The 57671-nt window shown below is 37.1% G+C and carries 69 protein-coding genes and 2 other annotated features (1 of these 71 only partly in view); of the genes, 1 reads left to right on the top strand and 68 read right to left on the bottom strand.

The features are described from left to right. The 68 genes from ACOQFO_RS13500 to ACOQFO_RS13165 all read right to left on the bottom strand — a co-directional run. Positions 1-9, bottom strand: the 5' portion of a protein-coding gene (locus ACOQFO_RS13500) for an energy-coupling factor ABC transporter ATP-binding protein (RefSeq protein WP_421690184.1). The gene continues 837 nt to the left of window position 1, outside the view; 9 of the gene's 846 nt are visible here — the first part of the coding sequence; its start codon is at positions 7-9; its stop codon lies off the left edge, out of view. 451 nt (positions 10-460) lie between these two features. After that, a complete protein-coding gene (gene rplQ / locus ACOQFO_RS13495) occupies positions 461-841 on the bottom strand; it encodes a 50S ribosomal protein L17 (protein ID WP_421690183.1) in 381 nt (126 codons plus the stop codon). Between the two features lie 44 nt (positions 842-885). Beyond that, the gene (locus tag ACOQFO_RS13490) at positions 886-1830 is read right to left on the bottom strand and encodes a DNA-directed RNA polymerase subunit alpha (protein ID WP_421690182.1); all 945 of its coding nucleotides are present in this window, start codon (positions 1828-1830) and stop codon (positions 886-888) included. Between the two features lie 121 nt (positions 1831-1951). Continuing rightward, positions 1952-2341, bottom strand: a complete 390-nt coding sequence (gene rpsK, locus ACOQFO_RS13485) for a 30S ribosomal protein S11 (protein ID WP_036172483.1) — start codon at positions 2339-2341, stop codon at positions 1952-1954. A 24-nt stretch (positions 2342-2365) separates the two neighbouring features. Then, positions 2366-2731, bottom strand: a complete 366-nt coding sequence (gene rpsM, locus ACOQFO_RS13480) for a 30S ribosomal protein S13 (protein WP_421690181.1) — start codon at positions 2729-2731, stop codon at positions 2366-2368. A gap of 22 nt (positions 2732-2753) precedes the next feature. Continuing rightward, positions 2754-2867: a 50S ribosomal protein L36 gene (gene rpmJ / locus ACOQFO_RS13475; protein ID WP_000868344.1), complete on the bottom strand. Its 114-nt coding sequence runs from the start codon at positions 2865-2867 to the stop codon at positions 2754-2756. 37 nt (positions 2868-2904) lie between these two features. Continuing rightward, positions 2905-3123: a translation initiation factor IF-1 gene (gene infA / locus ACOQFO_RS13470; RefSeq protein ID WP_016839390.1), complete on the bottom strand. Its 219-nt coding sequence runs from the start codon at positions 3121-3123 to the stop codon at positions 2905-2907. A gap of 414 nt (positions 3124-3537) precedes the next feature. Continuing rightward, positions 3538-4194, bottom strand: a complete 657-nt coding sequence (locus ACOQFO_RS13465; protein ID WP_421690180.1) for an adenylate kinase — start codon at positions 4192-4194, stop codon at positions 3538-3540. Positions 4195-4255: 61 nt separating this feature from the next. Beyond that, entirely contained in the window at positions 4256-5551 is a 1296-nt protein-coding gene (gene secY, locus ACOQFO_RS13460) for a preprotein translocase subunit SecY (protein ID WP_421690179.1), read from the bottom strand. Beyond that, positions 5551-5991 (bottom strand): 50S ribosomal protein L15, encoded by a 441-nt coding sequence (gene rplO / locus ACOQFO_RS13455; RefSeq protein ID WP_421690178.1) that lies wholly within the window; start codon positions 5989-5991, stop codon positions 5551-5553. The genes secY and rplO overlap by 1 nt, the downstream gene beginning before the upstream one ends. A gap of 35 nt (positions 5992-6026) precedes the next feature. Further along, complete coding sequence (gene rpmD, locus ACOQFO_RS13450; RefSeq protein WP_421690177.1) at positions 6027-6209, bottom strand: 50S ribosomal protein L30; 183 nt, start codon at positions 6207-6209, stop codon at positions 6027-6029. A 14-nt stretch (positions 6210-6223) separates the two neighbouring features. Further along, positions 6224-6724 carry a 30S ribosomal protein S5 gene (gene rpsE / locus ACOQFO_RS13445; protein ID WP_421690176.1) on the bottom strand — a complete coding sequence of 167 codons (501 nt, stop codon included), beginning with the start codon at positions 6722-6724 and terminating at the stop codon, positions 6224-6226. A 21-nt stretch (positions 6725-6745) separates the two neighbouring features. Continuing rightward, positions 6746-7105 carry a 50S ribosomal protein L18 gene (gene rplR / locus ACOQFO_RS13440; protein WP_421690175.1) on the bottom strand — a complete coding sequence of 120 codons (360 nt, stop codon included), beginning with the start codon at positions 7103-7105 and terminating at the stop codon, positions 6746-6748. 32 nt (positions 7106-7137) lie between these two features. Further along, complete coding sequence (gene rplF / locus ACOQFO_RS13435; protein ID WP_421690174.1) at positions 7138-7677, bottom strand: 50S ribosomal protein L6; 540 nt, start codon at positions 7675-7677, stop codon at positions 7138-7140. 30 nt (positions 7678-7707) lie between these two features. Next, on the bottom strand, positions 7708-8106 hold the full coding sequence (rpsH, locus tag ACOQFO_RS13430) for a 30S ribosomal protein S8 (RefSeq protein WP_097149256.1): 399 nt from the start codon (positions 8104-8106) through the stop codon (positions 7708-7710). A 30-nt stretch (positions 8107-8136) separates the two neighbouring features. After that, positions 8137-8322 (bottom strand): type Z 30S ribosomal protein S14, encoded by a 186-nt coding sequence (locus tag ACOQFO_RS13425; protein WP_004233656.1) that lies wholly within the window; start codon positions 8320-8322, stop codon positions 8137-8139. Positions 8323-8343: 21 nt separating this feature from the next. Continuing rightward, positions 8344-8883: a 50S ribosomal protein L5 gene (gene rplE, locus ACOQFO_RS13420; protein WP_421690173.1), complete on the bottom strand. Its 540-nt coding sequence runs from the start codon at positions 8881-8883 to the stop codon at positions 8344-8346. A gap of 28 nt (positions 8884-8911) precedes the next feature. After that, a complete protein-coding gene (gene rplX, locus ACOQFO_RS13415; protein WP_421690172.1) occupies positions 8912-9220 on the bottom strand; it encodes a 50S ribosomal protein L24 in 309 nt (102 codons plus the stop codon). Positions 9221-9339: 119 nt separating this feature from the next. Continuing rightward, positions 9340-9708 carry a 50S ribosomal protein L14 gene (gene rplN / locus ACOQFO_RS13410; RefSeq protein WP_097149259.1) on the bottom strand — a complete coding sequence of 123 codons (369 nt, stop codon included), beginning with the start codon at positions 9706-9708 and terminating at the stop codon, positions 9340-9342. Positions 9709-9750: 42 nt separating this feature from the next. Beyond that, positions 9751-10014 (bottom strand): 30S ribosomal protein S17, encoded by a 264-nt coding sequence (rpsQ, locus tag ACOQFO_RS13405; RefSeq protein ID WP_421690171.1) that lies wholly within the window; start codon positions 10012-10014, stop codon positions 9751-9753. A 22-nt stretch (positions 10015-10036) separates the two neighbouring features. Beyond that, positions 10037-10234, bottom strand: a complete 198-nt coding sequence (gene rpmC, locus ACOQFO_RS13400) for a 50S ribosomal protein L29 (RefSeq protein ID WP_421690170.1) — start codon at positions 10232-10234, stop codon at positions 10037-10039. Beyond that, complete coding sequence (gene rplP, locus ACOQFO_RS13395) at positions 10224-10658, bottom strand: 50S ribosomal protein L16 (RefSeq protein ID WP_036183126.1); 435 nt, start codon at positions 10656-10658, stop codon at positions 10224-10226. Before rplP ends, rpmC begins: the two co-directional genes overlap by 11 nt. Before the next feature lie 2 nt (positions 10659-10660). Further along, positions 10661-11317, bottom strand: a complete 657-nt coding sequence (gene rpsC / locus ACOQFO_RS13390) for a 30S ribosomal protein S3 (RefSeq protein WP_421690169.1) — start codon at positions 11315-11317, stop codon at positions 10661-10663. A gap of 3 nt (positions 11318-11320) precedes the next feature. Continuing rightward, entirely contained in the window at positions 11321-11665 is a 345-nt protein-coding gene (rplV, locus tag ACOQFO_RS13385; protein ID WP_036183146.1) for a 50S ribosomal protein L22, read from the bottom strand. A 22-nt stretch (positions 11666-11687) separates the two neighbouring features. After that, the gene (gene rpsS, locus ACOQFO_RS13380) at positions 11688-11966 is read right to left on the bottom strand and encodes a 30S ribosomal protein S19 (RefSeq protein WP_036172443.1); all 279 of its coding nucleotides are present in this window, start codon (positions 11964-11966) and stop codon (positions 11688-11690) included. 60 nt (positions 11967-12026) lie between these two features. Further along, positions 12027-12857 carry a 50S ribosomal protein L2 gene (rplB, locus tag ACOQFO_RS13375; protein WP_421690168.1) on the bottom strand — a complete coding sequence of 277 codons (831 nt, stop codon included), beginning with the start codon at positions 12855-12857 and terminating at the stop codon, positions 12027-12029. Between the two features lie 52 nt (positions 12858-12909). Then, positions 12910-13188: a 50S ribosomal protein L23 gene (gene rplW, locus ACOQFO_RS13370; protein ID WP_421690167.1), complete on the bottom strand. Its 279-nt coding sequence runs from the start codon at positions 13186-13188 to the stop codon at positions 12910-12912. Beyond that, positions 13188-13811 (bottom strand): 50S ribosomal protein L4, encoded by a 624-nt coding sequence (gene rplD, locus ACOQFO_RS13365; RefSeq protein WP_421690166.1) that lies wholly within the window; start codon positions 13809-13811, stop codon positions 13188-13190. Before rplD ends, rplW begins: the two co-directional genes overlap by 1 nt. A gap of 27 nt (positions 13812-13838) precedes the next feature. Then, entirely contained in the window at positions 13839-14468 is a 630-nt protein-coding gene (gene rplC, locus ACOQFO_RS13360) for a 50S ribosomal protein L3 (protein WP_421690165.1), read from the bottom strand. A gap of 48 nt (positions 14469-14516) precedes the next feature. Continuing rightward, a complete protein-coding gene (rpsJ, locus tag ACOQFO_RS13355) occupies positions 14517-14825 on the bottom strand; it encodes a 30S ribosomal protein S10 (protein ID WP_036172433.1) in 309 nt (102 codons plus the stop codon). 393 nt (positions 14826-15218) lie between these two features. After that, positions 15219-16535, bottom strand: a complete 1317-nt coding sequence (locus ACOQFO_RS13350) for a Na+/H+ antiporter family protein (RefSeq protein ID WP_421690164.1) — start codon at positions 16533-16535, stop codon at positions 15219-15221. 132 nt (positions 16536-16667) lie between these two features. Further along, positions 16668-18644, bottom strand: coding sequence for an FtsX-like permease family protein (locus ACOQFO_RS13345; RefSeq protein ID WP_421690163.1), 1977 nt, complete (start codon positions 18642-18644; stop codon positions 16668-16670). Continuing rightward, entirely contained in the window at positions 18631-19395 is a 765-nt protein-coding gene (locus ACOQFO_RS13340; RefSeq protein ID WP_421690162.1) for an ABC transporter ATP-binding protein, read from the bottom strand. The genes ACOQFO_RS13345 and ACOQFO_RS13340 overlap by 14 nt, the downstream gene beginning before the upstream one ends. A gap of 100 nt (positions 19396-19495) precedes the next feature. Continuing rightward, on the bottom strand, positions 19496-20512 hold the full coding sequence (locus ACOQFO_RS13335) for a sensor histidine kinase (RefSeq protein ID WP_421690161.1): 1017 nt from the start codon (positions 20510-20512) through the stop codon (positions 19496-19498). Then, positions 20509-21204 (bottom strand): response regulator, encoded by a 696-nt coding sequence (locus tag ACOQFO_RS13330; protein WP_421690160.1) that lies wholly within the window; start codon positions 21202-21204, stop codon positions 20509-20511. Before ACOQFO_RS13330 ends, ACOQFO_RS13335 begins: the two co-directional genes overlap by 4 nt. A 148-nt stretch (positions 21205-21352) precedes the next feature. Continuing rightward, on the bottom strand, positions 21353-22540 hold the full coding sequence (tuf, locus tag ACOQFO_RS13325) for an elongation factor Tu (protein WP_421690159.1): 1188 nt from the start codon (positions 22538-22540) through the stop codon (positions 21353-21355). Between the two features lie 134 nt (positions 22541-22674). After that, positions 22675-24750: an elongation factor G gene (gene fusA / locus ACOQFO_RS13320; RefSeq protein ID WP_421690158.1), complete on the bottom strand. Its 2076-nt coding sequence runs from the start codon at positions 24748-24750 to the stop codon at positions 22675-22677. 198 nt (positions 24751-24948) lie between these two features. Beyond that, positions 24949-25419, bottom strand: a complete 471-nt coding sequence (rpsG, locus tag ACOQFO_RS13315) for a 30S ribosomal protein S7 (protein WP_421690157.1) — start codon at positions 25417-25419, stop codon at positions 24949-24951. 42 nt (positions 25420-25461) lie between these two features. After that, complete coding sequence (gene rpsL / locus ACOQFO_RS13310) at positions 25462-25881, bottom strand: 30S ribosomal protein S12 (protein ID WP_421690156.1); 420 nt, start codon at positions 25879-25881, stop codon at positions 25462-25464. 99 nt (positions 25882-25980) lie between these two features. Beyond that, entirely contained in the window at positions 25981-26229 is a 249-nt protein-coding gene (locus ACOQFO_RS13305) for a 50S ribosomal protein L7ae-like protein (protein ID WP_421690155.1), read from the bottom strand. A gap of 169 nt (positions 26230-26398) precedes the next feature. Further along, positions 26399-30088, bottom strand: a complete 3690-nt coding sequence (rpoC, locus tag ACOQFO_RS13300) for a DNA-directed RNA polymerase subunit beta' (RefSeq protein ID WP_421690154.1) — start codon at positions 30086-30088, stop codon at positions 26399-26401. Between the two features lie 153 nt (positions 30089-30241). Then, positions 30242-33805 (bottom strand): DNA-directed RNA polymerase subunit beta, encoded by a 3564-nt coding sequence (rpoB, locus tag ACOQFO_RS13295; RefSeq protein WP_421690153.1) that lies wholly within the window; start codon positions 33803-33805, stop codon positions 30242-30244. 243 nt (positions 33806-34048) lie between these two features. Next, the gene (locus ACOQFO_RS13290; protein ID WP_421690152.1) at positions 34049-34651 is read right to left on the bottom strand and encodes a class I SAM-dependent methyltransferase; all 603 of its coding nucleotides are present in this window, start codon (positions 34649-34651) and stop codon (positions 34049-34051) included. 247 nt (positions 34652-34898) lie between these two features. Further along, positions 34899-35261: a 50S ribosomal protein L7/L12 gene (gene rplL, locus ACOQFO_RS13285; RefSeq protein ID WP_421690151.1), complete on the bottom strand. Its 363-nt coding sequence runs from the start codon at positions 35259-35261 to the stop codon at positions 34899-34901. A gap of 75 nt (positions 35262-35336) precedes the next feature. Continuing rightward, entirely contained in the window at positions 35337-35837 is a 501-nt protein-coding gene (gene rplJ, locus ACOQFO_RS13280; protein ID WP_421690150.1) for a 50S ribosomal protein L10, read from the bottom strand. Positions 35838-35867: 30 nt separating this feature from the next. Then, positions 35868-36011: a sequence feature (ribosomal protein L10 leader region), on the bottom strand. A 71-nt stretch (positions 36012-36082) separates the two neighbouring features. Beyond that, positions 36083-36775, bottom strand: a complete 693-nt coding sequence (gene rplA / locus ACOQFO_RS13275; protein ID WP_421690149.1) for a 50S ribosomal protein L1 — start codon at positions 36773-36775, stop codon at positions 36083-36085. 123 nt (positions 36776-36898) lie between these two features. After that, positions 36899-37324: a 50S ribosomal protein L11 gene (gene rplK / locus ACOQFO_RS13270; protein WP_146139659.1), complete on the bottom strand. Its 426-nt coding sequence runs from the start codon at positions 37322-37324 to the stop codon at positions 36899-36901. Positions 37325-37499: 175 nt separating this feature from the next. Continuing rightward, the gene (gene nusG / locus ACOQFO_RS13265) at positions 37500-38036 is read right to left on the bottom strand and encodes a transcription termination/antitermination protein NusG (protein WP_421690148.1); all 537 of its coding nucleotides are present in this window, start codon (positions 38034-38036) and stop codon (positions 37500-37502) included. Between the two features lie 137 nt (positions 38037-38173). Further along, on the bottom strand, positions 38174-38359 hold the full coding sequence (secE, locus tag ACOQFO_RS13260) for a preprotein translocase subunit SecE (RefSeq protein WP_421690147.1): 186 nt from the start codon (positions 38357-38359) through the stop codon (positions 38174-38176). An 88-nt stretch (positions 38360-38447) separates the two neighbouring features. Next, complete coding sequence (rpmG, locus tag ACOQFO_RS13255; RefSeq protein ID WP_421690146.1) at positions 38448-38594, bottom strand: 50S ribosomal protein L33; 147 nt, start codon at positions 38592-38594, stop codon at positions 38448-38450. Positions 38595-38772: 178 nt separating this feature from the next. Beyond that, the gene (gene sigH, locus ACOQFO_RS13250; protein ID WP_421690205.1) at positions 38773-39402 is read right to left on the bottom strand and encodes an RNA polymerase sporulation sigma factor SigH; all 630 of its coding nucleotides are present in this window, start codon (positions 39400-39402) and stop codon (positions 38773-38775) included. A gap of 90 nt (positions 39403-39492) precedes the next feature. Then, positions 39493-40005, bottom strand: coding sequence for an NYN domain-containing protein (locus tag ACOQFO_RS13245; protein ID WP_421690145.1), 513 nt, complete (start codon positions 40003-40005; stop codon positions 39493-39495). A 5-nt stretch (positions 40006-40010) separates the two neighbouring features. After that, on the bottom strand, positions 40011-40766 hold the full coding sequence (rlmB, locus tag ACOQFO_RS13240; RefSeq protein ID WP_421690144.1) for a 23S rRNA (guanosine(2251)-2'-O)-methyltransferase RlmB: 756 nt from the start codon (positions 40764-40766) through the stop codon (positions 40011-40013). After that, positions 40763-41182 (bottom strand): Mini-ribonuclease 3, encoded by a 420-nt coding sequence (locus tag ACOQFO_RS13235; RefSeq protein WP_421690143.1) that lies wholly within the window; start codon positions 41180-41182, stop codon positions 40763-40765. Before ACOQFO_RS13235 ends, rlmB begins: the two co-directional genes overlap by 4 nt. 1 nt (position 41183) lies before the next feature. Beyond that, on the bottom strand, positions 41184-42587 hold the full coding sequence (cysS, locus tag ACOQFO_RS13230; protein WP_421690142.1) for a cysteine--tRNA ligase: 1404 nt from the start codon (positions 42585-42587) through the stop codon (positions 41184-41186). A 191-nt stretch (positions 42588-42778) separates the two neighbouring features. After that, positions 42779-43001 (bottom strand) — a binding site (T-box leader). 122 nt (positions 43002-43123) lie between these two features. Beyond that, the gene (gltX, locus tag ACOQFO_RS13225) at positions 43124-44584 is read right to left on the bottom strand and encodes a glutamate--tRNA ligase (protein WP_421690141.1); all 1461 of its coding nucleotides are present in this window, start codon (positions 44582-44584) and stop codon (positions 43124-43126) included. Between the two features lie 160 nt (positions 44585-44744). Further along, positions 44745-45221 carry a 2-C-methyl-D-erythritol 2,4-cyclodiphosphate synthase gene (ispF, locus tag ACOQFO_RS13220; RefSeq protein WP_421690140.1) on the bottom strand — a complete coding sequence of 159 codons (477 nt, stop codon included), beginning with the start codon at positions 45219-45221 and terminating at the stop codon, positions 44745-44747. Between the two features lie 235 nt (positions 45222-45456). Continuing rightward, entirely contained in the window at positions 45457-46146 is a 690-nt protein-coding gene (ispD, locus tag ACOQFO_RS13215) for a 2-C-methyl-D-erythritol 4-phosphate cytidylyltransferase (RefSeq protein ID WP_421690139.1), read from the bottom strand. Positions 46147-46240: 94 nt separating this feature from the next. Then, a complete protein-coding gene (locus ACOQFO_RS13210; RefSeq protein WP_421690138.1) occupies positions 46241-47335 on the bottom strand; it encodes a PIN/TRAM domain-containing protein in 1095 nt (364 codons plus the stop codon). Between the two features lie 220 nt (positions 47336-47555). Beyond that, positions 47556-48935 carry a DNA repair protein RadA gene (gene radA, locus ACOQFO_RS13205; RefSeq protein ID WP_421690137.1) on the bottom strand — a complete coding sequence of 460 codons (1380 nt, stop codon included), beginning with the start codon at positions 48933-48935 and terminating at the stop codon, positions 47556-47558. A gap of 89 nt (positions 48936-49024) precedes the next feature. After that, the gene (locus ACOQFO_RS13200; RefSeq protein WP_421690136.1) at positions 49025-51454 is read right to left on the bottom strand and encodes an ATP-dependent Clp protease ATP-binding subunit; all 2430 of its coding nucleotides are present in this window, start codon (positions 51452-51454) and stop codon (positions 49025-49027) included. Then, positions 51444-52541 (bottom strand): protein arginine kinase, encoded by a 1098-nt coding sequence (locus tag ACOQFO_RS13195; protein ID WP_421690135.1) that lies wholly within the window; start codon positions 52539-52541, stop codon positions 51444-51446. The genes ACOQFO_RS13200 and ACOQFO_RS13195 overlap by 11 nt, the downstream gene beginning before the upstream one ends. Continuing rightward, a complete protein-coding gene (locus ACOQFO_RS13190) occupies positions 52538-53092 on the bottom strand; it encodes a UvrB/UvrC motif-containing protein (RefSeq protein ID WP_421690134.1) in 555 nt (184 codons plus the stop codon). Before ACOQFO_RS13190 ends, ACOQFO_RS13195 begins: the two co-directional genes overlap by 4 nt. Positions 53093-53102: 10 nt before the next feature. Further along, the gene (locus ACOQFO_RS13185; protein ID WP_421690133.1) at positions 53103-53570 is read right to left on the bottom strand and encodes a CtsR family transcriptional regulator; all 468 of its coding nucleotides are present in this window, start codon (positions 53568-53570) and stop codon (positions 53103-53105) included. A gap of 203 nt (positions 53571-53773) precedes the next feature. Then, the gene (locus ACOQFO_RS13180; RefSeq protein ID WP_421690132.1) at positions 53774-53992 is read right to left on the bottom strand and encodes a hypothetical protein; all 219 of its coding nucleotides are present in this window, start codon (positions 53990-53992) and stop codon (positions 53774-53776) included. 129 nt (positions 53993-54121) lie between these two features. After that, positions 54122-54592, bottom strand: a complete 471-nt coding sequence (locus tag ACOQFO_RS13175; protein WP_421690131.1) for an acyl-CoA thioesterase — start codon at positions 54590-54592, stop codon at positions 54122-54124. Between the two features lie 35 nt (positions 54593-54627). Then, entirely contained in the window at positions 54628-56055 is a 1428-nt protein-coding gene (locus ACOQFO_RS13170) for an aldehyde dehydrogenase family protein (protein ID WP_421690130.1), read from the bottom strand. Between the two features lie 70 nt (positions 56056-56125). Then, positions 56126-56563 (bottom strand): DUF4003 family protein, encoded by a 438-nt coding sequence (locus ACOQFO_RS13165; protein WP_421690129.1) that lies wholly within the window; start codon positions 56561-56563, stop codon positions 56126-56128. 413 nt (positions 56564-56976) lie between these two features. On the opposite strand from ACOQFO_RS13165, the gene ACOQFO_RS13160 reads away from it, so the two are divergent. After that, positions 56977-57288, top strand: coding sequence for a hypothetical protein (locus ACOQFO_RS13160; protein WP_421690128.1), 312 nt, complete (start codon positions 56977-56979; stop codon positions 57286-57288). The last annotated feature ends 383 nt before the right edge of the window (positions 57289-57671 follow it).

The following is a 57671-nucleotide window of genomic DNA, read 5'->3' as shown; positions in this document are numbered from 1 at the left end:
CTCACTCACTTCTAGATACTCCTCTCAACTTACTCAGCTAATAATATCTACCTTATCATTTATTGTCGATGAATAAATATTTACATATACAAAAATAAGGTACGTTATCAATCAGCAGAACTATACTAGAATGGAACGTATCTTATTTTTACATATGTATTCATTTTTACAAAAGAAATATTGAATCTACTAGAATGGAAAACTATACCAAATACAATTGAATAAAAAAGCGCGCACCTCATTCAGAGAAATGCGCTTTAACTACATTTTTAATTAAGAGCTTGGCTGCTCATTTCCAAGCACTTATGAATGAGGTGCGGAGAGCTAGACGAGACGCCGTCACAAAGGACTCGCTCATTATAACGCTCAATGCCATTTTATTGTCGTATAAATCATTTGAAAAAGAGAGGGGCCGGACTCAACGGGTGAACCGGATACCCTCTATGAAAGAATAACTGAATTAAACTAATTCAATTACTACTACAGGTGCACCGTCACCACGACGAGGACCTTTTTTAAGGATACGAGTGTAACCACCTTGACGATCTGCGTAACGTGGTGCTACATCGTTAAATAACTTTTGTAATGCGAATGAAGATGTTTCATTGCCGTTTTCGTCAGTAGTAGTTGCAACTTCACGACGGATGAATGCAGCAGCTTGACGACGAGCATGTAAATCTCCACGCTTACCTAAAGTAATCATTTTTTCAACAACAGAGCGTAATTCTTTAGCACGCGCTTCAGTTGTTTCAATGCGTTCGTTAACGATTAAATCAGTAGCTAAGTCACGTAATAACGCTTTACGTTGAGAACTTGTACGACCAAGTTTTCTGTAACCCATAGATGTTCCCTCCTTCTTTTGTTCTTCAGACTTGAAAGTAGTGCTTAGTCTTCTTTACGTAACCCTAAACCAAGCTCTTCTAATTTCGCTTTTACCTCTTCTAATGATTTACGACCAAGGTTACGAACCTTCATCATGTCATCTTCTGATTTATTCGCAAGCTCAAGTACCGTATTGATACCAGCGCGTTTTAAACAGTTGTAAGAACGAACAGAAAGGTCTAGTTCTTCGATCGTCATCTCTAAAACTTTCTCTTTTTGATCTTCTTCTTTTTCAACCATGATTTCAGCCGTTTGTGCTTCATTCGTTAAACCAACGAAGATATTAAGGTGCTCAGTTAAAATTTTTGCGCCAAGCGAAATCGCCTCTTTTGGACCAATGCTTCCATCAGTCCACACATCAAGTGATAATTTGTCGAAGTCAGAATTTTGTCCGACACGAGTGTTTTCTACTTGAAAATTAACGCGTGAAACTGGAGTGTAAATAGAGTCGATCGGGATCACGCCGATAGGAAGATCTTCACGTTTGTTTTGATCAGCAGGAGTATAACCACGGCCACGACGTGCATACATACGTATACGTAAATGACCATTTTTAGCAATTGTTGCAATATATAGATCTGGATTTAAAATTTCAACGTCACTGTCATGTGTTATGTCAGCAGCTGTAACAACTGCATCGCCTTTCACGTCAATCTCAATAACTTTTTCTTCGTCAGAGTAGATTTTAAGTGCAAGCTTTTTAATATTCAAAATAATAGAAGCTACATCTTCAACTACACCTTCAACAGTAGAGAATTCATGTAGTACTCCATCAATTTGAATGCTTGTAACAGCAGCTCCTGGAAGCGAAGACAGAAGGATACGACGTAAAGAATTACCCAAAGTGTTTCCATATCCGCGTTCTAGCGGTTCAACAACAAATTTACCATGTTTGAAATCTTCGCTGATCTCAACTGTTTCAATCTTTGGTTTTTCAATTTCGATCATTCAATTTACCCTCCTTCAAAACATCGGATGTATTAGGTTCATACCATCATATACTTATTATAATTGCACATTCTTTCGGTTTGCACAAAGATGATGTCTCAAAATTTGTGAGTTGCACCCATTACACACGACGACGTTTTGGTGGACGGCAACCGTTATGTGGAACTGGAGTAACATCTTTAATTGCAGTTACTTCTAGACCTGCTGCTTGAAGAGCACGAATTGCAGCTTCACGACCAGCACCAGGACCTTTAACAGTTACTTCTAACGTTTTCAGACCATGTTCAAGGGATGCTTTTGCAGCAGCCTCTGCAGCCATTTGAGCAGCATAAGGTGTAGATTTACGTGAACCTTTGAATCCAAGTGCACCAGCACTAGACCAAGACACTGCATTACCTTGCATATCTGTAATCGTTACAATTGTATTGTTAAATGTAGAACGGATGTGAGCAATACCAGATTCGATATTCTTTTTCACACGACGTTTACGTGTTTGTTGTTTACGAGCCATGTTAAAAGGAACCCCCTTTACTTATTATTTTTTCTTGTTCGCTACAGTTTTACGAGGACCTTTACGCGTACGCGCATTATTTTTCGTATTTTGACCACGAACAGGTAAACCACGACGGTGGCGGATACCACGGAATGAACCGATTTCCATTAAACGTTTGATGTTTAATGAAATTTCACGACGTAAGTCACCTTCTGTTTTGTATGAATCTAATTGTTCACGGATACGGTTTAATTCATCTTCAGTAAGATCGCGCACGCGAGTATCTTCTGATACACCAGCAGCTGCTAGAACTTTTTGAGAAGTTGTTTTACCAATACCGTAAATGTATGTTAATGAAATTACAACGCGTTTGTCGCGAGGAATGTCAACACCAGCAATACGTGCCATATATTAGTGCACCTCCTTCTAATTATCCTTGTTTTTGTTTATGTTTAGGATTTTCACAGATTACCATTACTTTACCGCGTCGGCGAATTACTTTACATTTTTCGCAGATCGGTTTCACAGATGGTCTCACTTTCATCTAACCCAACCTCCTTAATATTCCGGAGTGCAAAAGATTATTTAAAACGGTATGTGATACGACCGCGAGTTAAATCGTAAGGAGATAACTCGATAGTAACCTTATCTCCAGGTAAAATTCTGATAAAATGCATACGAATCTTTCCAGATACGTGCGCAAGAACCGTGTGCCCATTTTCTAATTCTACCTTAAACATCGCGTTTGGCAAAGTCTCAACTACTGTTCCTTCGACTTCAATTACATCGTCTTTCGCCATCAACCCTATCTCCCTTCTATATGCGCTTTTCCGATTCTCTACTAAGAGAAACCATCCAATTGTTTTCTTCTAAAGAAGCAACACCATTAACATATGCATGGATTGTATGAGAGATGTTCGAAAGACGCTCGTCTGGTTTCGCTTCACACAATCCACGGATAGAACAAAATCGAAATTTTGTTATCCTTATTGTTTAACGATAGCCGGAATGTCTTGGATGAGAGATTCATACCCGTTTACACAGATGCTTCCACGAAACCCTTAACACACTTATTAGTGTCATCCTATCTAAAATAAGCATTACACTTCATAAAGTGTATACCGGGCACATTTTGCTTTTGCAACTCTCATTAGTTTTTTGTTGCACCGCAGTTCACGCGCGAAAAGCAATTGATATTCGCCTAATGCCGGGTATTAGCTGCGGCTGCCCTGTAATAATAGAGCGTCTAGATCAGCAAAGACCTTATTAATGTCTTGCTGTCCATCAATATTCGTTAAAACACCTTTTGCTTCATAATAGTTTAGCAAAGGTTGCGCTTGATTCATATTTACTTCCAGACGGTTCGCAACCGTTTCAGGATTATCATCAGCACGAGTGTATAATTCGCCACCATCTTTATCACATTTACCTTCCTCTTTTGGAGGATTGAAAATGATATGGTACGAAGCACCGCAAACCTTACAAATACGACGTCCACTTAAACGAGCAACAAGTTCATCCTTTTCAACTTGGATATTAATTGTATGATCAATTTGTTTACCAAGCTCAGAAAGAATGTTATCTAATGCTTCCGCTTGTGGTACTGTACGTGGGAATCCATCAAGTAAGAAACCTTTTTCACAATCTTTTTGGCTAAGTCGTTCGCGAACGATACCAATCGTTACTTCATCAGGAACAAGTGCTCCTTGATCCATAAACGATTTTGCTTTTAATCCTAACTCTGTGCCATCTTTTATAGCGGCACGGAACATATCGCCTGTAGAAATATGAGGGATTGCGTACTTCTCAACAATTTTATCTGCTTGAGTACCTTTGCCAGCACCGGGCAGACCCATTAAAACGATATTCATACGTTTTGCTCCCCCTAATTCAGCTGGCGTAGGAAACAAAATAGTTTCCTATTCACCAACATTATTTCATAAAGCCTTTATAGTGACGTTTAACTAATTGTGACTCTAGTTGTTTCATTGTTTCTAATGCAACACCGACTACGATAATTACACTAGTACCACCAATTTGCGCTGAGGCAGGTAGGTTCATGAATTTAATAAATAGGATCGGTAATACAGAAATCACGATTAGGAATAAAGCACCCACAAAAGTTAAACGATATAAAACTCTTGTTAAGTATGATTGTGTATCACCACCTGGACGAATACCAGGGATGTATGCACCTTGTTTCTTCAGATTATCTGCTAAGTTTTCAGGATTCACTTGGATAAATGCATAGAAATAAGTGAATGCAGCGATTAATGCAACATAAATGATCATACCAACAGGTTCTGTATAGTTAAACGTGTTTGATATGAATGTTGTAAAATCGTTTTGTCCGAAAAACATTACCAAAGTCTGAGGAGTAACGATAAATGCCATTGCAAAGATTACCGGAATAACCCCTGCAGCATTTACTTTTAAAGGTAAATGCGTTTGTTGTCCACCTAGTTGTGGAGAACGTCCCGCTACACGTTTAGCATATTGAATTGGAATTTTACGAAGCGCTTGTTGAACGTAAATAACCCCAACAACAACTGCTAAAAGGATAACAACTAGAAGTGCAAGGATGATGATCTGAATAAACAGTTGATCTCCAGCGCCTTCAATTTGTTGTGCATAGATTTGGTTAACTGCAGTAGGAATTGCAGCAACAATTCCGGCGAAGATAATGATTGAAATACCGTTACCAACACCATGTGCAGTAATTTGTTCACCTAACCACAATAGGAATGCAGTACCACCAGTTAACACGATTGCAATTGTAATGTAAGACATAATACTTGTATCAGTAATTAATTGTCCTCCATACATTTGGTTAAAACCAAATGACATTGCAAATGCTTGTAAGAATGCTAACACGATTGTGAAGTAGCGTGTGAACTGTGCAAGTTTACGACGACCAACGTCACCTTGTTTAGACCATTCAGCAAACTTCGGTACAACATCCATTTGTAATAATTGAACAATAATTGATGCTGTAATGTATGGCATAATTCCCAATGCAAAGATTGAGAAGTTAGCCAATGCTCCACCACCAAAAGTATTCAAGAAACCGATTAAGTTAAATTGATCGGCAACTTGTAATACGTTGGCGTCAACATTCGGTACTGGAATGAATGTTCCAATACGGAATATTAGAAGCATAATCAGGGTGAAAATGATTTTATTTCTTATATCTCGAACACGCATGAAGTTTGAGATTGTTTGAAACATTAAATCACCTCTGTTGTTCCACCAGCATTTTCGATAGCTTCTTTAGCTGATGCAGAGAACTTGTGAGCTTTTACAGTTAGCTTTTTATTAAGAGTTCCATTACCTAGAACTTTAATGCCTGCTTTTTCATTACTCACGACACCAGTTTCAACTAATAATGCAGGTGTTACTTCAACGCCATCTTCAAAACGATTTAAAGTATCAATGTTCACGATAGCGTATTCTTTACGGTTGATGTTCGTAAAGCCGCGTTTAGGTAAACGACGGAAAAGTGGGTTTTGACCACCTTCGAATCCAGGGCGTACGCCGCCGCCAGAACGGGCGTTTTGACCTTTGTGACCTTTACCTGCAGTTTTACCGTTACCAGAACCGATACCACGACCAACACGGTTACGCTCTTTACGAGAACCTACCGCTGGTTTTAACTCATGAAGTTTCATATGGGTGGCACCTCCTTGTTCATTGTTTAGGGTTATTAATTTTCTTTTACAGTAACTAAGTGAGCTACTTTGTTTAACATACCGCGAATAGCAGCGTTATCAGCTTGCTCAACAGTTTGATTAGTTTTGCGTAAACCTAAAGCTTCAACGATTTTTCTTTGAGCTGGTTTCGCACCAATAACAGATTTAGTAAGGGTGATCTCTAGTTTGTTTGCCATTTTGATTCCCCCCCTTATCCTAATAATTCTTCCACTGATTTACCGCGAAGTTTTGCAACTTCTTCTGCGCGTTTAAGTTCATTTAAACCTGCGATCGTTGCACGAACCATATTAATAGGTGTGTTTGAACCTAGAGATTTTGAAAGAATATCAGTAATACCAGCAAGTTCAAGTACGGCACGTACTGGACCACCAGCGATAACTCCTGTACCAGCAGATGCAGGTTTAATTAAAATTTTACCTGCGCCAAAGCGACCTTGTACTTCGTGTGGAGTAGTTCCACCAACACGTGGTACTTCGATTAAGTTTTTCTTCGCATCTTCAACTGCCTTTTTGATTGCGTCTGGAACTTCTTGAGCTTTACCAGTACCGAAACCAACATGGCCGTTTTTATCTCCTACAACAACTAATGCTGAGAAGCGGAAGCGACGTCCACCTTTAACAACTTTAGCAACGCGGTTGATCGTTACTACGCGTTCTTCAAGTTCTAGTTTGTTTGCGTCAATTCGACTCATGAAGTATGTCCCTCCTTCTTATTAAAATTCTAAGCCGTTTTCACGTGCAGCTTCAGCTAAAGCTTTCACACGTCCATGATATAAGTAACCACCGCGGTCAAATACTACAGCAGTAATATTTTTTTCCACAGCACGTTTAGCGATAATTTCACCGATTTTAGCTGCAGCTTCAATATTGTTACCTGCACCCTCAAAATCTTTTTCTTGAGTAGATGCACTTACAAGTGTTGTTCCTGCAACATCATCAATAAGTTGCGCATAGATGTTCTTGTTTGAACGGAATACATTTAAACGAGGACGTTCTGCAGTACCCGAAATTTTTGTACGAACACGCGCATGACGTTTTTTACGAACTTGATTTTTATCTTGTTTCGTAATCACTGAGGTCACTCCTTTCTAACGCTTATCTAGCATTATTTACCTGTTTTACCTTCTTTACGACGAACAACTTCACCTTCGTAACGGATACCTTTACCTTTGTAAGGTTCTGGTGGACGTACGTCACGAATGTTAGATGCTAATGCACCAACACGTTCTTTGTTAATACCTTTAATAGTTACTTTAGTGTTCGAAGGAACTTCGATCTCTAAACCTTCTTCAGGTGTGAACTCTACTGGGTGAGAGTATCCAACGTTTAATACAAGTTTTTTACCTTGTAATTGCGCACGGTATCCGACACCGACAAGTTCTAGAGTACGAGAAAATCCTTCAGATACACCAGTTACCATGTTAGCTAGTAATGCACGAGTTGTACCGTGAATAGTACGATGTTCTTTTGATTCAGAAGGACGAGTTAATGTAATGACGTTACCTTCTTGTTCGATTTTAATATCTTTGTTAAAAGATTGAGTAAGTTCGCCTTTTGGTCCTTTTACAGTAACAGTATTATCTTCTGCGATCGTAACTGTTACTCCTGCAGGAACCTCGATTGGTTTTTTACCTACACGAGACATTTAGTTGCACCTCCGTTCGTTTATAGCTTCTTACCAAATGTAAGCTAAGATTTCTCCGCCAACTTGTTTAGCACGTGCTTCTTTATCAGTTAATACACCTTGAGAAGTTGATACTAAAGCGATACCTAAGCCGTTTAATACTTTTGGTACTTCGTTTGTTTTTGCGTAAACACGTAATCCAGGTTTAGAAATACGTTTTAAACCAGTGATAACACGCTCATTATCTTTACCGTATTTTAAGAAGATACGGATAATACCTTGTTTATTGTCTTCAACATACTCTACATCACGGATGAAACCTTCACGCTTTAAAATTTCAGCGATTTGTTTCTTTAAATTTGAAGCTGGAACTTCTAATTTCTCGTGACGTACCATGTTCGCATTACGAATGCGAGTAAGCATATCTGCAATTGGATCAGACATTGTCATATATTTTTACCTCCTTCCCAAATTAGGGGATTACCAGCTAGCTTTTTTAACGCCTGGAATTTGTCCCTTATATGCAAGTTCACGGAAACAAATACGGCAAAGTTTAAATTTACGGTACACTGAATGTGGACGACCACAGCGTTCACAACGTGTATATTCTTGAACTTTAAACTTTTGCTTACGTTGTTGTTTAACGATCATTGATTTTTTAGCCACGTTCTCGCCCTCCTTGTTTTATTACTTTTGGAACGGCATACCGAATTGTGTCAATAACTCGCGAGCTTCTTCATCAGAATTCGCAGTCGTTACGATCACGATGTCCATACCGCGTACTTTTGAAACTTTATCGTAATCGATTTCAGGGAAAATTAATTGTTCTTTAACACCTAATGTGTAGTTACCACGACCATCGAATGCTTTTTTAGAAACACCGCGGAAGTCACGTACACGTGGAAGTGCGATAGAGATTAATTTATCCAAGAATTCATACATACGGTCACCACGTAATGTTACTTTTGCACCGATAGGCATTCCTTCACGTAAACGGAAACCAGCGATAGACTTTTTCGCTTTAGTTACAACTGGTTTTTGACCTGTAATAATTGTTAATTCTTCTACAGCAGCGTCAAGTGCTTTTGAGTTTTGAACAGCGTCACCAACACCCATGTTGATCACGATTTTTTCAACTTTTGGCACTTGCATAACAGATTTATAATTAAATTTGCTCATAAGAGCTGGAGAAACTTCGTTTAAATATTTTTCTTTTAGGCGGCTCATATTCGTACCTCCCTTCTCATTTTACTTATTAGTCGATTACTGCACCTGATTTTTTTGCAACACGAACTTTCTTGCCATCTTCTACTTTATAACCTACACGAGTCGGCTCGCCAGATTTAGGATCGATTAGCATTACGTTCGATACGTGGATTGCAGCTTCTTGGCTAACAATACCACCTTGTGGGTTTAACTGGTTTGGTTTTACGTGTTTTTTAACGATGTTTACACCTTCAACAAGAACACGGTCATTTTTAGGGAAAGCTGCTAATACAACGCCTTCTTTACCTTTGTCTTTACCAGTAATAACTTTTACTTTGTCGCCTTTTTTTACATGCATTATGTGTCGCACCTCCTTGATTGGTACTGTCATGTAAATCATATTTATCTTGGCATTACTACCGAGATCATTTCGAGTTTAATCGAAATTTTTCATTTAATATCTATGGCATCCATCAATTAAAGAACTTCTGGAGCTAGAGAAACGATTTTCATGAAGTTGCTATCACGTAATTCACGTGCAACAGGTCCGAAAATACGAGTTCCGCGTGGTGATTTATCATCTTTGATAATTACACAAGCGTTTTCGTCAAATTTGATATAAGTACCATCTTTACGACGAACACCAGATTTTGTACGAACTACAACAGCCTTAACAACGTCACCTTTTTTGACAACGCCCCCTGGTGTTGCTTTCTTAACTGTACAAACGACGATATCGCCAATGTTTGCAGTCTTACGTCCAGAACCACCAAGTACTTTGATCGTTAATACTTCACGAGCACCTGAGTTGTCAGCAACTTTCATACGACTTTCTTGTTGGATCATTTAGGTTACCTCCCTTCGGAAATTGAAAATCCGAAAATGTTATTAAATAATAACCGCTTTTTCTACGATTTCCACTAAACGGAAACGTTTTGTAGCTGAAAGTGGGCGAGTTTCCATGATACGAACGATATCACCGATTTTCGCTTCGTTTAATTCATCATGAGCTTTGAATTTTTTAGAGTATTTTACACGTTTACCGTATAATTTGTGTTTTTTGTATGTTTCAACTAAAACAGTGATTGTTTTATCCATTTTGTCAGAAACAACACGGCCTGTGTAAACTTTGCGTTGGTTACGCTCAGTCATACTTTACAACCTCCTTTATCAGTTAATTTGCACTGATTTCTCTTTCACGAATCACAGTTTTCATGCGAGCTATCGCTTTACGAACCTCACGGATGCGAGCTGTGTTTTCTAATTGACCAGTCGCCAATTGGAAGCGAAGGTTGAAAAGCTCTTCTTTCAGTGATTTCACTTTTAATTCAATTTCAGAAGTGGCAAGTTCACGGATTTCATTAGCTTTCATTAGATTCACCACCAGTTTCTTGACGTTTAACTACTTTACATTTAACAGGAAGTTTGTGTGATGCTAAACGAAGTGCTTCACGTGCGATCTCTTCAGAAACCCCAGCAACTTCAAACATTACTTTTCCTGGTTTTACTACTGCTACCCAACCTTCTGGAGAACCTTTACCAGAACCCATACGTACCTCTAGAGGCTTTTTCGTGTAAGGTTTATGTGGGAAGATTTTGATCCATACTTTACCGCCACGTTTCATGTAACGTGTCATAGCAATACGTGCTGCTTCGATTTGACGGTTTGTAATCCAACTAGCTGTTTGAGCTTGTAGGCCCCATTCACCAAAAGTTACTTCTTTACCGCCTTTTGCTTCACCACGCATGTTACCACGGTGTTCACGACGATATTTTACGCGTTTTGGTAATAACATAATTATTTGCCTCCTTCCACAGAGTTCTTCTTCGTAGGAAGGACCTCACCACGGTAAATCCATACTTTAACACCTAATTTACCATAAGTTGTGTCAGCTTCTGCGTGAGCATAGTCGATGTCTGCACGAAGAGTATGAAGTGGAACAGTTCCTTCGCTATAGTGTTCAGCACGCGCGATATCAGCGCCACCTAAACGACCAGATACTTGTGTTTTAATTCCTTTTGCACCAGCACGGATTGTGCGTTGGATTGCTTGTTTTTGAGCACGGCGGAATGATACGCGATTCTCAAGTTGACGAGCGATATTTTCTGCTACTAAACGAGCATCAAGATCAGCTTTTTTGATTTCAATAATATTAATGTGTACACGTTTACCAGTTGTATCGCTTAGGTATTTACGTAAGTTTTCTACTTCTTGACCGCCTTTACCAATTACCATACCTGGTTTCGCAGTGTGAATTGTAATGTTAACACGATTTGCAGCGCGTTCGATTTCTACTTTAGAAACAGCAGCTTCTTTTAAAGCAGACTCGATATATTTACGAATTTTGATATCTTCGTGTAATAGAGCAGCATAGTCTTTTTCAGCGTACCATTTTGACTCCCAGTCACGAATAATACCAACTCGTAATCCTATTGGATGTACTTTTTGACCCACGGATTAACCCTCCTTCTTCTCAGATACCACTACAGTAATGTGGCTTGTGCGTTTGTTAATTGCGCTTGCGCGTCCTTGTGCACGTGGACGGAAACGTTTTAATGTTGGACCTTCGTCAACAAAAATTTCAGAAACAACTAAGTTATTTACATCTAATTCATAGTTATGCTCAGCGTTTGCAACTGCAGATTTTAACACTTTTTCAACGACTGGAGACGCCGCTTTTGGAGTATGACGTAAAATTGCAACTGCTTCACCTACTTGCTTACCTCGGATTAAGTCTACTACTAGACGAACTTTACGAGGAGCGATACGCACTGTGCGAGCGATAGCTTTAGCTTGTGTCATTCGAATTTACCTCCTCTCAAAATTAGCGTCTTGTTTTCTTGTCATCCGCACCGTGACCTTTATAAGTACGAGTTGGTGCGAACTCGCCTAGTTTGTGACCTACCATATCTTCCGTTACGTATACAGGAACATGTTTGCGTCCATCATACACCGCGATTGTTAAACCAACGAAGTTTGGGAAGATAGTAGAACGGCGAGACCAAGTTTTAATTACTTGTTTTTTCTCTGAACTCTCTTGTGCTTCGACCTTTTTCATTAAATGATCATCGACAAAAGGTCCTTTTTTCAAGCTGCGACCCATTTAGGAACCTCCCTCCGTGACATCACCACGGTACGACAAGCGAACCGTAGTTTCATCACTTTATTTTTTACGACCACGAATAATTAACTTATTAGTTTTATTCTTTTTCTTACGAGTTTTAAGGCCAAGAGCCGGTTTACCCCAAGGTGTCATTGGAGATTTACGTCCGATTGGAGAACGTCCTTCACCACCACCGTGTGGGTGATCATTAGGGTTCATTACAGATCCACGTACAGTTGGGCGTTTACCTAACCAGCGTGTACGACCTGCTTTACCAATATGAACTAATTCGTGTTGTTCGTTACCAACTTGACCGATTGTTGCACGGCAAGTAGCTAATACTAAACGTACTTCACCAGATTGTAAACGAACGATTACATATTTACCTTCACGACCAAGTACTTGAGCAGATGTACCAGCAGAACGTACTAATTGTCCACCTTTACCTGGTTTAAGTTCGATGTTATGGATTGTAGTACCCATCGGAATGTTTGCAAGTGGTAATGCATTACCTACTTTAATATCAGCTTCTGGACCAGATACGATTGTTTGACCAACTTCTAATCCTTTTGGAGCTAAGATGTAAGCTTTTTCACCATCAGCATAATTGATTAATGCAATGTTAGCTGAGCGGTTTGGATCATATTCGATAGTAGCAACGCGTCCTGGAATGCCGTCTTTCACACGTTTAAAGTCGATAATACGGTATTGACGCTTGTGACCACCACCATTATGACGAACAGTAATTTTACCTTGGTTATTACGACCAGCTTTGCGTTTTTTTGGTGCTAATAAAGACTTTTCAGGCTTATTAGTTGTAATTTCCGCAAAGTCAAGTGCCGTCATGTTACGACGACCATTTGAGGTAGGTTTATACTTTTTAATCGCCATGTGTATTCCCTCCTTCTTAATTCTTCATTTCGGATCTTATATTATCTTCTAATTAGAAGATTTCAATTTCTTTTGAATCAGCAGTTAATTTAACAATCGCTTTACGACGTTTGTTAGTGTAACCACCGAATTTACCAACGCGTTTGTATTTACCTTTGTAGTTCATGATGTTTACTTTCTCAACTTTTACTCCAAAGATTTCTTCAACAGCGTCTTTTACTTCAGTTTTGTTCGCACGAACATCAACTTCGAAAGTATATTTTTTCTCAGCCATAAGCTCAGAAGAACGCTCAGTAATGACCGGACGTTTTAGTACATCACGTGCTTCCATTATCCAAGCACCTCCTCAACTTTTTCTACTGCAGCTTTTGTGAATACAACTTTATCATGACCTAATAGATCAAGAACGTTGATTCCAGAAGCTGTTAAAACAGTTACACCAGGGATGTTACGAGCAGATAATGCTACGTTTTCATCTACTTCAGCAGTAACGAATAATGCTTTTTTAGCAATGTTTAAGTTACCTAAGATTGCTTTGAAGTCTTTAGTTTTTGGTGCATCTAATTGTAATGCATCAAGAACTAGGAAGTTTTGTTCTCCAACTTTAGCTGATAAAGCTGATTTAAGAGCTAAACGGCGAACTTTCTTCGGTAATTTATAGCTGTAGCTTCTTGGAGTTGGTCCGAATACCGTACCACCACCACGCCATTGTGGAGAGCGGATAGATCCTTGACGAGCACGACCAGTTCCTTTTTGACGCCATGGTTTACGTCCACCACCAGCAACTTCTGAGCGGTTCTTTACTTTATGATTACCTTGACGTAGAGAAGCGCGTTGAGCTACTACTGCGTCGAATAATACTGCTTCATTTGGCTCAATTCCGAAGATTGAATCGTTTAATTCGATTTCACCAACTGAAGCACCTGTTTGACTAAGTACAGATACTTTTGTCATTCCTGTTTCCTCCTTTCTTCAAGAAAATTATTTAGTTTTTACAGCTGATTTCACTGTAACTAATGCTTTTTTAGAACCAGGAACATTACCTTTAACTAGTAGTAAGTTACGTTCTGCATCCACTTTAACGATTTCTAAGTTTTGGATTGTAACTACTTCTCCACCAGTTTGACCAGGTAAAGCTTTTTGTTTGAATACGCGGTTCGGAGCTACTGGACCCATTGAACCAGGACGACGGTGGTAACGAGAACCGTGAGCCATTGGTCCACGAGATTGTCCATGACGTTTAATTACACCTTGGAAACCTTTACCTTTAGTTACACCTGTTACATCAACGATATCGCCCGCAGCGAAAATTTCTACTTTGACTTCTTGACCAACTTCGTATTCTGCAACGTTTACGTTACGGAATTCACGAATGAAGCGCTTAGGAGCAGTATTCGCTTTTGCTACATGACCTTGTTCTGGTTTGTTTGAAAGCTTAACACGCTTATCTTCGAAACCAACTTGGATTGCTTCGTAGCCATCAGTTTCAACAGTTTTCTTTTGAAGAACAACGTTAGGACTAGCTTCGATTACTGTTACAGGAATTAAATCTCCGTTTTCAGCGAACACTTGAGTCATACCGATTTTTCTACCTAAGATTCCTTTAGTCATTTGTCACACCTCCTGTAATATTTGAAAAAATTCTATTTGTTTTTACCATTAAAGTTTGATTTCAATATCAACGCCAGATGGTAAGTCAAGTTTCATTAACGCGTCAACAGTTTGTGGTGTTGGGTTAATGATGTCGATCAAACGTTTATGCGTACGCATTTCGAATTGTTCACGAGAATCTTTGTACTTGTGAACCGCACGAAGAATTGTGTACACAGACTTCTCAGTTGGTAACGGGATCGGACCTGATACACTTGCACCTGAACGTTTAGCAGTTTCCACAATTTTCTCAGCAGATTGATCTAACACTCGGTGATCATACGCTTTTAAACGAATACGAATCTTTTGTTTTGCCATTATTTTCCCTCCTTTTTCGCCTATTTTCTAGACATTCTCCACGGAAATTTCCCACACACTCGCCATGGCAAAGCGGCCGGGTGTGTCGGCAACCTCCCGCTTCATCGCAGTCAAAGACCAACATTCAACATTATATACAATAAAAAAAGAATAAGCAAGGATTTTTGCTAAATTCTTTATTTTTAATAACTTTTAATATTAATGTTGAAGATTATTATCTTTGGAGTCTTTATTCAAATCATAATCGTTTTGACGTCTCTCAGTATATTAGATATACCTCGGATAATCAATGGTTTTCCCTATATTTTCAATTGGTAATTTGAGGCGTGTGAGTAATAACAAATAAAAAAAATAGCTTCTAGTTAGTAATTAACTAGAAAGCTACTCTTAATATTACAGCATAAATGTAATTGCAATCCAACCGAAAACTACTAGTGGGATGTTGTAAAAAATAAATGTTGGTACGCATGTGTCCCATACATGATTATGTTGTCCATCCGCATTTAGTCCGGCAGTTGGACCTAACGTTGAGTCAGAAGCTGGTGATCCAGCATCTCCCAGCGCTCCTGCTGTTCCTATTAATGAAATAATCGCTAATGTACTTAACCCCAACTCAAGAGATAATGGAACAAATATAGCTGCAATAATAGGGATTGTTGCAAATGAAGACCCAATTCCCATAGTTACAACTAATCCAATGATAAGCATTAATAAAACTGCTAAACTTACATTTCCATCTAGAATCGCTAGAGTATCTTTAACTAATAATTCCACATGCCCTGTTGTATTAATCACTGAAGAAAAACCATTTGCTGCGATCATGACAAATCCTATAAATGCCATCATCCTTAGACCATCTGATAGGATTACATCTGCGGCACTCCATTTAAGTGCTCCTGTGATATAAAGTACTAATATCCCCACAAGTGCAGCCATAATCATTGAATCAGTATTAATTTGAACAACAACTGCTATAACTAATGCGAGAATTGTAAAAATGATATTTCTAGTTTTAATCGTAACTTCGATTTGTTCTTTTTGTAATTCAACTTCATTATACTTTCTTGGTTTTCGATAGAAGAAGAATGCGCATACTAGGCCAAATACCATCCCTAACGCTGGCATTGCCATTGCTTTAGGAATATCCGCAAAATTAATCTGCAAACCTGCTAGTCCAATCTGAGTCGCTATAATTTCTTGATAAATAAACCCAAACCCGTACGGTAAGAACATATATGGAGTAATCAATCCAAAAGCTAATATACATGCTATTAATCGGCGATCGACTTTTAACATATTTAATATCTTTAGTATTGGTGGTACTAATAATGGAATAAATGCGATATGAATCGGAATAAGGTTTTGAGAGAAAATCGCCATCATTAATAAAAGTAAGAAAATAAGGACCTTAACTAAACCTTGTTTTTCTGTTTTACCATTTTGATTGACGATATTTAAAATTTTATTAATTAGTAATTCAGTAATTCCTGTCTTAGATATAGCTACAGCAAAGCCACCTAATAAACCATAGCTTAAAGCTACTTGAGCTCCCCCGCCTAATCCATTTTGAAACGCATCAATTGTTTCGGTTAATGTCATTCCACCTGACAAACCGCCAATAACCGCCCCTAATACTAAGGACAGAACTACATTTACTCGTAGTAAGCTTAATACTAACATACTAATAACGGCAATTATTACTGCATTCATGATGTACCTCATACTTTCGTCTGCTAAATTAGTAACGTGTTAAAGTATAAGTTCTTATACTATAAAAGTCAACGATATAAAAAGTCGTTATAATTTTCCCTTATTTCGAAAAATTATAACGACTTTCTTCTATTATAAAGAACCTTTTACAACCTTCTTATAATACTGTATAGAAAGTATTGCAAATACTGCGTACATTAAGATGTATAAACTCATAATGATCAATAATGGCGCTTCAAATTCAGAGCCAAATAAAAACCATCCAGATTTCACAGCAAAGAAACTATGCAATAATCCAATAATTAAAGGTACACCAAAACTAAATAGCTGTTTAGCATAAATCCCTTTCATAATATCCGATGTGGAATATCCTATTTTTCTTAAAGTCGTATATGATTCTTTCTCATCTTCTGCTTCTGCCATTTGCTTGAAGTATAGGATACTACCTGTTGTAAGTAAAAACGCTAAACCTAAGAAAGCTGATACAAAAATTGTCATCCCAAATGATACAATATTTTGTTTACGTAGTTCTTCGTACGAACTTGGTGTATGTGTAAATGGATAACCCTCTTTATACTCGAGTTCAATTCCTCTTTCATCGGCTAAACTTTTATAAATTACTTCAGCTTTTTCCATATCCCCTTTTTCAATTAGATTAATCCCTGTATGAGTATTTAGAACCCCATTTGAACTTATTTGTTCAAACATTTCATCTGTCACTACTAATACTGGACTTCCGAAGTTTGCAGCACTATATAATATGAAATCTTCACGAACATCTGTTATGAATAAAGGTATTTCTTGATCACCTGATTTAACAACTATATCCTTTTCCTTATTCAACGGCATAACTTCAGATAATACATTTTCATAACTTGTTATGAAAGCTTCCCCTTCATTAATGGACACGTTAGGAACTATTTTATGAAAATCACTTATGGAAATAACAGCTGTTGGAGCTTCTTCACTAAAAAATGGACTATCTTTTAATTTTTCACTGACTAAATTTTTTAAATTAAGTTGTACTTCAGAGACTTGATACGTTTCCTTTTTATATTCAATACCTTCTTCAGTTAATTGCTCAAGAAATTCAATACCTTGATTGTTAATAATAAAATAATCATAAGGAGATGACTGCCTTGCATTCGTTTCCGAGGAATAATATGAAATATAAGATAGACTTGCTATTCCGATCGCTAATGCAGTTAACGTCGTAATTAATGTTAACGATTTAGCGCTTGATTTCATACGGTGCATAATCGGTGTCACTGCTAGTACATCAACAACATTTAAATGACCTTTCTTTTTCGCTCTTATAAGATTCATAATAAAGGCGACTGAGAAACGGAAAAACAGAAATGTACCTAATATTGTGTACACTAGAATAAGTAACATAGTTATAAATAAGTTATTAGCAGCAGATTGATCTTTAATACTAAACAACTGTGTTGACTGATAATAACCATAAGTCACAAGGGCAATTCCAGCTAACCCCAAGATCATTTTGAATAAACTAAATTGTTTAATGCGTTCATCTGCTTTCTTTGAAGCATTAAATAATGATAGTAGAGAAACTCTATTGATCATCCAAACCATTTGAATTAAGATAACGGCCAATAAAATTGCAAAAATAATAACTGATTGTGTTAATGCTTCAAATGAAAATGTCAGCTCTACAATTGCTTCAAGTTCAACTATTCGCAGTAATATCATTGCAAAAATTCTTGAACTTAAAAACCCAACAATCATTCCAACACCGACTGCTATTACGAACAAAATAACATTTTCTAGAGCAATTAAACGAACTACTAACCCTTTCGTCATACCAATCAATTGATATAACCCAATTTCTTTACTTCTTCTCTTCATAAAAAGGTGATTCGCATATAAGACAAAAAATGTCACAATAAAGTAAAGAACATAAGTAACTGCTTCAAATCCAGCAGTTGCAGTTCCGCTTTTTTCTAAAGTCTCAACTACAGATGGATTTGTATAAAGGGTTGTAAATGAGAAGCATAACGTAACACTAAATATAAGAGCGAAGAAATATAAATAATAATGTTTTACATTCTTTCGCATACTTCTTAGAACAAGTTTACCTAGCGTCATAGCCATCACCACCAAGTACACTCTGGGTATTTAATATTTGTTGGAAAAATTGATTTCGTGTTTTGTCACCACGATATAATTCTGTATAGATTTGGCCGTCCTTTAAAAATAACACTCTAGAACAGAAACTAGCTGCTACAGAATCATGAGTTACCATCATGATCGTTACGGATTTTTGCTGGTTAATATTTTCCAAATTCGTAAGTAATGCCGAAGCAGATTTAGAATCTAATGCCCCAGTTGGTTCATCTGCAAACACTAACGTTGGATTTGCTATTAATGCACGTGCTGCTGATGTTCTTTGTTTTTGACCACCCGATATTTCATTTGGATATTTATTTAATATATCTGAAATACCTAATAACCCAACTATTTCTTTCAAACGATTTTCAGCTGAAACTTTTGGAATCTTACTAATCGATAACGGCAATAAGATGTTTTCTTTTACCGTTAATGTATCGAGTAGATTGTAATCCTGAAAGATGAAACCAAGTTGTTCTCGTCTAAAATTAGCTAACGCTTTTTCTTTCATCCCTCTTAAATTTTGCCCATTGATTTCAACAATTCCTTCAGTTGGAAAATCGATTGAGCACAGTACGTTTAGCAACGTTGTTTTCCCAGATCCAGAAGGTCCCATAATTCCAACGAATTCTCCTTCTTTCACTTCTAAATCTATCCCTTTTAACACTTCTTGTGCATTTGATTTCTTTCCATATGTTTTGCGTATTTTTCTTCCTATTAATACCGACATAAATACACTCCTCACGTTTTTGCTAATTTTATTTTAGACTTATTCATCTCGTTCTTCCTTCGATTTAGATGACAAAATAAAACGGTAGGTGACAATTTTGTCATCTACCAACAATTTCGTGATATTCATTTTTGTTTGGAAACTGGAGTGTGACAATTGTGCCTTCCTTTTCTATAGAACGGACTAAAATCTTAATACCTAATTTCTCCGCCGCATTTTCAGCTAAATACAATCCCATACCAGTCGATTGAAAAGATTCTCTACCTACTGTACCTGTAAAAGATTTTTGGAAAATTCGAGGCAAATCTTCTTTAGGGATCCCAACCCCCTTATCTTTAACATGTAATAAGATATGATCATTTACGTCTCTTTTGGTAAAAATCTCAACTTCTGTATGTTCGTAACTATACTTAATAGCGTTAGATAAAATTTGCCTAATAATAAAGGATAACCATTTGCTGTCTGTAACTACTTCACAATCAAGCCCCTCAATTTGAAATCCAATTCCCTTTTCCATACACCAAGATTGAAATTCTCTGATCTCTTTATGAACAATGGATTTTAAGATTACCGTTTCATACATATTATCCTTTTCAATTGTTGCAAGTCTTGTATTATGTAGTTGTTGGTCAAGCAAGTAATTAATCCTTGCCCATTCCTTCTCCAATTTTTGACGCATCTTATAATCATCAATTTGTTCAATCATTAGTTTAAGAGCAGTAAGAGGTGTTTTCATTTCATGAACCCAAGCAAGAACATCTTCAGAATCCTCTTGAGACTTTACTTTAATCTTATTGATTAATGAATCCCTTTGATTCAATAATTGTATAATTCTTTCAAGATAAAAGATTTGGTAAGGAGACAAATTATCTAACTTCAATTCATGATAATTATTATTCTCAGATATATTTCCTAGGAAATTTTTAATTTGATTTTTCTCTTTAAAATACATCCAAATAAGGAAACAGACAAACAAACCAATAACAATAAGATTAAAGTATCCAACGGAAATTCCAGAAAATCCATTATCCAAATAAAATAATAGGTTTATAAATAAAATGATGATAATAAAAATAATAATCCAAGGAAGGCGTTCTTTTATATATAAGGTAATCATTTGTCACCTCTTTTTGTTATAGCCATATACCCTAGACCCTTCTTTGTAATAATAACATCCTTAAGTCCAATATCCTCTAGTTTGGATCGTAATCGGTTCACATTAACAGATAATGTATTATCATTTACGAATCGTTCATCATCCCATAATTTCCTCATTAAATCATCACGAGAAACAATCTGATCTACATGTTGCAGAAGTATACGCAATATAAATAACTCATTTTTAGTTAATTCAATAGATTGATGATCAAAACTAATGAGTCCCTTAGCATAATCTATGATAGCGTTATTCCATCGGCCGATTTCTGTCTGTTCATCAGAATAATCGTATGTACGACGTAATAAGGCTTGTACTTTTGCCAATAAGACTTCCATATGAAATGGCTTTTGTACAAAATCATCTGCTCCCATTTGCATGGCCATTACCATATCCATCGGATGATCTCGAGATGATAAGAAGATGATTGGAACTTTTGAAATGGTACGTATTTCACGACACCAATGGAATCCATCGAATGCCGGTAATTGAATATCAATAATTACTAGATGTGGTTTCTCCTCAATAAAAGAATCCATCACGTTCTGAAAACTATTTGGTCTTACTACATGCAACGTCCATTGTAGAAATCGTTCCTGTATCGTTTCAAAAATGGACTGATCATCTTCAATAAGTAAAATTTTTTCTTCCATTAATTATCACCTCTTATCAATCATATTGTAACATAAATTGCCAAATACACTGTGAAACACATGGACAGTTGGGATACAAAAAACAAAAAAACTCCAACTCTAAGGCGTCCCCTAGAGTTGGAGTTGATAAGCATTATAGGCTTATTAATTATTTTTGGATAGAAGCAACTACACCAGCGCCTACAGTACGTCCACCCTCACGGATAGAGAATTTAGTACCTTCTTCAAGAGCGATTGGAGAGATTAATTCTACGTTCATTTCGATGTTGTCACCAGGCATAACCATTTCTACGCCTTCTGGTAAGTTGATAACACCTGTTACGTCAGTTGTACGGAAGTAGAACTGAGGACGGTAGTTAGAGAAGAATGGAGTATGACGTCCACCTTCTTCTTTTGATAATACGTAAACTTCTGCTTTGAAAGTAGTGTGTGGAGTGATTGAGCCTGGTTTAGCTAATACTTGTCCACGTTGGATATCTTCACGAGCAACCCCACGAAGAAGAGCACCAATGTTGTCACCAGCTTCAGCATAGTCTAATAATTTTCGGAACATTTCTACACCAGTTACAGTTGTAGATTTAGCTTCTTCAGCAAGACCGATGATTTCTACTACGTCACCAACTTTAACTTGACCGCGTTCTACACGACCAGTAGCAACTGTACCACGACCAGTGATAGAGAATACGTCCTCTACTGGCATCATGAATGGTTTGTCAGTTTGACGTTCTGGAGTTGGGATATAGCTATCAACAGCGTCCATTAATTCAACGATTTTTTCTTCCCATTCTGGTTCACCTTCAAGAGCTTTAAGAGCAGAACCTTTAATTACAGGAATTTCGTCTCCAGGGAAGTTGTACTCAGAAAGAAGGTCACGTACTTCCATTTCAACTAATTCTAATAATTCTTCGTCGTCTACCATATCACATTTGTTTAAGAATACTACTAAGTAAGGAACACCTACTTGACGAGAAAGTAAGATGTGCTCACGAGTTTGAGGCATTGGGCCGTCAGCAGCAGATACTACTAAGATACCGCCGTCCATTTGAGCAGCACCAGTGATCATGTTTTTAACATAGTCAGCGTGTCCTGGGCAGTCAACGTGTGCATAGTGACGAGTAGCTGTTTCATATTCTACGTGAGAAGTATTGATTGTGATTCCACGCTCTTTTTCTTCTGGAGCGTTGTCGATATCAGCGTAAGATTTAGCTGTACCACCCATTTTTTTAGCAAGAACTGTAGCGATAGCAGCAGTTAATGTAGTTTTACCATGGTCAACGTGTCCGATTGTACCAATGTTAGCATGCGTTTTCGAACGGTCAAATTTTTCTTTAGCCATTAGAGATAGCCTCCTATAATCTGTTTTATTATTTTTTTATGTTATAACCGTTTGGCAAGAAAATATTTCCTTACCAAACAATCATAGCTTACAAATTATTTATACTTGATACAAGGTGAAATTTCAAATAATAATTATTCACCTTTATTTTTTTTGATGATTTCTTCAGAAATTGATTTTGGTACTTCTTCATAGTGATCGAATACCATTGAGAATACACCACGACCTTGTGTTGCAGAACGTAAAGTTGTAGCATAACCAAACATTTCTGAAAGTGGAACCATTGCACGAACAACTTGTGCGTTACCACGAGCTTCCATACCTTCTACACGTCCACGGCGAGAAGTGATGTTACCCATAATATCACCAAGGTATTCTTCAGGAATAACTACTTCAACTTTCATAACTGGCTCTAAAAGAACTGGGTTACATTTAGATGCAGCAGCTTTAAGTGCCATAGAAGCAGCAATTTTAAATGCCATTTCGTTCGAGTCTACATCATGGTAAGAACCATCATATAGTTTCGCTTTAATATCGATTAATGGGTAACCAGCAATTACACCGCGTTCAAGAGCGTCACGTAGACCTGCTTCAACTGCAGGAATGTATTCACGAGGAACAACCCCACCAACGATAGCGTTTTCGAACTCAAATCCTTTACCTTCTTCGTTTGGAGAGAATTCAATCCAAACGTCACCATATTGTCCACGTCCACCAGATTGGCGAGTGAATTTACCTTGAACGGCTGCAGAGCTACGGAAAGTTTCACGGTAAGAAACTTGTGGAGCACCTACGTTACATTCAACTTTAAATTCACGTTTCATACGATCAACTAAGATATCAAGGTGAAGCTCACCCATACCTGAAATGATTGTTTGTCCAGTTTCTGGGTCAGTATGTGCACGGAAAGTTGGATCTTCTTCTTGAAGTTTTTGTAAAGCTTGACCCATTTTATCTTGGTCAGCTTTTGATTTTGGTTCAACAGATAAAGAGATAACTGGTTCTGGGAATTCCATAGACTCTAAAATAACGTGGTGTTTCTCGTCACATAGAGTGTCTCCAGTTGTAGTATCTTTAAGACCAACAGCAGCAGCAATATCCCCAGCGAATACTTTAGAAATTTCTTCACGAGAGTTTGCGTGCATTTGAAGGATACGACCTACACGTTCACGTTTACCTTTTGTTGAGTTTTGTACGTATGAACCTGATTCTAATACACCAGAGTACACACGGAAGAATGTTAACTTACCAACATAAGGGTCAGTCATTACTTTGAAAGCAAGTGCAGCAAATGGTTCATCATCGCTTGCGTGTTTTTCAACTTCTTCGCCATTATCGTTAATACCTTTAATAGCTTCAACATCAGTTGGAGCTGGTAAGTAGTCAATTACTGCATCAAGCATTAATTGAACACCTTTGTTTTTGAATGCAGTACCACAGATTACTGGATAGAATTGAACTGATAGAGTTGCTTTACGGATACCCGCTTTAAGTTCTTCTTTAGTGATTTCTTCACCAGCGAAGTATTTCTCCATTAATTCTTCATCAAGTTCTGCTACTGCTTCTATTAATTTTTCACGGTATTCTTCAGCTTGTGCTTTATATTCTTCTGGAATTTCACGAACTTCGATATCAGTACCAAGGTCGTTACCATAGAAGACAGCATTCATTTCAACTAAATCGATAATTGCTTCGAATTGATCTTCAGCACCGATTGGTAATTGAATTGGATGAGCATTAGCTTGTAAACGGTCATGTAAAGTTCTTACAGAATATAAGAAATCAGCACCGATTTTATCCATTTTGTTTACGAATACGATACGTGGTACTCCGTAAGTTGTAGCTTGACGCCATACAGTTTCAGTTTGTGGCTCAACACCTGATTGAGCATCAAGAACTGTTACTGCACCATCAAGTACACGTAGAGAACGTTCTACTTCAACTGTGAAGTCTACGTGTCCTGGTGTATCAATGATGTTAACACGGTGGCCTTTCCATTGAGCTGTTGTAGCAGCAGAAGTGATTGTAATACCACGTTCTTGTTCTTGCTCCATCCAGTCCATTTGAGAGGCACCTTCGTGAGTTTCGCCGATTTTATGGATCTTACCTGTGTAATAAAGGATACGCTCAGTTGTTGTTGTTTTACCAGCATCAATGTGAGCCATAATTCCGATATTACGTGTATTCTCAAGTGAGAATTCGCGTTTCATAGGAAATTTTCTCCTTCCAAATTGGTTCAGACTATATGGTAAATATGCCTAAGCATATTTTATCCAATATTTCAAAAGAATGATTACTCGAGTTGCATTCTTTACGAAATCTTTGAATATCGCTTAGGCTGTTAACATCATTTTGAAAACAAAACAATGTTAAACTAGTACTAGCACGAAGCTAGTACATAGTCTAAATTACCAGCGGTAATGTGCGAATGCTTTGTTTGCTTCTGCCATTTTGTGCATATCTTCACGTTTCTTAACTGAAGCACCTGTGTTGTTAGAAGCATCAAGAATTTCATTAGCTAAACGCTCTTCCATTGTTTTTTCTCCACGTAGACGAGCGTAGTTAACTAAGTAACGAAGACCTAAAGTAATACGACGTTCTGGGCGTACTTCAACTGGTACTTGGTAGTTAGAACCACCCACACGACGAGCACGTACTTCAAGAACTGGCATAATGTTGTTTAATGCTGCTTCAAATACTTCTAATGGCTCTTGACCAGAACGTTCTTTTATTAGTTGGAACGCACCGTATAAGATTTTTTCAGAAGTACCTCTTTTACCGTCAATCATCATTTTATTGATTAAACGAGTTACTAGTTTTGAATTGTAAATTGGATCTGGTAACACGTCACGTTTGGAAACAGGACCTTTACGAGGCATGTGTTTTCCTCCTTTCGACTATTTATCTATATGAAAGCTAGATTATTTTTTTTCTTTTGGACGTTTTGTACCGTATAAAGAACGTGATTGTTTACGGTTGTTAACACCAGCAGTATCAAGAGCACCACGTACGATATGGTAACGTACCCCTGGTAAGTCTTTTACTCGTCCACCGCGGATTAATACTACGCTGTGTTCTTGTAAGTTGTGACCTTCACCAGGAATGTAAGCTGTAACTTCGATTTGGTTTGTTAAACGTACACGAGCATATTTACGTAATGCTGAGTTTGGTTTTTTAGGTGTCATTGTACCCACACGTGTACAAACTCCACGTTTTTGAGGTGATTTAACATTTGTTAAAGATTTTTTGAAGCTGTTATATCCTCTATTTAACGCAGGTGAATTTGATTTCGTGATTTTTGATTTACGAGGCTTACGTACCAATTGGTTAATTGTAGGCATCGGTTTTTCCTCCCTTCATTCTTTCATGTAATTCCACATATCCAGGTGGTTCATTTTTTGGGTAAAAAACAAAGTCTTTGTGAACTAACACAAAAACTATTATCGAGCAATAGCAACTATTGCAGCACCCACATGAATACCACAAGCTTTGCCAAGTTCTTTTTTTGACTCGACGAGATTTACCGGCACACCGACTTCTTTTGCAAGAATTATAACTGGATCGGTAATTCGGGACTCTGCATCAAGTGCAACAAAAAGTTCTCTTACTTGGCCGACTTTAATTGCTTTAATTGCTTGTTTTGTCCCTATGATTGTTTTACTAGCCTGTTTGACTTTTTCATAAGACATTTGCATATCCTCCGAAGTACAGACAGTTAACTATCAACCTTAAGTATATTAACATTACTAAAATAAACTGTCAAATATTTTTTATATAATTCCAAGGAGAATTTTTTCTCCTTGGAACCAATTTATCTAGTCCGACAACCGTAATAAGGTTGTGGTTAGTTAAAGTATTTTATTCAGCAGATGTTAGCTCTTCTTGTGCTTCTAAAGAATCTTCTTTAATACGAATTTGACGGTAACGTTGCATACCTGTACCTGCAGGAACAAGCTTACCGATAATTACGTTCTCTTTTAGACCAAGAAGTTCATCGCGTTTACCTTTAATTGCAGCATCAGTTAATACACGAGTAGTTTCTTGGAATGAAGCAGCTGATAAGAATGATTCAGTTTCAAGAGAAGCTTTAGTAATACCTAGGATTACAGGGCGACAAGTTGCAGGAACCTTACCAGCAAGAATTACTTCTTTGTTCGCTTCTGTAAATTGGTGAATATCAAGTAATGATCCAGGTAATAACTCTGTATCGCCCGCTTCAATTACGCGAACTTTACGAAGCATTTGGCGAACCATAACCTCGATATGTTTGTCTCCAATTTCTACACCTTGCATTCGGTATACTTTTTGAACTTCTTTTAATAAGTACTCTTGTACTGTTGCAACATCTTTTACTTTTAGAAGTTGTTTTGGATCAATAGAACCTTCAGATAAAATTTGACCCGGGTTAACAAAATCACCAATTTGTACTTTAATACGTGCATTATATGGTGCTTGATATTTACGAGTTTCAATTTCACCTTGAATTGTAATCTCTTTTAAGCCTTCACGGATTTCATCAATCTCAATTACATTACCTTTAATCTCAGAGATAACTGCTTGCCCTTTAGGATTACGAGCTTCGAAGATCTCTTGAATACGTGGAAGACCTTGAGTGATATCGTTACCAGCAACCCCACCTGTATGGAACGTACGCATTGTTAACTGTGTACCAGGTTCACCAATTGATTGAGCCGCAATAATACCTACTGCTTCCCCAACTTCAACTTCTTCACCAGTTGCCAAGTTAATACCATAACATTTTTTACATACACCATGTTTTGTATTACATGTGAATGCTGAACGAATTGTAACTTCATCAATACCTGCATCTTCGATTTCACGAGCAACATCTTGAGTAATTAGTCCATCACGCTCTAAAAGAACCGCACCCGTTTCAGGATGACGAATTGTTTTCTTCGTATGACGACCAACAATACGTTCTTCTAATGTTTCGATGATTTCAGTACCTTCTTTTAGAGCACCGATTGTTAAACCACGGTCAGTTCCACAATCATCTTCACGAACGATAACATCTTGTGCAACGTCTACTAAACGACGAGTTAAGTAACCAGAGTCAGCAGTTTTTAATGCTGTATCGGCCAATCCTTTACGCGCACCATGAGTAGAGATGAAGTACTCTAATACTGTTAAACCTTCACGGAATGAAGATTTAATTGGAAGTTCGATAATTCGACCAGCTGGGTTGGCCATAAGTCCACGCATACCTGCAAGCTGAGTAAAGTTAGATGCATTACCACGAGCACCTGAATCACTCATCATGAAGATAGGGTTTGTTTTTGGTAAAGAGTCCATCAGTTTTGACTGAATTTCATCTTTTGCCGCAGACCAACTAGAAATTACACGATCGTAACGTTCTTCTTCCGTAATAAGACCACGACGGAATTGTACAGTTACTTTGTCTACTTTCTTTTGAGCCTCTTCTAGAATTTCACCTTTATTCGGTAATACTACGATATCAGAAACACCAACAGTGATTCCGGCTTTTGTAGAGTATTTAAATCCTAGATCTTTCATGCGGTCAAGCATTTTAGACGTTTCTGTAATGTGGAAACGTTTGAACACTTCTGCAATGATACTTCCTAAGAACTTTTTACGGAATGGGTTAATAATTGGAGCTTCTTCAAAGTGTTTTTTCAATACTGCTTGGCGTTGTGCATCAATCTTTTCTTGTTCAGAAAGTGCACTATAACCTTCACTTGCTTCAACTTCTTTTAATAACTCTTCGTCAATCCTTAACGTTGTAAAGTATTTATCTGGAGTTTTTTGTTCTAAGTTATAAGCTGTTGGCTCATTAATGTAAGGGAATGTTTCAGGAAGAATTTCATTGAAAATTACCTTACCAACAGTTGTAATTAGGAACATTTTGTTTTGTTCTTCAGTAAATGTTTGGTTGTTTAATGAACCTGCTTTTATAGCGATACGAGTGTGTAAATGTACATAACCAGTTTGGTATGCGATTAACACTTCGTTTGGTCCAGAGAATACAGAACCTTCACCGCGAGCACCTGCACGTTCAAGAGTTAGATAGTAGTTTCCTAATACCATATCTTGTGAAGGCGTAACAACTGGTTTTCCGTCTTTCGGGTTAAGGATGTTTTGAGCCGCTAACATTAATAATCTTGCTTCAGCTTGAGCTTCTGCAGATAGGGGTACGTGAACAGCCATTTGGTCACCATCGAAGTCAGCGTTATAAGCTGTACATACTAATGGGTGAAGACGAATAGCACGACCTTCAACTAATGTCGGTTCAAACGCTTGGATACCAAGTCTGTGTAGAGTCGGAGCACGGTTTAATAAAACGGGATGCTCACGAATTACATCTTCTAGCACATCCCAAACTTCGTTGTGAAGACGTTCAATTTTACGCTTCGCGCTCTTAATGTTGTGTGCTAAACCACGTTCAACTAGTTCTTTCATAACGAAAGGCTTGAATAATTCAATCGCCATTTCTTTAGGAAGTCCACATTGATACATTTTTAGGTTTGGTCCTACTACGATAACTGAACGACCAGAGTAGTCTACACGTTTACCAAGTAAGTTTTGACGGAAACGACCTTGTTTCCCTTTTAACATATGAGAAAGTGATTTTAAGGGACGGTTACCAGGTCCAGTAACTGGACGACCACGACGTCCGTTATCAATCAACGCATCTACTGCTTCTTGAAGCATACGTTTTTCGTTTTGTACGATAATGCTTGGAGCACCAAGATCAAGTAAACGTTTTAAACGATTATTACGGTTAATTACACGACGATATAAGTCGTTTAAGTCAGAAGTTGCAAAACGACCACCATCTAATTGAACCATTGGACGAAGCTCTGGAGGAATTACCGGTAGTACATCTAAAATCATCCACTCAGGTTTGTTGCCAGAGTTACGGAATGACTCAATTACTTCCAGACGTTTAATTGCACGAGTGCGACGTTGTCCTTGAGCAGTTTTTAACTCTTCTTTTAACAAAGTTGTTTCTTCTTCAAGATCAATTTGTTCAAGAAGTTTTTTAATAGCTTCAGCACCCATTGCAGCTTCGAAACCATTTCCGAATTTTTCACGATATGCACGGTACTCTTTTTCAGAAAGAAGTTGTTTCTTCTCTAAGCTAGTACCTGCAGAATCGATTACTACATATGATGCAAAGTAAATTACTTCTTCCAACGCACGTGGAGACATATCTAAGATAAGACCCATACGGCTTGGAATACCTTTGAAATACCAAATATGAGAAACTGGAGCAGCAAGTTCAATGTGACCCATACGTTCACGGCGTACCTTCGCTCTTGTAACTTCTACACCACAACGATCACAAACTACGCCTTTATAGCGAACACGTTTGTATTTACCACAATGACATTCCCAGTCTTTTGTTGGTCCAAAAATACGCTCACAGAAAAGACCATCTTTTTCTGGTTTTAACGTACGATAGTTAATCGTTTCTGGTTTTTTAACTTCTCCATAAGACCATGAACGGATTTTATCTGGTGAAGCTAAACCAATCTTCATATATTCAAATTCATTAACGTCTATCAAGGAGCCTACCTCCCTTTAGTATAAGTCCTTTGACTTTCTTTTCGAAGCTCGACATCAATAGCAAAAAATCTAACTTTGCTTACAATATGATAAAAACGAATTAACATTAGTTGCATCGGACATAGACAGTTTTTAGTCCGATGCAGACTAATTTTATTCGAATGATTCTACTTTATCTTCTTCTTTATCGTTAGGTAAGATGTTTAACGCATCTGCAGGTTGAAGATCATCTTCATCATCTAAATCACGAAGTTCAACTTCTTCGTCATTAACAGTTAACATTTTCACATCTAATCCTAAAGATTGAAGTTCTTTAATTAATACTTTGAATGATTCAGGTACACCTGGTTCTGGAACACTTTCACCTTTTACAATTGCTTCGTATGTTTTAACACGTCCTACAACGTCATCCGATTTAATTGTTAAGATTTCTTGTAGTGTATAAGCAGCACCGTATGCCTCTAATGCCCAAACCTCCATCTCACCGAAACGTTGCCCACCAAATTGAGCTTTACCACCAAGTGGTTGTTGTGTAACAAGTGAGTAAGGTCCAGTTGAACGAGCGTGTAATTTATCGTCAACCATGTGTGCAAGTTTGATCATGTACATGATACCTACAGATACACGGTTATCGAATGGTTCACCAGAACGTCCATCATAAAGGATTGTTTTACCATCACGGTTCATACCAGCTTCTTCCATAGTGTCCCAAACATCTTCTTCGTTCGCTCCGTCAAATACAGGGGTCGCCATATGAAGACCTAAGTAACGAGCAGCCATACCTAAGTGAAGCTCTAAAACTTGTCCGATATTCATACGAGATGGTACCCCAAGTGGATTTAACATGATATCAACTGGTGTTCCGTCTGGCATAAACGGCATATCTTCTTCTGGTAAGATTCTTGAAATTACCCCTTTGTTACCGTGACGTCCGGCCATTTTGTCTCCAACGCGGATTTTACGTTTTTGAACAATATAAACACGAACTAATTGGTTAACACCTGGTGGTAATTCGTCTCCATCTTCACGGTTAAAGACTTTTACATCTAAGACAATACCGCCTGCTCCGTGAGGTACACGTAATGAAGTATCACGTACTTCACGAGCTTTCTCACCAAAGATAGCGTGTAGTAAACGTTCCTCAGCAGTTAACTCAGTAACCCCTTTAGGCGTTACTTTACCAACTAGAATATCACCATCACGAACTTCAGCACCGATTCGGATAATACCGCGGTCATCTAGGTTACGAAGAGCATCTTCACCTACATTCGGGATATCACGAGTAATTTCTTCTGGCCCTAATTTTGTATCACGAGACTCAGATTCATATTCCTCGATATGAACAGAAGTATATACATCATCACGAACAAGTCTTTCGTTCATAATAACAGCATCTTCATAGTTGAACCCTTCCCAAGTCATGAAAGCAACTAGTACGTTACGTCCTAATGCCAATTCACCTTGTTCCATTGAAGGACCATCAGCTAAAATGTCACGAGGTTTAACGCGATCTCCAACTTTCACAATTGGACGTTGGTTAATAGAAGTACCATGGTTTGAACGAGTGAATTTTTGAAGTTTATATTTCGTTAATTCACCTTTTACTTCTTTACCATCAATTACTTCTATACGACGAACATGGATAGAACGTGCTTCAACATGTTCAACAATACCGTGGTGCTTACAAACAACAGCAGCACCTGAGTCACGAGCATTTACGTGCTCCATACCTGTTCCAACGAATGGAGCTTCAGGGTTTAATAATGGAACAGCTTGACGTTGCATGTTCGCACCCATTAACGCACGGTTTGAGTCGTCATTTTCTAAGAATGGAATACATGCTGTCGCAGCGGAAACTACTTGTTTAGGAGATACGTCCATATAGTCAACACGATCTCTTTTGAAGACAGTGTTATCACCACGGAAACGTCCTAATACTTCTTCATTCGCAAATGAACCATCAGGATTTAATGGTGAGTTTGCTTGAGCAACAATGTAGTTATCTTCTTCATCTGCAGTTAAATAATCGATTTGTTCAGTTACTTGGCCAGTTTCAGGATCTACTTTACGATATGGCGTCTCAATGAAACCGAATTTATTTACTTTTGCATATGATGAAAGTGAGTTAATTAACCCGATGTTTGGACCCTCTGGAGTTTCAATCGGGCACATACGACCATAGTGAGAGTAGTGAACGTCACGTACTTCCATACCAGCACGTTCACGAGTTAAACCACCAGGTCCTAACGCTGAAAGACGACGTTTATGTGTTAACTCAGCTAATGGGTTTGTTTGGTCCATGAATTGCGATAATTGTGAGCTACCAAAGAACTCTTTAATTGAAGCAATTACAGGACGAATGTTGATTAATTGTTGTGGTACGATTGAAGCCGTGTCATTGATAGACATACGTTCACGTACTACACGTTCCATACGAGATAAACCGATACGGAATTGGTTTTGTAATAATTCACCAACAGAACGTAAACGACGGTTACCTAAATGGTCAATATCATCAGTATTTCCTACTCCATGTAAAAGGTTAAAGAAGTAAGACATAGATGCCAAAATATCAGCAGGAGCTAAATGCTTAACTTCCTCATCTACATATGCGTTGGAAATTACGTTAATTTCTTTTTGTGCTTCATCATTTGGTGCAAAGATCTTAATCGATTGAATCGTTACGTCTTCCTCTAATACACCACCGACTTGAGATAGTGTACGGAAACCGATTCCGTTTTCTAAATACGGAATGATACGATCCAAATTTCGACGGTCAAGAACTGTACCTTTTTCAACTAAAATCTCACCTGTTTCGGGATCAACAAGAGTTTCTGCAATCGTTTGATTAAACAAGCGGTTTTTGATGTGAAGCTTTTTATTCATTTTATAACGTCCAACGTTTGCTAAATCATAACGTTTAGCATCGAAGAAACGTGAATATAATAAACTCTTCGCGCTATCTACTGTAGGTGGTTCACCTGGACGAAGACGTTCATAAATTTCTAATAATGCTTTTTCAGTACTATCAGTATTATCTTTTTCTAGGGTATTACGTAAATACTCGTTATCACCTAGAATATCGATAATTTCTTGATCTGAACCGAAACCTAAAGCACGTAATAAAACAGTTGCAGGAAGTTTACGTGTACGGTCAATGCGCACATATACAACGTCTTTTGCATCTGTTTCGTATTCTAGCCAAGCACCACGGTTTGGAATTACCGTTGCACCAAAGCCTTTTTTACCGTTTTTATCTGTCTTATCATGGAAGTATACACTCGGTGAGCGTACTAATTGTGAAACAATAACGCGTTCAGCACCATTAATAACAAAAGTACCTACTTCAGTCATTAATGGGAAATCACCCATAAAGACATCTTGCTCTTTTACTTCATCTGTTTCTTTGTTATGCAAACGCACCTTAACTCGTAATGGCGCTGCATAAGTTACGTCTCGCTCTTTACACTCATCTACATCATACTTTGGTTCACCTAAAGTATAATCGATGAATTCAAGCGAAAGATTACCTGTAAAATCTTCGATTGGCGAAATGTCACGGAACATTTCACGCAATCCCTCTTCAAGGAACCACTCGTAAGATGCTGTTTGAATTTCAATTAAATTCGGAAGTTCCAGCACCTCTTTAATACGCGCAAAGCTTCTACGCTGGCGGTGTTGTCCGTACTGAACTAGTTGACCCGTCAACTTATTCACCCCTCATTAAAGCGATAATAGGTCTTTGCAAAATCACAAATTTAGTGTATGATTTCCAAAGACAAAAAGAAAACGAGTCTTTTCTTAGACCTCATTTTCGGTTAAACTAAACTTATTCATGGCAAGTATATCCACTAAAATCAAACTGCATACAAATGGGCATACTCCCACAAAATAATAATTTTGCATTTTATTATATTATCATAGGCCATTTGTCAAGTCAATCTTTAAAACAAATCTAAATTACTTTTTTGCTTTTATTATCCAATAGCCCTTCTTCTTCTCTACTACTTCTACGACAGCAAACCTTTCTTCCAAATGCGCAACTGTTGATGGCGCACCCTGCTTCTTCTGGATGACTACCCACAATTCTCCGTTTGGTACAAGTTTCTCATAAGCTCCATCATAAAACTTAAAAACAACTTCTTTACCAGCTCTGATTGGAGGATTTGTTAAAATCGCTGCAGCTTGGACGTCTTCGTCTACAGCCGTTACTCCATCACTTCCAAATATTCGTACATTTTGAACCCCGTTAGTTTCTGCATTCTTTTTTGCTAATAGAACTGCTCTTTCATTTACATCCATCATGTAGACGATTCGATCAGGATTTTGCTTCGCGATAGATAAACCAATAGGTCCATATCCACAACCAATATCCATTATTACGCCTTCTACTTCTGGCATTTGAAAGGTTTCAATTAAAGTACGGGATCCAAAATCTACTTCGCTTTTACTAAATACGCCACGGTCTGTTTCAAAAAGAAACGAATTCCCTAATAAATTAAATTTAAAGTGGCGTGGGCTACTTTCAATTTGAGGCTTCTTTGAATAGTAATGTTCAGACATTTACGCCCTCCTCGGGATAAAGTAAAACTTCAATCAGTGAGGTCACCCTCACTGATTGAAAGTTGAACCAATCGGGGTGTTAGCTTCCATGACATTCTAATTAAACAATAACTTAACTAGATTTCTATAGTCGCTTACTCCGGGGAAATGAAGAAAGCTCGTCAAAAATAGACGAGCTTTCAGGTTACGAAATAAAGTATGTGAACACATCTCATCCATAACCTATATTTCAAACTAAAAAGTAAAATTATTTAACTTCTACTACAGCGCCAACTTCTTCGATTTTAGCTTTGATTGTTTCAGCTTCTTCTTTAGAAACGCCTTCTTTTAATGGTTTTGGAGCGTTGTCAACTAATTCTTTAGCTTCTTTTAAGCCAAGACCAGTTAATTCACGTACTACTTTGATAACTTTGATTTTTTGGTCACCAGCGTTAGCTAGGATTACATCAAATTCAGTTTTTTCTTCTTCAGCAGCTGCACCGCCACCTGCTACTACTGCTACAGGAGCAGCAGCTGTTACACCAAATTCTTCTTCGATTGCTTTTACTAAATCGTTTAATTCTAGAACTGTCATAGTTTTGATAGCTTCTAAGATTTGCTCTTTGCTCATTATAATTTCCTCCTATGGAATGTTTTAATTTAGGCCGTTTGCCTTTTAATTGGTTTGATATTTAAGCGCTTTGAATTAAGCACCTTGTTCTTCTTTTTGTTCTGCAACTGCTTTTGTAGCAAGAGCGAAGTTGCGGATTGGAGCTTGAAGTACTGATAAAAGCATAGATAGTAGACCTTCGCGAGATGGAAGTTCTGCAAGAGCTTTAACGTCTTCAGCAGTTGATACAATACCTTCAATGACACCAGCTTTAATTTCTAAAGCGTCGTTCTTTTTAGCGAAATCATTGATGATTTTTGCTGGAGCAACAACATCTTCTTTTGAAAATGCGATCGCGTTAGGACCAGTTAATACAGCGTTGATACCTTCTAAACCAGCGATTTCAGTAGCACGGCGAGTTAAAGTGTTTTTGTAAACTTTGAACTCAACTCCAGCTTCACGTAATTGTTTACGTAATTCAGTTACTTGAGCAACTGTTAAACCACGGTAGTCAACTACTACTACTGATGAAGCAGTTTGGAATTTTTCAGCGATTTCTTGAACTTGTACTTTTTTAGTTTCGATAGCACTGCCCATTTTGACACCTCCTATTAGAATGTCATTTATACCGACAAAAGAAAAGCCTCTACGTCAGTAGACATAGAGGCAGAAAGTCATCATCTAAAAAGAATCTGATTTCCGTGTGTCCTCGGTAGGATCATTAAGTGTCTTAAGCACCCCTACTGTCTACGGTACAAATGGATGATTCACAACGACATCCATCTTATCACGCAAGAGGACGGTTGTCAACTATTTTATTTAATAGTCGAGTAATATATATATTATTTTACGCTAGAAGCGTCCACTTTAATAGATGGACCCATTGTAGACGTAACATTTACAGATTTCATGTAAGTTCCTTTAGCTGCAGCTGGTTTAGCTTTTTGAACTACGTCAAATACAGCAAGGAAGTTTTCTACTAATTTCTCAGTATCAAATGATACTTTACCGATTGGTGCGTGGATGATACCCGCTTTGTCAGCACGGTATTCAACTTTACCAGCTTTGATTTCTTGGATTGCTTTAGTTACATCAAAAGTAACTGTACCAGTTTTTGGGTTTGGCATTAAACCTTTAGGTCCTAATACACGACCAAGTTTACCAACTTCACCCATCATGTCAGGTGTAGCAACGATTACATCAAACTCGAACCAACCTTGTTGGATTTTGTTGATATATTCTGCATCGCCAACATAGTCAGCGCCTGCTGCTTCAGCTTCTTTAAGTTTTTCACCTTTAGCGAATACTAATACTCGTTGAGTTTTACCAGTACCGTTTGGAAGTACTACTGCACCACGGATTTGTTGGTCGTTTTTACGAGTATCAATACCAAGTTTGAACGCTACTTCAACTGTTGCATCGAAGTTAACTGTGCTTGTTTTTTGAGCTAAAGCGATAGCTTCTTCAGCTGTATATAATTTAGAACGGTCAATTAATTTTGCTGCTTCTTGCAGTCTTTTACCTTTTTTAGCCATTATATAATTTCCTCCTTGATTGTGGTTGTAGCGGATATTCCTCCCACGAATAGAGGTTGCGAGTCCAAAAGAACATTACGCAACCTCTTTAACAAAAGCTTTCATCATCAAGTGTTTTGGGAATTAGTCTTCGATAACAATACCCATGCTTCGTGCAGTACCTTCAACCATTAACATAGCCGCTTCTACTGATGCAGCGTTAAGGTCTGGCATTTTTTGTTCAGCGATTTCGCGAACTTTATCACGTTTAACCGTTGCAACTTTTTTACGGTTTGGTTCACCAGATCCAGATTGGATACCTGCTGCTACTTTAAGTAACACTGCTGCAGGTGGTGTTTTTGTAATAAAAGTGAAAGAACGGTCTTCAAACACTGTAATTTCAACTGGAATGATTAATCCAGCTTGATCAGCTGTACGAGCGTTGAACTCCTTACAGAATCCCATGATGTTAACACCTGCTTGACCTAATGCAGGACCAACCGGTGGCGCTGGGTTTGCTTTACCAGCTGGGATTTGAAGTTTTACGATTTTAATAACTTTTTTAGCCACGAGACACACCTCCTTAAGTCCGTGATGTGGTAATTGGGTTGCCCCTCCCACTCATATCTGTCTGTCAGCTATTTGCCGATAACATTAACTATCAACGCAGACTATCATTTAGACAGTCTGACCTATGAAATGATATCACTTTTGTTTTACATTAGCAAGGAAAAAATAAAGTTAATTATAATTTTTGTACTTGTTCGAAATCAAGCTCCATTTTTGTTTCGCGACCGAACATATCTACAATTACTTTTACTTTACCTTTATCAGCATCTACTTCTTCTACTCTTCCTTGGAAATGAGCGAATGGACCATCTAACACTTCTACTGTTTCTCCAACTGTTAGATCAACCTCACCAACTGTTTTCTTAGTAATACCCATTTGACGTAGTAAACGATCTACTTCTTCAGGTAATAATGGCGTTGGTTTTGCACCGCCACCTGATGAACCAATAAATCCAGTAACTCCAGGTGTATTTCGTACAACGTACCAAGATTCATCTGTTAATATCATTTCCACTAATACATACCCAGGGAATACTTTACGCATAACCGTACGTTTTTTACCATCTTTTAAATCTGTTTCTTCGTGTTCTGGAACAATTACACGGAAGATGTTATCTTGCATTCCCATTGTTTCAACACGTTTTTCTAGATTTGCTTTTACTCGGTTTTCATAACCAGAATAAGTATGAACTACATACCATTTTTTCTCCATAATCTGCAGGACTAAACGTCCATTCCTCCTTTACATTAACAAGAGTGTAGATACTAACCATTAATAGATAAATTAAACAAATGAAAAAAACCCGTTAAAGTTGTACGGGCTATTTCAAAGTATTCATATTAATAACATTATAACGCAAAGTACCAACGAACTAAACTTGAAATTCCTAAATCTACTAGCGTGAAAAATACTGCGAAAAAGATAACAGTTGTCACTACTACAACCGTATATTTCGTTAGTTCTTTTCCTTTTGGCCAGCTAGTTTTTCTCATTTCTGACATTACGTTCTGGAAAAATTGTTTTAACTTGCCCATTATAGCTTAACCTCCGAATTACTCGTCTATTCTCACTTTTATTACTAACAGAATGAAATCATCGTACACTTTTAATATATAAAAATCATCATTTTGTTTGTTTATGAACGGTGTGTTCATTACAATTTGAACAAAACTTTTTTAATTCAAGACGTTTAGTAGAATCAGCTTTCTCTGGAAAAGAGTAATTTCTTGACCCACATTTCTCACAACTAATCACAATTTTTTTTACCATAATTAACATCACTCTTTTACATGTATGTCTTATAAAGACTATCACCTAAAATGAGCCATGTCAATATTCCTTCCAAATCCAATGAGCCTTTAGTCTCTTTTTATTAACATTATTTTCTCTTAGAAAACGAAATTTTTTCGCTTCGATTATCACTAGTTCCACAATCCCCAAATTAAATTTAATTCATCTGATCGATTTCTAAGTGTCGTTCTAATTTACGCTTTACACGTTGAAGGGCATTATCAATCGATTTCACATGACGATTCAATTCTTCTGATATCTCATTATAGGATTGTCCATCGAGATAGAGTGCTAAAACCTGTTGTTCTAGTTCACTTAAAATCTCACCTATTTTTTCTTCTAAATTAGAATATTCTTCACGGTGAATCATTAAATGTTCTGGGTCTTCCGATTCCGAACCTGTGATGACATCTAATAGTGTTCTATCAGACTCTTCATCATAGATTGGTTTATCAAGAGAAACATAGGAATTCAAAGGAATATGTTTTTGGCGAGTAGCCGTTTTAATTGCTGTAATAATCTGACGAGTAATGCATAGTTCAGCAAATGCACGGAATGAAGACAGTTTGTCCCCCTTAAAATCTCTTATCGCTTTATATAAACCTATCATTCCTTCTTGAACAATATCTTCCTTATCAGCACCAATTAAAAAATAGGAACGTGCCTTCGCTTTCACAAACAATCTGAATTTCGTAATTAAATAATCTAACGCTTCTGTGCTACCTTGATGTACTAATTCAACAAGTTGCTCATCTGTATAATCGTCAAACCTTTGTAAAATTTGCATTTGATTGTTCTTTAGCAACGGCTTCACCCCAATACGCTAAGAGTCATTTTAGAAACAGTATAACGGAACTGGAAAATATAGGTCAAATAGTTATTTTAATCCCCTTCTCCATTTCTCGAATTCAATTTCAATCTCTTTTGGTAGATTTATTCTACTAGCAGGTTTTTCTACTTTAATCGTTTTAACATCTGAGGAAATTTTTGATTTTATAATTTGCATTTCAATTTCAAGTTCTCTAGCCGATTTACGAAGTGCCCCTTGGCCAAAAATAACATTCTGTTCTGTCATATCTGAAGTTGCTACATAGATTTGTATTTTGCGTCCCTTTAGTTCATTCGTTAACTTTTCTATTCTTTCATCTGCAGTTTCGTTTTTTCTTGTATAAATGACTTCAACAGCATTATGAACATAAACCTGTTCTACACCAGGCACTAGGTGAGCATCAAAGACAACAATGACTCTCCATCCCATCGCCGCCTTGTATTCTGCCATTAATTGGATTAATCGATTCCGCGCTTCTTCAAAGTCCGAATCACGTAGTTGTCGTAACTCTTTCCATGAACCAATCATGTTGTAGCCATCAACTAACAAAATTGTTTGCATGGAGTTTATTTTTCCACTCGTTCTTGTCGTTTTCGATAAACTTCATACATTAACAATGCTGCGGCTACAGATGCATTTAAAGATGTTACATGACCGATCATTGGTAAATGATATAAAAAGTCACATTTTTCTTTTAATAAACGACTCATTCCTTTACCTTCACTACCAATAATAATCGCAAGTGGTAATGTTGCATCCATTTTACGATAATCAACAGAACCTTTTGCATCCGTTCCTGCAATCCATACACCTTTGTCTTTTAACTCATCAATAGTTTGAGCTAAATTTGTTACACGAACGACAGGAACATGTTCAATTGCACCTGTTGATGCTTTTGCTACTACAGCTGTTAAACCTACTGCACGTCTTTTTGGAATAATAATTCCATGTACACCAATGGCATCGGCAGTTCGCATAATCGATCCTAAATTATGTGGATCCTCTAATTCATCTAAAACTAAAAAGAATGGATCTTCATTTTTTTCCTTCGCTGCATTAAATAAATCATCCAACTCTGCATAATTGTATGCTGCTACAGAAGCAACAATCCCTTGATGATTAGCATCTGTTAATTGATCAACCTTTTTCTTTGGAACAAATTGTACAAGCACTCCTCGCTCACGAGCTAAGTCAAGAACTTCGTTAATGCCTGTCTTTTTTACTCCTTCTGCTATCCATAATTTATTTATCTCCCGACCTGAACGAAGCGCTTCTAATACTGGATTTTTACCTGCAATCATTTCACCATTTTGCTCTGTCATGATGTAGCTCCTTTCGATTGTTCGACAATTTCAATAGCATAGTCAATAATTTCGTAAACTCGGTCAAGTTGTTTCGTTAAATATAAATAACCTAACACAGCTTCGAAACCTGAGCTGTTACGATATGTCTGAACGTCCGTATTTTTTGGTACAGAACCTGATTTTGCATTTCTACCTCTTTTGAAAACCGCGATTTCCTCTTCTGTTAAATAACTCTCATCCATTAGTCTGTGAATAATCATAGATTGTGCTTTTGCAGATACATAACGAGTCGCTTCTTTATGCAAATGATTTGGTTTAGCTCGTCCAATAAGAAGAAGGTGTTCTCGAACTTTTTGTTCGAGAACAGCATCTCCCATGTATGCCAATGCTAATGCATTAAGCTGTTTTACATCTTCAATTCGCAAATGCGACATATTATAGACCTCGTTTCCAGCGAGTTCCTTGACGAGTATCCTCTAGAACAATGTTCATCTCAAGTAGCTTATCTCTAATTTCATCCGACTTTGCAAAATCGCGATTTTTTCTTGCAAGATTACGCTCTTCAATTAATGCTTCAATTTCTTCATCAAGTAATTCATTTTCCAATTTAAATTGTATACCTAACACGTTACCTAGTTGGTCAAACGTTTCGATAAATGCTTTTAATACACGTTCTTCTGTATTTGCTTCGTTTAAATACGTATTTGCAATACGCGCTAGTTCAAACATAGCAGATATACCATTTGCTGTATTGAAATCGTCATCCATAGCAGTTTCGAATTGTTTTTTTACATCGGCAATTTTTTCAATCCATTCATCGCCATTTTCCGATAGATCAGTTGTTGCTGTCAGTCTATATTCAAGGTTTGAATATGCAGTACGTAAACGTTCTAATCCTGATTTCGCAGATTCAACTAAATCTTGAGCGAAATTAATCGGATGTCTATAGTGAACAGATAACATAAAGAAACGTAATATTTGTGGATCAAGTTGTTGTCTAATGTCATGCACTAAAACAAAATTACCAAGTGATTTAGACATTTTTTCATTATCAATATTAATGTATCCATTGTGCATCCAGTAGCGTGCAAAAGTTTTACCTGTATAAGCTTCTGATTGGGCAATTTCATTTTCATGATGTGGGAAAGTTAAATCTTGACCACCTGCATGGATATCGATTGTATCACCAAGATGTTCTCTTGCCATAACGGAACATTCGATGTGCCAACCAGGACGTCCTTCTCCCCATGGGCTAGACCAATGGATTTCTCCCGGTTTTGCAGCTTTCCATAAAGCAAAATCAAGCGGGTCATCTTTCTTCTCGCCAGCTTCAATTCGTGCTCCAACTTTTAAGTCATCGATGGATTGGTGACTTAACTTACCATAACCATCAAACTTACGAGTTCGATAATAAACATCACCCTGTGATTCGTAAGCATAGCCTTTATCAATCAACACTTTGATAAATTCAATGATATCATCCATATGACTTGTTACACGTGGGTGCACATCTGCTTTTTTACAACCTAATGCTGTAATATCTTCAAAGTACGCGTTAATAAAACGCTCTGTTAATTCCGATACTTCTTCGCCTAATTCGTTTGCCGCTTTAATAATTTTATCATCTACGTCAGTAAAATTTGAAACAAACTTTACTTCATAGCCTTTATATTGGAAATAACGTCTAACTGTATCATATACAATAACAGGTCGTGCATTTCCAATATGAATAAAGTTGTAGACTGTTGGTCCACACACGTACATTTTCACTTTTCCTTCTTCGAGTGGAACGAAAGGTTCTTTTTGTCTCGATAAAGAATTAAAAATTTGAATTGTCATTTATTTTCCTCCTTACAAGCTATGGCATTTTTGTTTATAGTCAAATGAGGAATGCACGTTACATTCTTCTAAAACAAAATTCATTTAAGATTAGATCACTTTCCGGTCATAGTATTTACTTTTATACTACCACCATTTCGCATGACTGAAACTTTTCTCCAAATAAAAAAACGCCCCTGTCATTTAAAAACGACAGAGACGCTAATTTTGCGTGGTTCCACTCTGATTGAAAGTATACGAATATACTTTCCACTCATCAGTCCAATAACGAGGACGAACCGACTTGCCTACTATTATTTCAGCTACATGCTCAAAGGTGCATTTCTGTAAAATAGAGGTTTAGGTCACTTTCAGCCGGTGATGACCCTCTCTTTGAAACGTATTTTACGTACTTCTCCTTCTCAACGCTCATACAATATGAAAATCATTTTAAGTAACAAAATTAGTATCACTACCGTTTTTTTTGTTACAAATGCACTTTATTTAACAATTTTGTAAATCCATTTTACCTCAGGATTTATAAAAGTCAATTCATACTATTTAACAAACTTTGCAACACGTTCAATAGCTTTATCTTTCCCAATTAACGCAATTGCATCTGCTAATTCAGGACCATGCATTTGACCAGTTGTTACAACACGAATTGGCATAAATAGATTTTTCCCTTTATGACCAGTCTCTTTTTGAACTGCTTTAATAGCTGCTTTAATCGAAGGTGCATCAAAGTTTTCTAGCGCTTCAAGCTGTGCTTTAAATGAAGCCATAACTTCTGGTACTTGTTCACCAGCTAAAACTTCTTTTGATTCTTCATCATATTCAATTTCATCTTTAAAGAATAGGCTTGATAATTCAACAATTTCAGCACCATAGCTCATTTGATTGTGATATAGAGCAATTAAAGCTGTTGCCCATGCAGTTTGTTCTTCTGTTAATTCTTGTGGAAGTAAACCTGCTTTTTGTAAATGAGGTAAAGCTAATTCCACTACTTCTTCTAAAGATATTTTTTTAATATATTGGTTATTCATCCATGTTAGTTTATTTTTATCGAACATAGATGGTGATTTAGAAAGACGTTTTTCATCAAAAATTTCAATGAATTGTTCTTTCGTGAAGATCTCTTCTTCACCTTCAGGAGACCAACCAAGTAATGCAAAGAAGTTAAACATTGCTTCTGGTAGGTAGCCTAAATCTTTATATTGCGATACGAATTGAATGATTGATTCGTCACGTTTTGAAAGTTTTTTATGATCTTCATTCACGATTAATGTCATATGACCATACTCTGGGTATTCCCAACCAAACGCATCAAAAATCATCATTTGTTTTGGTGTGTTCGATAAATGCTCTTCACCACGGAATACATGTGTAATATCCATGAAATGATCATCTAATACAACCGCATAGTTGTAAGTTGGGATTCCATTAGCTTTTACTAAAACCCAATCCCCAATATCTTTTGATTCAAATGTAACTTCTCCACGTACTAAATCCGTAAATTTATAAGTTGTGTTTTCAGGCACACGCATACGAATTGTGTGAGGGATTCCAGCAGCTTCTTTTTCCGCTACTTGTTCTGGTGTTAAGTGACGGCACTTTCCATCATATGTTGGTGCAGCTACACCTTTTGCTCTTTGTGCTTCACGTGAAGCTTCTAATTCTTCTGATGTACAAAAACATTTATAGGCAATGCCGCGCTCAAGTAATTCTTCTGCATGTTTTGTATAAATATCTAAACGTTCCATTTGGCGATACGGTGCATATGGTCCACCGATATCAATTGATTCATCTGGAATAATTCCTAACCAACGTAAATTATCAAGTTGGGATGCTTCGCCACCTTCAACATTACGTTCAATATCCGTATCTTCTATACGAACGATAAATTTACCGTTATGATGTTTTGCAAATAGATAGTTGAATAATGCCGTACGTGCACCACCGATGTGTAAAAAACCTGTTGGGCTTGGCGCATAACGAACGCGAACTTCCTTAGTCATAGTAATAATTGCCTCCTAAATATGTAAAATGCTTTGTTCATTTTAACACTGTGCTGTAAGAAATGAAAGTTGGTACACTTAAGTTTACTTCGTTCATTTAGAGTAGAATTTGAAAAATTAATGAAGAACTATTGTGTTTAAGTAGTATATTCTTTCGGTCTTATTTTTTGATTAATAAAATCGTAGCCATTGCAGCAATTCCTTCTTCACGCCCAGTAAATCCTAACTTTTCTGTTGTCGTAGCTTTAACATTTACTTGAGAAGGTTCTGCTTTTAATAATTTTGCAATCGACTCACGCATTTGTTCAATGTATGGTGCTAATTTCGGACGTTGAGCCATAATTGTACAATCAACATTTCCTAATACATAACCTTTTTCTTCAACAATTGCCCAAATATGCTCTAATAATTTCGCACTGTCTGCATCTTTGAAAGCTGGATCTGTGTCAGGGAAATGATGGCCGATATCTCCTTCACCTATTGCTCCTAATGCAGCGTCTGTTACTGTATGTAAAAGCACATCTGCATCAGAATGTCCAATCAAACCACGATCATGAGGTATTGTAATTCCACCTAAAATTAATGGACGTCCTTCTGCAAATGCGTGAACGTCAAATCCTTGTCCAATTCGAAACATAAATTTGTTGCTGCTATCATTATAAAATTACAACGATAGTTGCAACATTCACCATCCTTTACTATTGAATTATCTACAATCAATTCATATATTAACATATTTCCCAATTAGTAAGATTGTAAGCGTAATGATTCTAAGTAAATACATTTTAAATATGTATAAAAACTATGAATCAAAAAATCCCACCAACCTTTTAAGTTGGAGGGATTTAAAATTTATAAGATCCACGGTAATTCTAATGTGTCCCTTGCACCTTTCGAAGAATTGCCTCACCAATAACTAGGTCTTCTTGAGTCGTCATTTTAATATTATCGTAGCTTGCCTCAACGATATGTACGGGGTAACCAAGACGTTCGACCAACATCGCTTCATCGGTACCTAAAAATCCAACTTTCTCCGCAACATCCTCAGCTTCAAACAATAAATCAAAACGAAATGCTTGTGGTGTTTGGATCATCCATAAATGTTCTCGATCCACCGTCTCAACAATCTTCCCATCGCGCACTTTTTTCATCGTATCTTTAGCACGAACTCCTGCAATAGCAGCTCCATATTCACTTGCCGTTTCAACAAGTCGTGCAATAATATCCTGTGTAATGAATGGTCTTGCAGCGTCATGCACTAAAACAATATCTACTTGTTCCATTTCCTTAATACATGAATGGACAGAATGTTGGCGTTCTTCTCCGCCATTTGGTAAACCCTTTACCTTTGTAATGTGATGTTCATCAAGTAATTGTTGAATAAATGCTCGTTCTTCCGGTTTTACAGCTAACCAAATTCCTGTACAATTTTCATCATTTTGAAAAACATTAAGTGTATGGATTAAAATAGGTTTATTTTGAAGGAGTAGAAATAGTTTATTCTTTCCAGCTCCCATCCTTTTCCCACTTCCTGCTGCAGGTAATACAACTTCATATTGCACTGTAATTCCACTTCCTACTGGGTCTATAAATTTCGTAATAATAACGGATGGCCAATACTCGCCAGCGTTACGTCTTCACGTTAACTATACAAAACTATGCTACTTCTTCTTTTGGTTTTGCAAAAATCATGCGACCTGCAGATGTTTGTAATACACTGGTTACCGTCACTGTAATAGACTGGCCAATATAACTTCGCCCACCTTCTACTACAATCATCGTACCATCATCTAAGTAAGCTACGCCTTGATTGTGCTCTTTCCCATCTTTAATAACTAGGACTTGCATGTCTTCTCCAGGTATAACTACTGGTTTTACTGCATTTGCAAGGTCATTAATATTTAGCACTTGCACTTGATGTAATTCACAGACTTTATTTAAATTAAAATCATTTGTCAGAATCTGTGCACCAATTTTCTTTGCAAGCCTTACTAATTTCAAGTCGACTTCATGAATATCTTCAAAATCTTCTTCTGAGATGATCACTTTGGTCGCACGTTCATCTTGTAGTTTTTTCAATATATCCAGACCACGACGTCCGCGCGTTCTTTTTAACGTATCAGAAGAATCTGCTATATGTTGAAGTTCTGTTAGTACAAATTGTGGTACTACTAAAACTCCTTCTATAAAGCCAGTAGTCGATATATCAGCAATACGACCATCAATAATTACACTAGTGTCTAGTAATTTTGTTAATGGATTCTGTTCATTTTGTGTGAAATTCGACTGATCTCCACTTTTCTTTTTTGACCCAGTTTGCGATTTCGAAAACATATGAATGAGTTCATCCCGTTTTGTAAAACCAACTCGGAATCCAAGGTAACCTAAAATAACGGATAAAAGAATCGGTAAAATATCATTAATGATTGGGATTTGAATTCGTTCGATGGCAAAGCCAATTAAGTAGGCCACAATTAGTCCGACGATTAAACCAAGTGTTCCAAATAATAAATCGACAGCAGGTATTTTAAATAATACCTCCTCTAACCACTGAATCAACTTTACACAGTAATCTGACAATGCAAAAGATAATACAAATAACAATAATGCTCCTATTGCTACCGAAACATATGGATTGTTAAGCCAAGGATTAGATGATAAATTAATAAATTCGTATAATGGCGGTAAGAAAACAAAACCTAACGCTCCTCCGATAAATAAGAATGCAAATTGTATAATTCTCTTTAACATTTTTTCACCTCCTTATTTTAATAATAATTATACATAGCTATAGAGTACTTTGCGAAGCTGAGCACCCGTTCAAATGATATTTGGACCATGTTACTAAAATAACGTCCCTAAAACTTATACATGTTTCCTATTTCACTTTCCTACTAAAGTATTTCTACCCAAAATATAAACGAAAAATGCCCATACAAAGATGAAATTGTATAGGCATTTCTTGTATGTCTTACAAGTCGTTAAAACACGCTCTTAACGATTCATTAATCGTCTCCACTCCAATCACTTGTATACCTTCTGGATACTCCCAACCACCTAAATTAGACGCTGGAATAAATGCTCTTTTAAACCCTAATCTTTGTGCCTCTTGTACACGTTGTTCGATGCGAGACACCCTTCTAACTTCACCAATTAACCCAACCTCCCCTATAAAACAATCGGTTGATTTAACGGGCTGTTCCTTATAACTTGAAACAATAGAAGTTAGAACTGCTAAATCAATAGCTGGTTCATCTAATTTTACTCCGCCTGCTACTTTAATATATGCATCTTGGGCTTGTAAAAGCATTCCCATTCTTTTTTCTAATACTGCCATTAATAATTGAACTCGATTATGGTCTAAACCAGTTGCCATACGTTTCGGATAATTAAAGCTTGTTGGGGTAACAAGAGATTGGACTTCAACTAAAATTGGCCTTGTCCCTTCCATCGATGCAACAATAGTTGACCCCGGTGCACCGTGAGATCGTTCTTGTAAAAATAATTCGGAAGGGTTGTTTACTTCCTTCAAGCCGTTGTAAATCATTTCAAATATCGCGATTTCGTTTGTCGAGCCAAAGCGGTTTTTATGACTTCTTAATATTCGGTATGTGTGATGGCGTTCTCCCTCAAAATAAAGAACCGTATCAACCATATGTTCTAACAATCTTGGACCCGCAATTTGACCTTCCTTAGTAACGTGTCCTACTAAGAAAATAGCAATCCCTTTCGTCTTAGCAATACGCATAAGTTCGCCAGTACATTCTCGCACTTGTGATACACTACCTGCCGCACTCGTAACTTCAGGATGATGAATCGTTTGGATTGAATCGACCACTACAAACTTCGGCGCCACTTCTTCGATTGTTTGATGAATGAGTTCTAGATTTGTCTCTGAGTAAATATATAGCTCTTCAGAAGCTACACCAAGTCTTTCTGCGCGAAGCTTTGTTTGACGCATTGATTCTTCACCAGATATGTACAACACACGATTTCCTTTTTGCGATAACAACGCTGAAACTTGCATAAGTAACGTAGATTTCCCGATACCCGGATCTCCTCCGATTAGCACAAGAGCACCAGGAACAATCCCTCCACCAAGTACCCGATTTAGTTCTTCCATCCCAGTGTTAATTCGAGTTTCTTCCTCTGTCTGCACCTTAACAATCGGTGTAGCTTTCTGTACCACGGTGTCACTCGAATGTTGGAATGCACCTCTAGGGCCCTTCGTTACAATTTCAACTTCTTCCACAAACGTATTCCATTCACCACAACCTGGACATCTACCCATCCATTTTGGAGATTCATAGCCACAGGAATTACAACAGAACTTAACTTTTTTCTTAGCCATATACCCTCCTAAATATTTACGATTTAAGTTAATAAAAAAGGTGTCCGCGCTAAAAACGAGACACCTTTTCCTTTGTTATATAGATTGTACTACTCTTTTGAGCGAACAACAAATTCACCTTCAACATAATCAATTACAACATGTTGACCTTTCGCTACATTACCTTTTAATAATTCTTCAGAAAGTCGGTCTTCCACATGTTTTTGAAGGGATCTACGTAGTGGACGTGCACCATATTGTGGATCGTATCCTTCTTCGGCAATTTTTTCTAAAGCTGCATCTGTAAGTTCTAGCTCGATTTCTTGTTCTTGTAAACGTTTTGTTAATGATGTTGCCATTAAAGAGATAATTTCTTTTAATTGATCTTTCTCTAATGAATGGAACACGATCATTTCATCAATACGGTTTAAGAATTCTGGGCGGAATGCTTTTTTCAATTCTTCAAGCATTGTCCCTTTCATATCTTTATATTTATTTTCAGAGCTAGCACCTGCACCGAAACCTAAGTTTTTACGGTATTTAAGCGCCTCTGCTCCAACGTTAGATGTCATAATGACAACTGTGTTACGGAAGTCCACTTTACGACCTTTTGAATCCGTTAAACGACCGTCATCAAGCACTTGTAATAAGATATTGAACACATCTGGGTGTGCTTTTTCAATCTCATCGAATAATACAACAGAGTATGGTTTACGACGAACTTTTTCTGTTAATTGACCACCTTCGTCATAACCTACATATCCTGGAGGTGAACCTACTAGACGTGAAGTCGAATGTTTTTCCATGTATTCAGACATGTCGATACGAATCATCGCATCCTCGTCTCCAAACATTACTTCCGCTAATGCACGCGCTAATTCAGTTTTACCTACACCAGTTGGTCCTAAGAAGATAAATGAGCCTATTGGTCGTTTTGGATCTTTTAATCCAGCACGAGCACGACGTATTGCACGTGAAATAGCTTCTACAGCTTCCCCTTGACCAACAACACGTTTGTGTAATTCTTCTTCAAGGTTAAGAAGTTTTGCAGATTCCTCTTGAGCAATCTTTGAAACTGGGATACGAGTCCACATAGAGACAACTTGAGCAATATCATCTACAGTGACTTTTGATTCTTCTTTTCCTTGTTTTTCTTTCCACGTTTTCTTCGTTTGTTCTAGCTCATCTTTAATTTTTTGTTCTGTATCACGAAGAGCAGCTGCTTTTTCGAATTCTTGAGAAGATACAGCAGCATTCTTTTCGTTTCGAACATTTTCTAATTTATCTTCTAATGCTTTTAAGTTTGGTGGAACATTGAATGAACGTAATCTTACTTTTGAACCTGCTTCATCGATTAAGTCAATCGCTTTATCCGGTAAGAAACGATCTGAAATATAACGATCAGATAATTTAGCAGCTGCTTCAACAGCTTCATCTGTAATTTTCACACGGTGATGCGCTTCGTAACGATCACGTAAACCTTTAATGATTTGGATTGTTTCCTCTACAGATGGTTCATCCACTTGAATTGGTTGGAAACGACGCTCTAATGCAGCATCTTTTTCGATATATTTACGATACTCATCAAGTGTTGTTGCACCGATACATTGTAACTCTCCACGTGCTAATGATGGTTTTAAAATATTTGAAGCGTCAATCGCACCTTCTGCTCCACCAGCACCAATTAGAGTGTGTAACTCGTCGATGAATAAAATGACGTTTCCAGCTTGGCGAATTTCATCCATTACCTTTTTCAGACGATCTTCAAATTCACCACGGTATTTTGTACCTGCAACAACTGTTCCCATATCTAATGTCATAACACGTTTGTCACGTAAAATTTCAGGAACTTCATTGTTTACGATTTGTTGTGCAAGTCCTTCAGCAATCGCTGTTTTACCTACACCAGGTTCACCAATTAATACTGGGTTATTTTTTGTACGACGTGATAACACTTCGATTACACGAGTAATTTCTTTACTACGACCAATAACTGGGTCAAGTGAACCCTCTCTTGCAATTGCTGTTAAATCACGTGCTAAACCGTCTAATGTCGGAGTATTAACTGATTGAGTTTGACTTGCACCAGATTGAGTTGAGTCATTGTTACCAAGTAATAATAATACTTGTTGGCGAGCTTTATTTAGGCTTACACCCGCATTAGAAAGTACACGAGCAGCCACCCCTTCGCCTTCACGAATTAATGCTAATAAAATATGTTCTGTACCAATATAGGCATGACCTAGTTTGCGAGATTCATCAACAGATAACTCGATTACTTTCTTAGCACGAGGAGTGTAATGAACAATTGGACCAACATCCTTTGTACCTTTACCTACTAGCTCTTCAATACCTGATTCAATCATTTGTGGACTTACATCAATAGCTTCTAAAGCTTTAGCGGCAATTCCACCGCCTTCTCGAATAAGGCCAAGAAGAATATGTTCTGTACCAATGGATTCATGTTTCCAGCGAATTGCTTCTTCTTGTGCTAATTGTAAAACTTTTTGTGCACGTTGCGTAAATCGATTAAACATCATATTTTTCCTCTCCTTTTTCCTTCGAATTATGACTATCACCATTTAACTTTTCACGTAATAATTTTGCTCTGAACAGGTCGCGTTCTGTTGCTTGTAATGTTGTACCTGCATACTGTTGCACAAATCCTTGTTGTATTAAAATCATACATTCATTTAATATGCTGACAGAGATATCTTTTATTAACCCTAAGTCTACCCCTAGACGTACATTAGATAAACACGTTGCCGCCTCTTCACTCGTCATGATCCGTGCATATCTTAATGTTCCTAATGCACGTTGAATACGATCTTCAAGTGCTATAGGAGCCTGCTTCATAAGCGAATGTCTTGCGTTTCTTTCATTTTGGAGAATTTGGGTTACGACATTTTGTAAATCTTCTAAGATCTCTTGCTCAGATTTCCCTAGTGTTACTTGGTTGGAGATTTGATAAATATTCCCTAAGTTTTCGCTACCTTCACCATAAATCCCTCTTACAACCATACCTAGTCTTGTTAACATTTGAGTCATTACTTTCATTTGGTTGGACATGGTTAGCGCTGGAAGGTGCATCATTACCGATGCTCTTAATCCAGTTCCAACATTTGTTGGACAACTCGTTAAGTAACCAAATGTTTCATTAAAGGCATATGGTAGATGTTTTTCAAGATAGCTATCAAGCTTATTTGCATTTTCGTATGTTTCGAACAATTGAAAGCCTGGTGTTAAACATTGTATTCGTAAATGGTCCTCTTCATTAACCATAACGCTAATTGATTCGTCATTTGAAATAACGACTGAAGCAGATTTCTCTTTTTTAGCAAGTAGTGGACTAATTAAATGTTTTTCTACTAAAACTAATCTTTGTAATGCGGGCATTTCTTTAATTGTAAAATGCGAGAAGTTACATCCCTCTTGATAATTTAATAGTGCATTTGTAACCACTTCATCGACTCGTTTTGCTTCTTGTTCTGTAAAGCTTCTTGGGAACCGGTAACCATCTAGATTTCGAGCTAATCGGATTCTTGTACTGATTGCGATATCTGTATCCGCTCCACTATCGCTCATCCAACTAGGTGCCTCGTTTTTCAAAAAATGTTCTAGATTCATGGAGTATCCACACCTCCAAGATTAAGCTTTCTCTCCATATCTTTAATTTCATCTCGTAACTTTGCAGCATCTTCAAAGCGTTCTTCAATTATGGATTGTTGTAATTGTTCTCGAATTGCTTCTATTTGTTTTCTCAGCAGCAAATGGCTATTGGTTGTCGATCCAGGATTTTTCCCCGTATGTTGTGTCCCGGCTTGAATTTTTGTTAACACATGAGGAAGTTTCGTACTAAAAGTTTCATAACATTGTGGACATCCAAGTTTTCCTTCATTTAAAAATTGGCGGAATGTATATCCACACTGAGGACAATTTGTCGCTGTTTGTGTCATTTGACTTTGTTTTTCTGTTGTCTCATTTTTCAAAACAGGTAACCCAAACCAATTAGAAACGAGCTGAGCTAATGGAAAATGGTCATCTTTATTGAAATCGATATTAAATGGATGGAATTGATTGGCACAAACTTCACAATAATGCCGTTCACTATTTTGACCATTTATAATTTGTGTAACCGTTACGGTCGCTTGTCTGACTTTACAATGTTCACAAATCATAACCGTCACCTCACTGGTTATCGTATTTTAAAGTCGTAAGCATAGCTCGTAGGACGTAGGATCTTAATTCATCTCTAAGAGGTAATTTTAGCCTTAATGTTGTTCGATCTAATGCAGCTAGCATAAGTTTCGCTTCACGCTTTGTGATTACATCTTCATCAATTAGACGATAGATAATGTCCTCAGCCATCGATTGCGTTGCTCCATCTTCTATTTGAGCGATCATTGATTCTAATAAATCTATCTTTGAATGGGGCTTAACACGGAGAATTCGAATATAACCACCGCCACCTCGCTTACTTTCAACTAAATAGCCTTTTTCAACAGTAAAGCGTGTATTAATAACGTAATTTATCTGAGAGGGAACGCACTGGAATTTGTCTGCCAATTCACTTCTTTTTATCTCAATATGTCCTTTGCCACCTAATTCGATAATTTGTTTTAAATAACCTTCGATGATGTCAGATATATTTCCCATTTTTCACACCTCACTAGATGTTCTGACTTTGACTATCTTTGACTTTATTATATTAATCGTTTTAAAAAAATGCAAATAGAAAACACACTTATTTCATCTTATAAAGGATGGACATTTTTCTTGAATTTAAGTCACTTTTTCTAAAATTAAGAAATAAAAATCCGACTAAATGGAAATTTCATTAGTCGGACCAGTTTAAGTATTTATTTTTTTCGATGATCTGTATCTTTCTCATCAATTTTATGATCGTTTTTAGGGAATAGTAGTGCTGATAGAAGACCAGAAAATAGGGTTGCCGCAATAATAATCATTACTTTATCATACGTCGGTACTTCACTATAATAGTTCATCAACATAAAAGTTGCAGCGACTGCAACAATGACCATTGTTGGAATTACAAACTTCGATCGTTGTTTCCACATTTATAATTACTTCCTTTTCACTCATTTTTCTACTGATGCTTTCAATCTACTTATGTATTTTACAGTTTCTATGAATTAAAAACAAACAAGCCAAAGGGGATCGCATATGAAATCCCCTTAATTACATACTTATTTCCCGCGTCTTTCCATACTCTGTTGTCGTCTTAGTAGACCTCTTTCGAATAACTCTTTTTCTTCATCCGTTTCCGGATAAACCTTCGCTACAGGCACAGGTTTACCTTGGTTATCAATTGCAACATTCGTTACAAATGATTCAGTCGTTATTTTTTCTTCACCTGTACGGAAATTGATGGTCTTAACTCTAACGTAAACCTCCATAGACGTTTTCCCAGTTGACGTTACAACAGCTTCTAATTCGAGAATATCACCAACATTTGCCGGTGATTTGAAATCAACTGAATCAAATGCAGCAGTAACAATTTCTCCCTTTGCATGCTTCATACTTGCGATAGCCGCAACTTCATCAATATATGCTAATACTTTTCCACCAAAAATAGATAAATGATGATTTGTATCTGGTGGTAATACGAGATGTGATTGGATTGTACGTGATTGGCTCATTGGAAATGCATTTTCCACTTGTTTTACACCCTTTGCTGTCAAAATTCTTATAACTAATATGTCGTTTTTATTGTAATGAATTTTAGATCGGTCATTTCTTGTAGTGCATATTTAATTCCTTCACGTCCATAACCGCTATTTTTTACGCCTCCATAAGGCATGTTATCGATTCGGAAGGTAGGGATATCATTAATCACTATAGCACCAGCTTCAATCTCATCTGCAGCTTTAAGTGCATCGGTAAGTACATTTGTATAGATACCCGCATTCAAGCCTAAATCAGAAGCATTCACATGTGCAATAGCATCGTCTAACGTTTTGTATGGAACAAGTGATACTACTGGAGCAAATGTTTCTAAGCAAACGATTTTCATATCAGGCTTAACATTTGTCATAACAGTAGGCGACATCCATCTTTCAGTAAATTCTGCACCCGTTGCAACTTGTGCTCCTTGCGCTTTCGCTTCTTCTATCCATTGTTTCATTCGCTCTACTTCTTTTGGATGAATCATGGCGCTAACATCCGTTGATGGATCTAATGGGTCTCCAACTTTTAACTTTTTCGTTTCTTCTACGAACCTTTCTACAAATTGGTCATAAATCGATTCATGTACATAAACACGTTGCAATGAAATACATACCTGACCAGAGAAACCAAAAGCTCCTCCAACACATCGTGCTACGATTTTATCAATCGGCGTACTAGGTTCTATAATCAATGCTGCATTGGAACCTAATTCTAACGTGATTTTTCTAAGTCCCACTTTTTCTTTTATTTTAAGTCCTACTGGTACACTTCCCGTAAATGTCACTTTTTTTACTAGAGGATGTGTTACGAGCGTATCACTTAATTCACTACCTGAACCTGTTACAATTTGTAAAACACCATCCGGTAATCCCGCTTCTTTAAAAATTTCTGCCATAACAAGTGAACTTAAAGGGGTTTGCGTTGCAGGTTTTAACACAACGGTATTTCCTACTGCTACAGCGGGTCCTAATTTATGTGCGACTAGGTTAAATGGAAAGTTAAACGGTGTAATTGCAGATACAACACCAAGTGGAACTCGTTTCGTAAATCCAATGCGGTCCTTTGTTCCTGGCGCCGCATCCATCGGTACCGTTTCACCAGTTGCTTGTTTCGCAGCTTCTGCAGAAAACTGGTAAGTAGCAATAGTACGATCAATTTCTGCTAGTCCTGCTGCAATCGGTTTTCCTGCTTCCTTTGCTAGTATTTCCGCAAATTCTTGTTTTCTTCCGCGCATAATTTCTACAACTTTATATAAAATCTCAGCTCTCTCATAGGCTGTTGTCTTTTTAAATGACTGGAACGCCTCATGCGCCCCCTCAATTGCCTTTTCAACGTCTGAAACTGATGCTTTTGCAACATTAGCAATCGGCTCGCCATTATAAGGTGATGTTAATGTATATGAATTTTCTGTTTCAATCCATTTACCATTGATCCATAATTTCGTCTCTTTCAACTTCCACACCTCTAGAATTATTATTTTGATTCCATTTTAACACTGTTTACAAAAAACAAATAATCATTCATCAATCAGATGATGAACTTGAAGATGAAGCCGCTACTGCCGCTATCGTTACGGTCATCATCATAGCTTGTTCTGCCTGGATTAAAGATTCAAGCGATGTGATCGTACTCATTTCTAGGGAGTCAGTTAAACTAACTAATTCGTGTAAAATCTTCTGAACTGCAATACTTAGAATAATATCTTTATACCAACGGAGTTTTTTAAATTGGGAAAGCTCTTTATATAATTTACTTATTTTTTGAATTTGTTCAGATTGAACCCCTGCTACTGCATAGTGGGTTTGCTTTATTTTTATCCCTTGTTCATTTAATTGTTTTCTTAATTCAACAATATAAGGTACAAGCTGCTCAACATACTCTGCACTATGGAAGGTTAATATTTGAGATAGCCACTGTAATTCATTTCCAACCCAAAAATTAAATTGACGTAATTCAAACACTCTCCTACATTAATATTCTCAATATTCACATACTCATCACACAAAAAAACTTTTAAATTTTCGCAATTTTTTGTCATTCCATAGTTATTTCCACTATAACTATTTACGTAAATTCCCATAGAATAGTTTCAAAGGGAGTTAATGAAATTGTCGCCCATTAAAAGCCCAACAGCCTTTTATACAACAATACGTGTATGTTATTTTTTACAAAACCTAATTAACGAGGTCTTTACATGAAAGATTGAATGTATGATGCACTATAGATCTACTATAGATAAAGGGGGATGAATGAACTTACAATTCATTCGTTATATATGTAGAGAAAATGAAAGGAGAAATGCCGGTACCTTAAGCAAGGGTAAGATATTCTTATTATTTTTCAAAATATTTGAAAGAAAAGGGCTGAAGATAATATGAATCAAATCTTCAAGAAAGAAGAATTTATTATTACCCCTTTCTATAAAGGGCGAAGGCAAGAATTTATGGTTGTAAATACGAAAAAGGAGTTCAAAAACGGACACACTCATCTTAAGTCATTTAAGATGGCAAAGTATTTAATCAACTTAGCTCGCTGCAAAAAAATAAATTCTGGTTTAAGACCCTACTTATTAACGAGTTTAACAAGAATATCAAATGATCAAGAGTACATTCAGAAATTAGAAGAAGTTTTAGCCGTTAAAAGAAATAAAGGTAAGAAAGCTTCTTATTTTAATAGAGCGATGTAAATAGTAGTGAATAGAAGAAGCCGAGTTGAATGTTTAATACAACACGGCTTCTTATTGAGCAACAGAGTGGCAATCTTACTTTATCTCATTACCGGCTGCATCGTAGTAATAATAGCGATACGTATCATTTGGCATGACAGCCCTTTCCATACTCATCCATTGCCTCTTTTAGCCGTTCTTCTTGTTCCTCCATCAATGTCTAGCACACCTCCTTTAGAGCTATTTTCCGTTAGACTATGTATTCTGTAAAAAAGTTTCATAAAATAAAAAAATTGCCTCTGTGATTGAGACAATCAAAATATAAGATTTCAAAATAGAGGAATTTACTTATTAATCTTCACCTTTATAGTTTTCTACGGAAATTTTGCAAAATAGTTTCATTT

This window comes from Ureibacillus sp. MALMAid1270, assembly GCF_049202975.1.
GTDB lineage: Bacteria > Bacillota > Bacilli > Bacillales_A > Planococcaceae > Ureibacillus.
The sequence above is the reverse complement of the archived record's forward strand: the minus strand, read 5'-3'. Positions and strand labels throughout refer to the sequence as shown.

What these genes read in the sequence shown, in the direction of transcription:
- rplQ (WP_421690183.1), bottom strand. Translation starts at nt 841, where the DNA reads ATGGGTTACAGAAAACTTGGTCGTACAAGTTCTCAACGTAAAGCGTTA.
- ACOQFO_RS13490 (WP_421690182.1), bottom strand. Translation starts at nt 1,830, where the DNA reads ATGATCGAAATTGAAAAACCAAAGATTGAAACAGTTGAGATCAGCGAA.
- rpsK (WP_036172483.1), bottom strand. Translation starts at nt 2,341, where the DNA reads ATGGCTCGTAAACAACAAACACGTAAACGTCGTGTGAAAAAGAATATC.
- rpsM (WP_421690181.1), bottom strand. Translation starts at nt 2,731, where the DNA reads ATGGCACGTATTGCTGGTGTTGACATTCCTCGCGACAAACGCGTTGTA.
- rpmJ (WP_000868344.1), bottom strand. Translation starts at nt 2,867, where the DNA reads ATGAAAGTGAGACCATCTGTGAAACCGATCTGCGAAAAATGTAAAGTA.
- infA (WP_016839390.1), bottom strand. Translation starts at nt 3,123, where the DNA reads ATGGCGAAAGACGATGTAATTGAAGTCGAAGGAACAGTAGTTGAGACT.
- ACOQFO_RS13465 (WP_421690180.1), bottom strand. Translation starts at nt 4,194, where the DNA reads ATGAATATCGTTTTAATGGGTCTGCCCGGTGCTGGCAAAGGTACTCAA.
- secY (WP_421690179.1), bottom strand. Translation starts at nt 5,551, where the DNA reads ATGTTTCAAACAATCTCAAACTTCATGCGTGTTCGAGATATAAGAAAT.
- rplO (WP_421690178.1), bottom strand. Translation starts at nt 5,991, where the DNA reads ATGAAACTTCATGAGTTAAAACCAGCGGTAGGTTCTCGTAAAGAGCGT.
- rpmD (WP_421690177.1), bottom strand. Translation starts at nt 6,209, where the DNA reads ATGGCAAACAAACTAGAGATCACCCTTACTAAATCTGTTATTGGTGCG.
- rpsE (WP_421690176.1), bottom strand. Translation starts at nt 6,724, where the DNA reads ATGAGTCGAATTGACGCAAACAAACTAGAACTTGAAGAACGCGTAGTA.
- rplF (WP_421690174.1), bottom strand. Translation starts at nt 7,677, where the DNA reads ATGTCTCGTGTAGGTAAAAAACCAATCGAGGTTCCTGCAGGAGTAACA.
- rpsH (WP_097149256.1), bottom strand. Translation starts at nt 8,106, where the DNA reads ATGACAATGTCTGATCCAATTGCAGATATGCTTACTCGCATTCGTAAT.
- rplE (WP_421690173.1), bottom strand. Translation starts at nt 8,883, where the DNA reads ATGAGCCGCCTAAAAGAAAAATATTTAAACGAAGTTTCTCCAGCTCTT.
- rplX (WP_421690172.1), bottom strand. Translation starts at nt 9,220, where the DNA reads ATGCATGTAAAAAAAGGCGACAAAGTAAAAGTTATTACTGGTAAAGAC.
- rplN (WP_097149259.1), bottom strand. Translation starts at nt 9,708, where the DNA reads ATGATCCAACAAGAAAGTCGTATGAAAGTTGCTGACAACTCAGGTGCT.
- rpsQ (WP_421690171.1), bottom strand. Translation starts at nt 10,014, where the DNA reads ATGACTGAGCGTAACCAACGCAAAGTTTACACAGGCCGTGTTGTTTCT.
- rpmC (WP_421690170.1), bottom strand. Translation starts at nt 10,234, where the DNA reads ATGAAAGCTAATGAAATCCGTGAACTTGCCACTTCTGAAATTGAATTA.
- rplP (WP_036183126.1), bottom strand. Translation starts at nt 10,658, where the DNA reads ATGTTATTACCAAAACGCGTAAAATATCGTCGTGAACACCGTGGTAAC.
- rplV (WP_036183146.1), bottom strand. Translation starts at nt 11,665, where the DNA reads ATGACACAAGCTAAAGCTATCGCTCGCACAGTGCGTATCGCTCCTCGT.
- rpsS (WP_036172443.1), bottom strand. Translation starts at nt 11,966, where the DNA reads ATGGGTCGCAGCTTGAAAAAAGGACCTTTTGTCGATGATCATTTAATG.
- rplB (WP_421690168.1), bottom strand. Translation starts at nt 12,857, where the DNA reads ATGGCGATTAAAAAGTATAAACCTACCTCAAATGGTCGTCGTAACATG.
- rplW (WP_421690167.1), bottom strand. Translation starts at nt 13,188, where the DNA reads ATGGAAGCACGTGATGTACTAAAACGTCCGGTCATTACTGAGCGTTCT.
- rplD (WP_421690166.1), bottom strand. Translation starts at nt 13,811, where the DNA reads ATGACAAAAGTATCTGTACTTAGTCAAACAGGTGCTTCAGTTGGTGAA.
- rplC (WP_421690165.1), bottom strand. Translation starts at nt 14,468, where the DNA reads ATGACTAAAGGAATCTTAGGTAGAAAAATCGGTATGACTCAAGTGTTC.
- rpsJ (WP_036172433.1), bottom strand. Translation starts at nt 14,825, where the DNA reads ATGGCAAAACAAAAGATTCGTATTCGTTTAAAAGCGTATGATCACCGA.
- ACOQFO_RS13350 (WP_421690164.1), bottom strand. Translation starts at nt 16,535, where the DNA reads ATGAATGCAGTAATAATTGCCGTTATTAGTATGTTAGTATTAAGCTTA.
- ACOQFO_RS13345 (WP_421690163.1), bottom strand. Translation starts at nt 18,644, where the DNA reads ATGACGCTAGGTAAACTTGTTCTAAGAAGTATGCGAAAGAATGTAAAA.
- ACOQFO_RS13340 (WP_421690162.1), bottom strand. Translation starts at nt 19,395, where the DNA reads ATGTCGGTATTAATAGGAAGAAAAATACGCAAAACATATGGAAAGAAA.
- ACOQFO_RS13335 (WP_421690161.1), bottom strand. Translation starts at nt 20,512, where the DNA reads ATGATTACCTTATATATAAAAGAACGCCTTCCTTGGATTATTATTTTT.
- ACOQFO_RS13330 (WP_421690160.1), bottom strand. Translation starts at nt 21,204, where the DNA reads ATGGAAGAAAAAATTTTACTTATTGAAGATGATCAGTCCATTTTTGAA.
- tuf (WP_421690159.1), bottom strand. Translation starts at nt 22,540, where the DNA reads ATGGCTAAAGAAAAATTTGACCGTTCGAAAACGCATGCTAACATTGGT.
- fusA (WP_421690158.1), bottom strand. Translation starts at nt 24,750, where the DNA reads ATGAAACGCGAATTCTCACTTGAGAATACACGTAATATCGGAATTATG.
- rpsG (WP_421690157.1), bottom strand. Translation starts at nt 25,419, where the DNA reads ATGCCTCGTAAAGGTCCTGTTTCCAAACGTGACGTGTTACCAGATCCA.
- rpsL (WP_421690156.1), bottom strand. Translation starts at nt 25,881, where the DNA reads ATGCCTACAATTAACCAATTGGTACGTAAGCCTCGTAAATCAAAAATC.
- ACOQFO_RS13305 (WP_421690155.1), bottom strand. Translation starts at nt 26,229, where the DNA reads ATGTCTTATGAAAAAGTCAAACAGGCTAGTAAAACAATCATAGGGACA.
- ACOQFO_RS13290 (WP_421690152.1), bottom strand. Translation starts at nt 34,651, where the DNA reads ATGTCTGAACATTACTATTCAAAGAAGCCTCAAATTGAAAGTAGCCCA.
- rplL (WP_421690151.1), bottom strand. Translation starts at nt 35,261, where the DNA reads ATGAGCAAAGAGCAAATCTTAGAAGCTATCAAAACTATGACAGTTCTA.
- rplJ (WP_421690150.1), bottom strand. Translation starts at nt 35,837, where the DNA reads ATGGGCAGTGCTATCGAAACTAAAAAAGTACAAGTTCAAGAAATCGCT.
- rplA (WP_421690149.1), bottom strand. Translation starts at nt 36,775, where the DNA reads ATGGCTAAAAAAGGTAAAAGACTGCAAGAAGCAGCAAAATTAATTGAC.
- nusG (WP_421690148.1), bottom strand. Translation starts at nt 38,036, where the DNA reads ATGGAGAAAAAATGGTATGTAGTTCATACTTATTCTGGTTATGAAAAC.
- secE (WP_421690147.1), bottom strand. Translation starts at nt 38,359, where the DNA reads ATGGGCAAGTTAAAACAATTTTTCCAGAACGTAATGTCAGAAATGAGA.
- rpmG (WP_421690146.1), bottom strand. Translation starts at nt 38,594, where the DNA reads ATGGTAAAAAAAATTGTGATTAGTTGTGAGAAATGTGGGTCAAGAAAT.
- sigH (WP_421690205.1), bottom strand. Translation starts at nt 39,402, where the DNA reads ATGCAAATTTTACAAAGGTTTGACGATTATACAGATGAGCAACTTGTT.
- ACOQFO_RS13245 (WP_421690145.1), bottom strand. Translation starts at nt 40,005, where the DNA reads ATGCAAACAATTTTGTTAGTTGATGGCTACAACATGATTGGTTCATGG.
- rlmB (WP_421690144.1), bottom strand. Translation starts at nt 40,766, where the DNA reads ATGACAGAGCAAAATGGTGAAATGATTGCAGGTAAAAATCCAGTATTA.
- ACOQFO_RS13235 (WP_421690143.1), bottom strand. Translation starts at nt 41,182, where the DNA reads ATGTCGCATTTGCGAATTGAAGATGTAAAACAGCTTAATGCATTAGCA.
- cysS (WP_421690142.1), bottom strand. Translation starts at nt 42,587, where the DNA reads ATGACAATTCAAATTTTTAATTCTTTATCGAGACAAAAAGAACCTTTC.
- gltX (WP_421690141.1), bottom strand. Translation starts at nt 44,584, where the DNA reads ATGACTAAGGAAGTTCGCGTTCGTTATGCGCCAAGCCCAACAGGTTTT.
- ispF (WP_421690140.1), bottom strand. Translation starts at nt 45,221, where the DNA reads ATGTTTCGAATTGGACAAGGATTTGACGTTCACGCATTTGCAGAAGGA.
- ACOQFO_RS13210 (WP_421690138.1), bottom strand. Translation starts at nt 47,335, where the DNA reads ATGTTAAAGAGAATTATACAATTTGCATTCTTATTTATCGGAGGAGCG.
- radA (WP_421690137.1), bottom strand. Translation starts at nt 48,935, where the DNA reads ATGGCTAAGAAAAAAGTTAAGTTCTGTTGTAATTCCTGTGGCTATGAA.
- ACOQFO_RS13200 (WP_421690136.1), bottom strand. Translation starts at nt 51,454, where the DNA reads ATGATGTTTAATCGATTTACGCAACGTGCACAAAAAGTTTTACAATTA.
- ACOQFO_RS13195 (WP_421690135.1), bottom strand. Translation starts at nt 52,541, where the DNA reads ATGAATCTAGAACATTTTTTGAAAAACGAGGCACCTAGTTGGATGAGC.
- ACOQFO_RS13190 (WP_421690134.1), bottom strand. Translation starts at nt 53,092, where the DNA reads ATGATTTGTGAACATTGTAAAGTCAGACAAGCGACCGTAACGGTTACA.
- ACOQFO_RS13185 (WP_421690133.1), bottom strand. Translation starts at nt 53,570, where the DNA reads ATGGGAAATATATCTGACATCATCGAAGGTTATTTAAAACAAATTATC.
- ACOQFO_RS13180 (WP_421690132.1), bottom strand. Translation starts at nt 53,992, where the DNA reads ATGTGGAAACAACGATCGAAGTTTGTAATTCCAACAATGGTCATTGTT.
- ACOQFO_RS13160 (WP_421690128.1), top strand. Translation starts at nt 56,977, where the DNA reads ATGAATCAAATCTTCAAGAAAGAAGAATTTATTATTACCCCTTTCTAT.